The sequence below is a fragment of the Cellulosimicrobium arenosum genome, from assembly GCF_014837295.1.
Taxonomy (GTDB): Bacteria; Actinomycetota; Actinomycetes; order Actinomycetales; family Cellulomonadaceae; genus Cellulosimicrobium; species Cellulosimicrobium arenosum.
Map to the genome: position 1 here is coordinate 113633 of NZ_JACYHB010000006.1, position 57671 is coordinate 171303.

General features: G+C 73.6%; 58 protein-coding genes (2 of these 58 running past the window's edge). 11 read left to right on the top strand and 47 right to left on the bottom strand.

Annotated features, from left to right (window positions below):
* On the top strand, positions 1-182 hold the final stretch of the coding sequence (locus IF651_RS09280; protein WP_191828825.1) for a DNA-formamidopyrimidine glycosylase family protein. It extends 664 nt beyond the left edge of the window; the window shows 182 of its 846 coding nt (coding positions 665-846); its start codon lies beyond the left edge, outside the window; its stop codon occupies positions 180-182.
* 12 nt (positions 183-194) lie between these two features.
* Here IF651_RS09280 and IF651_RS09285 read toward each other — a convergent pair whose 3' ends face one another.
* The 4 genes from IF651_RS09285 to IF651_RS09300 all read right to left on the bottom strand — a co-directional run bounded on the left by IF651_RS09285 (position 195) and on the right by IF651_RS09300 (position 4900).
* Positions 195-536: a helix-turn-helix domain-containing protein gene (locus IF651_RS09285; protein WP_191828826.1), complete on the bottom strand. Its 342-nt coding sequence runs from the start codon at positions 534-536 to the stop codon at positions 195-197.
* Positions 537-807: 271 nt separating this feature from the next.
* Positions 808-1362, bottom strand: coding sequence for a CinA family protein (locus tag IF651_RS09290; RefSeq protein WP_338403869.1), 555 nt, complete (start codon positions 1360-1362; stop codon positions 808-810).
* Complete coding sequence (gene pgsA / locus IF651_RS09295) at positions 1343-2008, bottom strand: CDP-diacylglycerol--glycerol-3-phosphate 3-phosphatidyltransferase (RefSeq protein ID WP_191828827.1); 666 nt, start codon at positions 2006-2008, stop codon at positions 1343-1345. Before pgsA ends, IF651_RS09290 begins: the two co-directional genes overlap by 20 nt.
* Positions 2009-2056: 48 nt before the next feature.
* Entirely contained in the window at positions 2057-4900 is a 2844-nt protein-coding gene (locus IF651_RS09300; RefSeq protein ID WP_241744285.1) for an FtsK/SpoIIIE family DNA translocase, read from the bottom strand.
* 106 nt (positions 4901-5006) lie between these two features.
* Between IF651_RS09300 and IF651_RS09305 the strand changes: the two genes are divergently transcribed.
* Positions 5007-5825: an MBL fold metallo-hydrolase gene (locus IF651_RS09305; RefSeq protein ID WP_191828829.1), complete on the top strand. Its 819-nt coding sequence runs from the start codon at positions 5007-5009 to the stop codon at positions 5823-5825.
* A gap of 30 nt (positions 5826-5855) precedes the next feature.
* Here the strand turns inward: IF651_RS09305 and IF651_RS09310 are convergent, their stop codons facing one another.
* Positions 5856-6296 (bottom strand): hypothetical protein, encoded by a 441-nt coding sequence (locus tag IF651_RS09310; RefSeq protein WP_338403870.1) that lies wholly within the window; start codon positions 6294-6296, stop codon positions 5856-5858.
* 65 nt (positions 6297-6361) lie between these two features.
* Between IF651_RS09310 and IF651_RS09315 the strand changes: the two genes are divergently transcribed.
* On the top strand, positions 6362-6967 hold the full coding sequence (locus IF651_RS09315; RefSeq protein WP_191828830.1) for a WHG domain-containing protein: 606 nt from the start codon (positions 6362-6364) through the stop codon (positions 6965-6967).
* A 21-nt stretch (positions 6968-6988) separates the two neighbouring features.
* On the opposite strand, the gene IF651_RS09320 is transcribed toward IF651_RS09315, so the two are convergent.
* On the bottom strand, positions 6989-8674 hold the full coding sequence (locus tag IF651_RS09320) for an RNase J family beta-CASP ribonuclease (RefSeq protein WP_191828831.1): 1686 nt from the start codon (positions 8672-8674) through the stop codon (positions 6989-6991).
* A 34-nt stretch (positions 8675-8708) separates the two neighbouring features.
* Complete coding sequence (dapA, locus tag IF651_RS09325) at positions 8709-9623, bottom strand: 4-hydroxy-tetrahydrodipicolinate synthase (RefSeq protein ID WP_191828832.1); 915 nt, start codon at positions 9621-9623, stop codon at positions 8709-8711.
* A 140-nt stretch (positions 9624-9763) separates the two neighbouring features.
* On the opposite strand from dapA, the gene IF651_RS09330 reads away from it, so the two are divergent.
* From IF651_RS09330 to IF651_RS09350, 5 genes are all read left to right on the top strand, one after another.
* Positions 9764-11248: an NAD-dependent succinate-semialdehyde dehydrogenase gene (locus IF651_RS09330; protein WP_191828833.1), complete on the top strand. Its 1485-nt coding sequence runs from the start codon at positions 9764-9766 to the stop codon at positions 11246-11248.
* Between the two features lie 62 nt (positions 11249-11310).
* A complete protein-coding gene (locus tag IF651_RS17715; RefSeq protein ID WP_191828834.1) occupies positions 11311-12117 on the top strand; it encodes an AzlC family ABC transporter permease in 807 nt (268 codons plus the stop codon).
* Positions 12114-12434: an AzlD domain-containing protein gene (locus IF651_RS17720; protein WP_191828835.1), complete on the top strand. Its 321-nt coding sequence runs from the start codon at positions 12114-12116 to the stop codon at positions 12432-12434. Before IF651_RS17715 ends, IF651_RS17720 begins: the two co-directional genes overlap by 4 nt.
* Before the next feature lie 52 nt (positions 12435-12486).
* The gene (locus IF651_RS09345; RefSeq protein ID WP_191828836.1) at positions 12487-12996 is read left to right on the top strand and encodes a GNAT family N-acetyltransferase; all 510 of its coding nucleotides are present in this window, start codon (positions 12487-12489) and stop codon (positions 12994-12996) included.
* 71 nt (positions 12997-13067) lie between these two features.
* Positions 13068-13532, top strand: a complete 465-nt coding sequence (locus IF651_RS09350; RefSeq protein WP_191828837.1) for a hypothetical protein — start codon at positions 13068-13070, stop codon at positions 13530-13532.
* Here IF651_RS09350 and IF651_RS09355 read toward each other — a convergent pair.
* From IF651_RS09355 to IF651_RS09425, 15 genes are all read right to left on the bottom strand, one after another.
* Positions 13511-14038 carry a hypothetical protein gene (locus IF651_RS09355; RefSeq protein ID WP_422110469.1) on the bottom strand — a complete coding sequence of 176 codons (528 nt, stop codon included), beginning with the start codon at positions 14036-14038 and terminating at the stop codon, positions 13511-13513. The two genes, IF651_RS09350 and IF651_RS09355, sit on opposite strands and share 22 nt — an antisense overlap.
* Entirely contained in the window at positions 14035-14778 is a 744-nt protein-coding gene (gene dapB, locus IF651_RS09360) for a 4-hydroxy-tetrahydrodipicolinate reductase (protein WP_191828929.1), read from the bottom strand. Before dapB ends, IF651_RS09355 begins: the two co-directional genes overlap by 4 nt.
* A gap of 106 nt (positions 14779-14884) precedes the next feature.
* Positions 14885-16216 (bottom strand): insulinase family protein, encoded by a 1332-nt coding sequence (locus IF651_RS09365; RefSeq protein WP_191828838.1) that lies wholly within the window; start codon positions 16214-16216, stop codon positions 14885-14887.
* A 1-nt stretch (position 16217) separates the two neighbouring features.
* On the bottom strand, positions 16218-18458 hold the full coding sequence (locus tag IF651_RS09370) for a polyribonucleotide nucleotidyltransferase (protein WP_191828839.1): 2241 nt from the start codon (positions 18456-18458) through the stop codon (positions 16218-16220).
* 306 nt (positions 18459-18764) lie between these two features.
* The gene (rpsO, locus tag IF651_RS09375) at positions 18765-19034 is read right to left on the bottom strand and encodes a 30S ribosomal protein S15 (RefSeq protein WP_191828840.1); all 270 of its coding nucleotides are present in this window, start codon (positions 19032-19034) and stop codon (positions 18765-18767) included.
* Between the two features lie 98 nt (positions 19035-19132).
* Positions 19133-21076 (bottom strand): peroxidase family protein, encoded by a 1944-nt coding sequence (locus IF651_RS09380; RefSeq protein WP_191828841.1) that lies wholly within the window; start codon positions 21074-21076, stop codon positions 19133-19135.
* Between the two features lie 175 nt (positions 21077-21251).
* Positions 21252-22844: a DUF6297 family protein gene (locus tag IF651_RS09385; RefSeq protein WP_191828842.1), complete on the bottom strand. Its 1593-nt coding sequence runs from the start codon at positions 22842-22844 to the stop codon at positions 21252-21254.
* Positions 22841-23554 (bottom strand): ATP-binding cassette domain-containing protein, encoded by a 714-nt coding sequence (locus IF651_RS09390; RefSeq protein ID WP_191828843.1) that lies wholly within the window; start codon positions 23552-23554, stop codon positions 22841-22843. The genes IF651_RS09385 and IF651_RS09390 overlap by 4 nt, the downstream gene beginning before the upstream one ends.
* A 28-nt stretch (positions 23555-23582) precedes the next feature.
* Positions 23583-24596 (bottom strand): bifunctional riboflavin kinase/FAD synthetase, encoded by a 1014-nt coding sequence (locus tag IF651_RS09395; RefSeq protein ID WP_191828844.1) that lies wholly within the window; start codon positions 24594-24596, stop codon positions 23583-23585.
* A 130-nt stretch (positions 24597-24726) separates the two neighbouring features.
* Positions 24727-25752 (bottom strand): tRNA pseudouridine(55) synthase TruB, encoded by a 1026-nt coding sequence (gene truB / locus IF651_RS09400; protein ID WP_191828845.1) that lies wholly within the window; start codon positions 25750-25752, stop codon positions 24727-24729.
* Positions 25749-26189, bottom strand: coding sequence for a 30S ribosome-binding factor RbfA (gene rbfA / locus IF651_RS09405; RefSeq protein ID WP_191828846.1), 441 nt, complete (start codon positions 26187-26189; stop codon positions 25749-25751). Before rbfA ends, truB begins: the two co-directional genes overlap by 4 nt.
* 238 nt (positions 26190-26427) lie before the next feature.
* The gene (gene infB, locus IF651_RS09410; protein WP_191828847.1) at positions 26428-29301 is read right to left on the bottom strand and encodes a translation initiation factor IF-2; all 2874 of its coding nucleotides are present in this window, start codon (positions 29299-29301) and stop codon (positions 26428-26430) included.
* A 190-nt stretch (positions 29302-29491) separates the two neighbouring features.
* Positions 29492-29812: a YlxR family protein gene (locus tag IF651_RS09415; RefSeq protein WP_191828848.1), complete on the bottom strand. Its 321-nt coding sequence runs from the start codon at positions 29810-29812 to the stop codon at positions 29492-29494.
* Between the two features lie 88 nt (positions 29813-29900).
* Positions 29901-30959, bottom strand: coding sequence for a transcription termination factor NusA (gene nusA / locus IF651_RS09420; protein WP_191828849.1), 1059 nt, complete (start codon positions 30957-30959; stop codon positions 29901-29903).
* Positions 30960-30963: 4 nt separating this feature from the next.
* Positions 30964-31506, bottom strand: coding sequence for a ribosome maturation factor RimP (locus IF651_RS09425; RefSeq protein ID WP_338403871.1), 543 nt, complete (start codon positions 31504-31506; stop codon positions 30964-30966).
* A gap of 202 nt (positions 31507-31708) precedes the next feature.
* Between IF651_RS09425 and IF651_RS09430 the strand changes: the two genes are divergently transcribed.
* A complete protein-coding gene (locus tag IF651_RS09430) occupies positions 31709-32803 on the top strand; it encodes a DUF4439 domain-containing protein (protein ID WP_191828851.1) in 1095 nt (364 codons plus the stop codon).
* Between the two features lie 58 nt (positions 32804-32861).
* On the opposite strand, the gene IF651_RS09435 is transcribed toward IF651_RS09430, so the two are convergent.
* Positions 32862-34688: a proline--tRNA ligase gene (locus IF651_RS09435; protein ID WP_191828852.1), complete on the bottom strand. Its 1827-nt coding sequence runs from the start codon at positions 34686-34688 to the stop codon at positions 32862-32864.
* Positions 34689-34721: 33 nt separating this feature from the next.
* On the opposite strand from IF651_RS09435, the gene IF651_RS09440 reads away from it, so the two are divergent.
* Positions 34722-35609 carry an Fpg/Nei family DNA glycosylase gene (locus tag IF651_RS09440; RefSeq protein ID WP_191828853.1) on the top strand — a complete coding sequence of 296 codons (888 nt, stop codon included), beginning with the start codon at positions 34722-34724 and terminating at the stop codon, positions 35607-35609.
* A gap of 3 nt (positions 35610-35612) precedes the next feature.
* Here the strand turns inward: IF651_RS09440 and IF651_RS09445 are convergent, their stop codons facing one another.
* The 11 genes from IF651_RS09445 to rpsB form a co-directional block, all read right to left on the bottom strand.
* Positions 35613-36482 (bottom strand): GNAT family N-acetyltransferase, encoded by an 870-nt coding sequence (locus IF651_RS09445; protein WP_338403872.1) that lies wholly within the window; start codon positions 36480-36482, stop codon positions 35613-35615.
* 92 nt (positions 36483-36574) lie between these two features.
* Positions 36575-37714 (bottom strand): flavodoxin-dependent (E)-4-hydroxy-3-methylbut-2-enyl-diphosphate synthase, encoded by a 1140-nt coding sequence (gene ispG, locus IF651_RS09450; protein WP_191828930.1) that lies wholly within the window; start codon positions 37712-37714, stop codon positions 36575-36577.
* Positions 37715-37863: 149 nt separating this feature from the next.
* Positions 37864-39174, bottom strand: a complete 1311-nt coding sequence (locus tag IF651_RS09455) for a M50 family metallopeptidase (RefSeq protein ID WP_191828855.1) — start codon at positions 39172-39174, stop codon at positions 37864-37866.
* 75 nt (positions 39175-39249) lie between these two features.
* Positions 39250-40476, bottom strand: a complete 1227-nt coding sequence (gene dxr, locus IF651_RS09460; RefSeq protein WP_191828856.1) for a 1-deoxy-D-xylulose-5-phosphate reductoisomerase — start codon at positions 40474-40476, stop codon at positions 39250-39252.
* Positions 40477-40611: 135 nt separating this feature from the next.
* Entirely contained in the window at positions 40612-41163 is a 552-nt protein-coding gene (locus IF651_RS09465) for a DivIVA domain-containing protein (protein WP_191828857.1), read from the bottom strand.
* Positions 41160-42332, bottom strand: coding sequence for a dual-specificity RNA methyltransferase RlmN (gene rlmN / locus IF651_RS09470; protein WP_191828931.1), 1173 nt, complete (start codon positions 42330-42332; stop codon positions 41160-41162). The genes IF651_RS09465 and rlmN overlap by 4 nt, the downstream gene beginning before the upstream one ends.
* 48 nt (positions 42333-42380) lie before the next feature.
* On the bottom strand, positions 42381-43226 hold the full coding sequence (locus tag IF651_RS09475; protein WP_191828858.1) for a phosphatidate cytidylyltransferase: 846 nt from the start codon (positions 43224-43226) through the stop codon (positions 42381-42383).
* Between the two features lie 18 nt (positions 43227-43244).
* Positions 43245-43802, bottom strand: a complete 558-nt coding sequence (gene frr, locus IF651_RS09480; protein WP_191828859.1) for a ribosome recycling factor — start codon at positions 43800-43802, stop codon at positions 43245-43247.
* A 29-nt stretch (positions 43803-43831) separates the two neighbouring features.
* Positions 43832-44587 (bottom strand): UMP kinase, encoded by a 756-nt coding sequence (pyrH, locus tag IF651_RS09485; protein WP_191828860.1) that lies wholly within the window; start codon positions 44585-44587, stop codon positions 43832-43834.
* Between the two features lie 139 nt (positions 44588-44726).
* Positions 44727-45566 (bottom strand): translation elongation factor Ts, encoded by an 840-nt coding sequence (tsf, locus tag IF651_RS09490; RefSeq protein WP_191828861.1) that lies wholly within the window; start codon positions 45564-45566, stop codon positions 44727-44729.
* Positions 45567-45690: 124 nt separating this feature from the next.
* Positions 45691-46728 carry a 30S ribosomal protein S2 gene (gene rpsB, locus IF651_RS09495; protein WP_191828862.1) on the bottom strand — a complete coding sequence of 346 codons (1038 nt, stop codon included), beginning with the start codon at positions 46726-46728 and terminating at the stop codon, positions 45691-45693.
* Positions 46729-47165: 437 nt separating this feature from the next.
* Here rpsB and IF651_RS09500 point away from each other — a divergent pair, with 437 nt between their 5' ends.
* Positions 47166-47810 (top strand): murein hydrolase activator EnvC family protein, encoded by a 645-nt coding sequence (locus IF651_RS09500; RefSeq protein WP_338403873.1) that lies wholly within the window; start codon positions 47166-47168, stop codon positions 47808-47810.
* 58 nt (positions 47811-47868) lie between these two features.
* On the opposite strand, the gene IF651_RS09505 is transcribed toward IF651_RS09500, so the two are convergent.
* The 13 genes from IF651_RS09505 to IF651_RS09565 form a co-directional block, all read right to left on the bottom strand.
* Positions 47869-48870 carry a tyrosine recombinase XerC gene (locus IF651_RS09505; RefSeq protein WP_422110473.1) on the bottom strand — a complete coding sequence of 334 codons (1002 nt, stop codon included), beginning with the start codon at positions 48868-48870 and terminating at the stop codon, positions 47869-47871.
* 5 nt (positions 48871-48875) lie between these two features.
* Positions 48876-50324, bottom strand: a complete 1449-nt coding sequence (gene dprA, locus IF651_RS09510) for a DNA-processing protein DprA (protein ID WP_191828864.1) — start codon at positions 50322-50324, stop codon at positions 48876-48878.
* Positions 50317-51855 carry a YifB family Mg chelatase-like AAA ATPase gene (locus IF651_RS09515; RefSeq protein ID WP_191828933.1) on the bottom strand — a complete coding sequence of 513 codons (1539 nt, stop codon included), beginning with the start codon at positions 51853-51855 and terminating at the stop codon, positions 50317-50319. Before IF651_RS09515 ends, dprA begins: the two co-directional genes overlap by 8 nt.
* The gene (locus IF651_RS09520) at positions 51855-52214 is read right to left on the bottom strand and encodes a YraN family protein (RefSeq protein WP_191828865.1); all 360 of its coding nucleotides are present in this window, start codon (positions 52212-52214) and stop codon (positions 51855-51857) included. The genes IF651_RS09515 and IF651_RS09520 overlap by 1 nt, the downstream gene beginning before the upstream one ends.
* Before the next feature lie 141 nt (positions 52215-52355).
* Positions 52356-52655 (bottom strand): DUF2469 domain-containing protein, encoded by a 300-nt coding sequence (locus tag IF651_RS09525; protein WP_024840525.1) that lies wholly within the window; start codon positions 52653-52655, stop codon positions 52356-52358.
* A 44-nt stretch (positions 52656-52699) separates the two neighbouring features.
* The gene (locus tag IF651_RS09530; protein WP_422110474.1) at positions 52700-53560 is read right to left on the bottom strand and encodes a ribonuclease HII; all 861 of its coding nucleotides are present in this window, start codon (positions 53558-53560) and stop codon (positions 52700-52702) included.
* Between the two features lie 2 nt (positions 53561-53562).
* Complete coding sequence (gene lepB, locus IF651_RS09535; protein WP_191828866.1) at positions 53563-54393, bottom strand: signal peptidase I; 831 nt, start codon at positions 54391-54393, stop codon at positions 53563-53565.
* Between the two features lie 123 nt (positions 54394-54516).
* Entirely contained in the window at positions 54517-54876 is a 360-nt protein-coding gene (gene rplS, locus IF651_RS09540; protein ID WP_191828867.1) for a 50S ribosomal protein L19, read from the bottom strand.
* A gap of 163 nt (positions 54877-55039) precedes the next feature.
* A complete protein-coding gene (gene trmD, locus IF651_RS09545) occupies positions 55040-55879 on the bottom strand; it encodes a tRNA (guanosine(37)-N1)-methyltransferase TrmD (RefSeq protein ID WP_191828868.1) in 840 nt (279 codons plus the stop codon).
* A gap of 1 nt (position 55880) precedes the next feature.
* The gene (rimM, locus tag IF651_RS09550; RefSeq protein WP_191828869.1) at positions 55881-56456 is read right to left on the bottom strand and encodes a ribosome maturation factor RimM; all 576 of its coding nucleotides are present in this window, start codon (positions 56454-56456) and stop codon (positions 55881-55883) included.
* A 109-nt stretch (positions 56457-56565) separates the two neighbouring features.
* On the bottom strand, positions 56566-56805 hold the full coding sequence (locus IF651_RS09555) for an RNA-binding protein (RefSeq protein WP_191828870.1): 240 nt from the start codon (positions 56803-56805) through the stop codon (positions 56566-56568).
* Entirely contained in the window at positions 56805-57236 is a 432-nt protein-coding gene (gene rpsP / locus IF651_RS09560; protein WP_191828871.1) for a 30S ribosomal protein S16, read from the bottom strand. The genes IF651_RS09555 and rpsP overlap by 1 nt, the downstream gene beginning before the upstream one ends.
* A gap of 230 nt (positions 57237-57466) precedes the next feature.
* Positions 57467-57671: the 3' end of an amidohydrolase family protein gene (locus tag IF651_RS09565; RefSeq protein WP_191828872.1), read on the bottom strand. It continues 920 nt past the right edge of the window; the window shows 205 of its 1125 coding nt (coding positions 921-1125); the start codon falls outside the window, past its right edge — the gene reads right to left on this strand; its stop codon occupies positions 57467-57469.

Sequence of the window (57671 nt, forward strand, 5' to 3'; positions counted from 1 at the left end):
TCGTCCGGCACGGGTTCGGCAGGGAGTCGGATGTCGCGCGCGAGGTGCACGGACGTGCAGGACGGGCGTGCCACCGGTGTGGCACGCCCGTCGCGGTCGGCTCGGCGAACGACGCGCCGTACGACCGTCCGATCTTCTACTGCCCGTCGTGCCAGCCCGCGCCGTCGCCGGGCGGCGCGTGACGGTCCGCCACGTCAGCCGACAGGCTGCAGGTCCTCGCGGCGGCTGGAACCGCCGTCCGACCCGCGACCGTACAGCCCTGCGGCGAAGTCCGCCGGGAGCGTGTCCGGGATGAGCAGACCCTCGGCCACGGCGACGCGGTCGCTGACCTCGCGCAGCACCAACGACAGCGGCAGGTCGAGCGCCTCGCAGATCGAGCCGAGGAGCTCCGACGACGCTTCCTTCTGTCCGCGCTCCACCTCGCTGAGGTATCCCAGCGAGACCCGCGCGGCGGAGGACACCTCTCGCAGGGTCCGCCCCTGACGCTGGCGAGCGCTTCGCAGCACGTCCCCGATCTCTCGTCGAAGAACAATCATCTGGCGACCCCCTTCCGTGTCCCTCGCACCCTCCGGAACCGGTGCGGCCCCGTCCTGGATGCTCCCAGTCGTGCTTCTCGTCGAATTCCGTACCCCTCGTGCCGGGGTCGTCCTACCGTACCCCGGTCGGGGCCCGCCCACGTCGCCGTTCCGTCCCGTGGCACGCCCCTGGGGGGAGGCGGCGGAGCGGTTCGGGCGGCGTAGCGGCCTGTTCACGATCACGAGCGTTCCAACGCACCGCCGCGTCCCGTTGTTCCCGGGCGGGCCCGGTTCACCCGAGCGGACGACGGTCCTCCGCGTCCGCCGGCACGGAGTCCGTGGCCCCCATCGCCTCGACCAGCAGCCTCAGCCCGGCGTGCACCGCGCCGGCCCGGACCTGCGCCCTGTCCCCGAGGAGCTCGAGCTCTCGCACGTGCCGAGCACCGAGGAGGGACACCGCGACGTACACCAGGCCGGGCGGCCTGCCGTCCTGCGGGTCCGGGCCCGCCACCCCCGTGGTCGCGAGCCCCACGTCCGCCCTCAGGAGCCGACGCGCGGCGTCCGCCATCGAGCAGGCCACGTCCGGGTCGACGGCGCCGCGCGCGGCGAGGAGCGCGGCGTCCACCCCGAGGACCGCGGCCTTCGTGTCCGTCGCGTACGCGACGATCCCGCCGCGCAGCACGACCGAGGCACCGGGCACGTCGACGATCGTCGCGGTCACGAGTCCTCCGGTCAGGGACTCCGCCACCCCGAGCGTCCAGCCGCGCTCACGCAGGAGCGCGAGCACTCGCTCCGCGAGGGACCGTCCACCGCCGCGGTCGCCGCGCTCAGGTGCGGGCGGGGCCACCGTGCCCGCCCCTGTCGATCCCGTCGTCACTGTCGTTCGGGAGCGCGGAGGCAGCACGGACCTGCGCGGCCCGGACCGCTTCGCTCCGGATCCGCCACCCCTGGTAGAAGTACTCGACTCCCGTGACGACGGTGACGACGACGGCTGCCGCGAGCACGACCCACGCCACGACGGCGAACCAGCCCGGCAGGTGCGCGAGGGGCAGCAGGAAGGCGGTGATCGCGACGATCTGCAGGACGGTCTTGAGCTTGCCTCCGCGTGACGCGGGCATCACCGCGTACTTCAGGACGGCGAACCGCATGAGCGTCACGCCCAGCTCGCGCGCGAGGATCACCACGGGCACCCACCAGGGCAGCTCGCCGAGGGGCCACGCGAGCAGGACGAGCGCGGTCCCGACGAGCAGCTTGTCGGCGATCGGGTCGAGCAGCTTGCCGAGGTCGGTGACGAGCTCGTAGCGTCGCGCGAGATAGCCGTCGAGCCGGTCGGAGGACGCGGCGACGACGAAGATCCCGGTGGCGACCAGTCGCCAGGTCACGCTGTCCCCGCCGTCGACGAGCAGGGCCCACGCGAAGAACGGGACCATCAGGATCCGCACCATCGTGACGATGTTGGCGGAGTTCCACGGTGACGGGACGTCTGTGACCACGGACCCAGACTACGGGTACGGCGCGGACGTCCGGCCCGCGTGCGGGGCTCAGCGCCAGCCGGACTCCACGTCCGCGCCGTCGTGATACTCCGTCGCCACCGCCGGCGCATGCCCGTCGACGCCGTCGTCGTACCCGCGCGCGGCGCCCCCCGACGCTTCCGCAGCGGCGTCGGACGCGGACTGGTCGAACACCTCCTGCGCCGGCTCTCCCCGGATGAGCGCGAGCGCGGACGGCAGCGCGTCGGGCGTCACGAGCACCTCACGGGCCTTCGACCCCTCCGACGGACCGACGATCTCGCGCGACTCGAGCAGGTCCATGAGCCGACCGGCCTTGGCGAACCCGACCCGCAGCTTGCGCTGGAGCATCGAGGTCGAGCCGAACTGCGTCGTGACGACCAGCTCGGTCGCCTGCAGCAGGAGGTCGAGGTCGTCGCCGATGTCCTCGTCGACCTGCTTCTTGACCGCGACCTGGGCGACGTCCTCCCGGTACACCGGCTTGAGCTGCGACTTCACGTGCTCGACGACGGCGTGGACCTCGGACTCCGAGACCCAGGCGCCCTGGACGCGCATGGGCTTGGCCGCGCCCATCGGCAGGAACAGCGCGTCCCCCTGGCCGATGAGCTTCTCGGCGCCCGGCTGGTCGAGCACGACGCGCGAGTCGGCGAGCGAGGAGGTCGCGAACGCCAGCCGCGACGGCACGTTCGCCTTGATGAGACCGGTGACGACGTCGACCGACGGCCGCTGCGTCGCGAGCACGAGGTGGATCCCTGCGGCCCGCGCGAGCTGGGTGATCCGTTGGATCGACGCCTCGACGTCCCGCGGGGCCACCATCATCAGGTCGGCGAGCTCGTCGACCACGACGAGCAGGTAGGGGTAGGCCGCGATCTTGCGCTCGGAACCCGGGAGCGGCCTGACCTTGCCGGCACGGACCCCGGCGTTGAAGTCGTCGATGTGCTTGTACCCGAACGCGGCGAGGTCGTCGTAGCGCGCGTCCATCTCCCGCACGACCCAGTCGAGTGCCTCGGCTGCCTTCTTGGGGTTCGTGATGATCGGCGTGATGAGGTGCGGGATGCCCTCGTAGATCGTCAGCTCCACGCGCTTCGGGTCGACCAGCACGAGGCGCACCTGCTCAGGCGTGGAGCGCATGAGGATCGAGGTGATCATCGAGTTGATGAAGCTCGACTTGCCCGCACCGGTCGCACCGGCGACGAGGATGTGCGGCATCTTCGCGAGGTTCGCGACGACGTAGCCGCCCTCCACGTCCTTGCCGACACCCATGACCATCGGGTGCTCGGTGCGGCGCGCGGCCGACGAGCGCAGCACGTCGCCGAGCACCACCGTCTCGCGGTCGGTGTTGGGGATCTCGATGCCGATGGCCGACTTGCCCGGGATCGGCGCGAGGATGCGCACGTCCGCGCTGGCCACCGCGTACGCGATGTTGTTGGACAGCGAGGTGATGCGCTCGACCTTGGTCTTGGGGCCGACCTCGACCTCGTAGCGCGTGACCGTCGGGCCACGGGTGAAGCCGGTGACCGCGGCGTCGACCTCGAACTGCTCGAAGGTCTTGGTCAGCGCGTCGACGACCCGGTCGTTCGCGGCCGAGCGCACCTTGTGCGGCGCCCCCTTGGTCAGCGAGTCCTCGTTCGGCAGCAGGTACACCGTGTCGCCCTCGAGCATGGGCTGGACGCCGCGCGGGACCGGCGCGCCGGGCGGCGGTGGGACGGGGCCCGCGACGTCGTCGGCGGAGGGAGCGACGGCGCCCAGCGCGGCGGCCCCCACGTCCTGCGCGGTGCCGGGGCCGACTGCCGGGACCGCCTCGGTCGGCGACGTACCGGGAGCCGCGTCGTCGCCGCGCTCACGGGTACGGCGCGCACGTCTCTCGTCGCGCTCGAGCGTCGCGGCGGTCTCGAACGCCTCGTCGCCCGCGAACCCGCCGTCCGGGATCTCGGTCTCGGCGACGTCGGCGGCACGCTCCGCCTTGGTGCGTCGCCGGCGTCGTGGCCGCTTCGCCGCGGGCTCGACTTCACTGCCGTCGTGGCGCGAGACGCCCTCGGCCAGCGGCAGGCCGTCCTCGTCCAGCTCGTCCGAGGTGGCCGGGTGGTTGCCCGTCAGCACGTCGTACAGACGGTGGAGGCGTTCAGGGATGCGGTGCACGGGCGTCGCGGTGACCACCAGGAGCCCGAAGAACCCCAGGAGCAGGAAGATCGGCACCGCGAACCACTCCGTCAGCCCGGTCACCACGGGGGTCGCCGAGAGGTAGCCGACGATGCCGCCGGCCTCCTGCACGGCGGAGAACCCGTCGCGCGGCGCCGGGAGGTCCTGCGACACGTGGACGAGCGCGCAGACGGACACGACGAGCAGCGTCAGACCGATCGCGACCCGGGAGTTCGCCTGGACCCGCTCCGGGTGTCGCATGATGCGCACCGCGAGCCACAGGAGCAGCACCGGGACCGCGACCCCGGCGAGGCCGAAGGTCCCCGCCACCACGGCGTGCACCCCCGTGCCGAACGTGCCGGAGATGCCCCACCACTCGCGGGCGGCGACGACCACCGCGAGGGCGATCAGGAGGAACGCGACGCCGTCGCGCCGGTGTGCGGGGTCCAGGTCTCTCGCTCCCTTGCCGATCGTGCGGGTCGCGGCGCCGACCCCGTGCGCCGCACCGAGCCACAGGCCCCGCACCGCTCGCACGGGCCAGGCCGGACGCGACGCCGGACGGCGCGCGGGTGCGCGCTTGGTCGGTGTCCGTGCTGCCGTGCCCGTGGCCGAGCCGCTCCGGGGACGTGCGCTCGCCGAGCCCCGGCCCGTCGAGGAACCGGCGCGCGCACCCGATGGGGGTGTCGTCGTGCGTCTGCTCGAGGACCGTCGCGCCTGCGGGGACGTACGGGTCGCCATAGTGTTCCTCACAGTACCCGGGCGCACCGACGCCGGACCGCAGGCAGGACGGTCAGGGCGTGTCCCGGTCGGTGCCGCCCGCCGGCGTGGAGGAGAGCGAGAGACGATGGCACGGCCGGAAGCAGACGCGTCGGCGCTCCGGCGCTCCCTCGACGAGGTCGCACCGGGCGTGTTCGTCACGGTGGCGCGCCTCTGGTCGACGACGACCACCCTGGTCCTGGACGGGACCGACGCGCTGGTCGTCGACCCCGGGGTGAGCGTCGCGGAGGTGGACGCCCTCGCCTCCACGATCCTCGACCGTGGCTGGCGGGTGACGGCGGGTCTCGCCACGCATCCCCACTGGGACCACGTGCTCTGGAGCCGCGCGCTCGGCGACGGCCCGCGGTGGGCCACCGCGGGGTGCGCCGACCGGGCCGGGCAGGACGGCGCCGAGATCCGCGCCAAGGCCCAGGCGGACGCACCCGGCCACGAGCTCGACCTCCTCGGCGTGCTCGACGCCCTCCCGCCCGACGCGACGTCGCTCCCCTGGCCGGGCGCGCCCCGCGTCGTCGGGCACGACGCGCACGCGCCCGGGCACGCCGGGATCGCGACGCGCGGCGCGCTGCTCGCCGGGGACATGCTCTCGGACGCCGAGGTACCGCTCCCGGACGTGTCGTCGCCGGACCCTCTCGGCACGTACCGGGACGCGCTCGACCTCCTCGAGGACGTGGCCCGCGACGCGCACGTCCTCGTGCCCGGACACGGCAGCCCCGCGGTCGGCGCCGAGGCGATCGCGCGCCGGTTCGCCGCGGACCGCGCCTACCTGGACGCGCTCGAGCGCGCTGTCGACGACCCGGCCGCGACCGTGCGCGACGTGCGGCTGCGCGGGTACGTCGCGACGTGGCACGCGGACCAGCTCGACGCTCTCCGCGACGCCCGGCGCTAGACGACGGGAACGTCGGTGCGGGCCGGGGCCTCAACCGCGGAGCAGCCCCACCCCCAGCGTCACGACACCCGCGGCGAGCACGACGGCCCCCACCGGGAGCAGCACCACGGCCCGGCCCGGCGCCTCCCGGCCGGTCCCCGCCGCCGACAGGAAGAACCCTGCGGGCAGGAGGATCGCGGCGACGAGGACGCCCGTGGCCGCGAGCCATCGCCAGAAACCGGCGAGGTCGGTCGCCTCGGTGAGCAGCAGCGAGACGAGACCCAGGACCACGAGGACGCCGGCGTGCGCGTGACCCGCCCGGAAGAACGACGTCTGGAACCGCGTCGCGGGCGCCCTCCCGGTCACGACCGTGACGAGGAAGGCACCTCCCGACTCGATCCCGACGACGGACAGCAGGACGATGCCGGCGGTGACGCGGGCGGCGTCGGTCAGCTCGAGCACGAGGACCCCCATGGTTCGGTCGGCGCGCACCCATGGCGCGAACAGTGTTATAGAACACCGTTCGACCACGCGCGTCAAGGCCCTAGACTCGGATGGTGGCCCGACCCCGACTGCACGACGCGGCACTGCGCGAACGCCTGCTCGACGTCACCTCCCGCACGATCTCCGAGCGCGGCGAGGCCGCGGCCACCGTGCGCTCGGTCGCACTCGACGCCGGGACGAGCGCGTCCGCCGTCTATACCCTCTTCGGCAGCCGCGACGAGCTCGTGGCTGCCGTCTCCGCGGAGGGCTTCCGGCGGTTCGCCGTGCACCTGCGTGCCGTCACCCGCACCGACGACGCGGCCGCCGACCTCGCGGCGCTCGCCGTCGCCTACCGGTCGTCGGCGCTCGCCGACCCGCACTTCTACACGGTCATGTTCGGGCGCGGGGTCCCTCCCGCGACCGACGCCCCCGCAGTCGTCGAGCAGGAGACGTTCACCGTCCTGCGCGCCGCCGTGGCACGGCTCGTGCCCGACGCCGCGGCGGCCGCCGTCGAGGACGCGGCACTCGGCCTGTGGGGCCTGGTACACGGTCTCGTCTCGCTCGAGCTCGCGGGCCTGACGACCGGTACCGACGACCAGCGCGCCACCCGGTACGCGGCCGCCACCCGCGCCGTCGGGCCCGGACTGCTGGGCGGACTCACGGGTGGCGGCGGCGGCTGATCGCCGGAGGGCTTCGTTGGCTCAGGCCTCCACGACCACCGGGACGATCATCGGACGGCGGCGCAGCCGGTTCGACACCCAGCGCCCGATGACGCGTCGCATGATCTGCTGCAGCTGGTGCGTGTCGGTCGCGCCCCCCGCGATGGCGTCCTCGAGGGCCGCCACGACGTCCGGCCGGACGCCCTCGAAGACCGAGTCGTCCTCCGCGAAGCCTCGCGCCAGGATGTGCGGGCCGGCGAGCACCTTCCCGGTCGCGGAGTCCACCACGGCGAAGACCGAGACGAACCCCTCCTCGCCCAGGATGCGCCGGTCCTTGAGCTCGGCGTCGGTCAGCTCGCCGACGCTCGACCCGTCGACGTACACGTACCCGCACGGCACTGCGCCGACCACGGACGCGCGGCCGTCGACCAGGTCGACCACCACGCCGTCCTCGGCGAGCACGACCCGGTCGGCGGGCACCCCGGTACGGACCGCGATCGCCGCGTTGGCCACGAGGTGGCGCACCTCGCCGTGCACGGGCATGACGTTGCGCGGGCGCAGCACGTTGTAGCAGTACATGAGCTCACCCGCGCTCGCGTGGCCCGACACGTGCACCTTGGCGTTCCCACCGTGCACGACGCGCGCACCGAGGCGCGTGAGCCCGTTGATGATGCGGAACACCGCGTTCTCGTTCCCCGGGATGAGCGAGGACGCGAGGATCACGGTGTCGCCCATGCCGACCGAGACCCTGTGGTCCCCGTTCGCCATGCGGCTCAGCGCGGCCATCGGCTCGCCCTGCGAACCGGTGCACATGAGGACCGTCTCGTCGTCGCGCAGCGAGTCGACCTTCTTGAGGTCGATGAGCACGCCCTCGGGCACGGTCAGGTACCCGAGCTCCGAGGCGATCGTCATGTTGCGGACCATGGACCGCCCGACCAGCGCGACGCGGCGACCGTGGTGGTGCGCCGCGTTGAGGACCTGCTGCACGCGGTGCACGTGCGACGAGAAGGACGCGACGATGATGCGCTTCTCCGACTGTGCGAACACGGTGTCGAGCACGGGGCCGATCTCGACCTCGGGCGTGACGAACCCCGGGACCTCGGCGTTGGTGGAGTCGACCATGAACAGGTCGACGCCCTGCTCGCCGAGGCGCGCGAACGCCCGCAGGTCCGTGATGCGCCCGTCGAGCGGGAGCTGGTCCATCTTGAAGTCGCCCGTGTGCAGGACGGTGCCCGCGCCGGTCGTCACCGCCACGGCGAGCGCGTCGGGGATCGAGTGGTTGACGGCGACGAACTCGCAGCCAAAGACCCCGAGCTGCTCCGTCTGCCCCTCGGTGACCACCCGCACCACGGGCGAGATGCGGTGCTCCTTGAGCTTCGCCTCGACGAACGCGAGGGTGAGGCGCGACCCCACGAGAGGGATGTCGCGCCGCAGCCGCAGCAGGTAGGGCACGGCACCGATGTGGTCCTCGTGACCGTGGGTGAGGACGATCGCCTCCACGTCGTCGAGGCGGTCCGCGATGTAGTCGAAGTCGGGGAGGATCAGGTCGACGCCGGGCTGGTTGTCCTCGGGGAACAGCACCCCGCAGTCGATGACGAGCAGTCGCCCCTCGTACTCGAGGACGGCCATGTTGCGCCCGACCTCGCCGAGCCCGCCGAGGGCGACGATGCGAAGCCCTCCGGCCGGGAGCTCGGGAGGCAGGGAGAGTTCGGGATGGGGGTGGCTCACGGGGCCTCCTGTCGTGGCTGAGCCGGATGGGTGTCTAGCGTGCGGGGTCGAGCGCGCCGAAGGCGACGAGGGCGTCGCGCACGAGCGCGACGTCGCCCTCGGTCGCCGCCACGTTGGGCAGGCGCAGCTCGCGGTTGTCGGTGACGCCGAGCAGCTCGAGCGCGGACTTGACCATGACGGCCTGGAAGCCCGCACCGTTGAGCGCGTCGATCACCGGGGTGGTGGTGAGGAAGATCTCGAGGGCACCGGCGTGGTCGCCGGCGTCGAACCGGCGCACCACCTCGGCGAACGCGCCCGCGACGACGTGCGCCGACACCGACACGATGCCTGCCGCGCCGTGCGCCAGGAACGGCAGCAGGAGTCCGTCGTCGCCGCTGTAGAGCACGAGCCCGGTCGCGGCGGCGACCTTGGCCGCGGAGTACACGTCGCCCGCGGCGTCCTTGGTCGCGACGATCCGGTCGTGGGCCGCCAGCCGCTCGTAGGTCGGCGCGGCGATCCGGACGCCGGCACGACCCGGGACGTCGTAGAGCATCACGGGCAGGTCGGTCTCGTCGGCGATCGCGGTGAAGTGCCGGTACAGGCCCTCCTGGCTGGGGCGCGAGTAGTACGGCGCGACGGCGAGCAGGCCGTCCGCACCCGCGTCCGCCGCCTGCACGGCCATGCGCAGCGCGTGGTCGGTGTCGTTGGAGCAGGCGCCCGCGACGACGACCGCCCGGTCGCCCACGGCGTCCACGACCGCGGCGACCAGCCCTGCCTTCTCCGGTGCGTGCGTCGTCGGCGACTCCCCGGTCGTGCCGTTCAGCACGAGACCGTCGTTCCCGTCGTCGACCAGCCGCTCCGCGATGCGTACCGCCGCCTCGAGGTCGACGTCGCCGGCCGGAGTCATCGGCGTGACCATCGCGGTCAGGACCGCGCCAAAAGGGCGCGACGGCGTAGAGGGAAGGGCCATGTGCACAAACTACCGTGCCCGCGAGCCCCGCGGACCACCGCCCCGCCGGGGGCGCGGCCTGCGCGTGGCGGAACCCCGCCGAGCCCGACGCCGCCGCTCGGACCCTGCGAGCGCACCCCGACCGCGTGATACTCGAGAGCATGGCCACCTCGTCGTCCGCCTCGCACCTGTCCCCCGCTCTCGTCGCGCACCTGCCCACGGGCCTCCTGATCGACGGGCGCTGGACCGCCGCCGAGGGCGGTCGAACGTTCGAGGTCGAGGACCCGGCGACTGCGGAGACGCTGTTCGACGTCTCGGACGCGTCCTCCGCGGACGCGCTGCGGGCCCTCGACGCCGCGCACCGTGCCGCACCGGCGTGGCGCGCGGTCGCCCCGCGCGAGCGGGGCGAGCTGCTGCGCGCGGTGTACGAGCACCTGGTCGCACGTGCCGACGACATCGCGGCGCTCATCACCGCGGAGAGCGGCAAGCCGCTCGCCGAGGCGCGCGCCGAGGTCCTCTACGGTGCGGACTTCTTCCGCTGGTACGCCGAGCAGGCCGTCCGGACGGACGGGCTGGTGCGCACCGCGCCCGCCGGTGCGAACCGCCAGCTCGTGTCCCGTCGGCCCGTCGGCCCGGCCCTGCTCATCACGCCGTGGAACTTCCCGATCGCGATGGCCACGCGCAAGATCGGTCCGGCGCTCGCGGCCGGGTGCCCGGTCGTGATCAAGCCGGCGCACCTGACGCCGCTCACGACCGCTCTGGTGGCGGAGGTCATCCGCGCCGAGCTCGAGGAACGAGGGCTCCCGACCGGGGTGGTCAACGTCGTCCCGACGTCGAGCGCCTCGGACGTCTCGTCGCCGCTGCTCGCGGACCCACGGCTCCGCAAGGTGTCGTTCACCGGCTCCACGGCGGTAGGCCGCACGCTGCTCGAGGCCTCCGCCGCGCAGGTGCTGCGCGCGTCGATGGAGCTGGGCGGCAACGCCCCGTTCCTCGTCTTCCCCGACGCCGACCTGGACAAGGCCGTCGAGGGTGCCGTCGTGGCGAAGCTGCGCAACACCGGTCAGAGCTGTGTCGCGGCCAACCGGTTCCTCGTGCACGACGCCGTCGCGCGCGAGTTCGCGCAGCGCCTCGCCGCCGCCTTCGCGGAGCTCCGGGTCGGTCCGGGAGCGGAGGAGGGTGTGCAGGTGGGTCCGCTCATCGAGGCGACGGCGGTGGACTCGGTGGCCGGGCTCGTCGAGGCGGCCGTCGACGGCGGCGCCCAGGTCCTCACGGGTACCGACCGACCGCGCTCGTCCGGGTACTTCTACTCCCCCACCGTCCTGTCCGGCGTCGCCCCGGACGCCCGCGTGGTGACCCAGGAGATCTTCGGACCCGTGGCTCCCGTCGTGGCGTTCGGGGACGACGACGAGGGGATCGCGCTCGCGAACGCGACCGAGTACGGCCTGGCCGCGTACGCCTTCACGGCGTCGCTCGACCGCGCCGTGCGCGTGGCCGAGGAGGTCGAGGCCGGGATGATCGGCATCAACCGCGGCATGGTCTCGGACGCGAGCGCGCCGTTCGGCGGGATGAAGCAGTCCGGCCTCGGTCGCGAGGGCGGCGAGGCAGGCCTCGAGGAGTACCTCGAGACGGTGTACGTCGCGCTCTGACCGCCTGCTGCCGGCGTGCCGCTAGCCTGGGGGCTCCGTCCCCGGCCCGAAGGACCCGCGCGATGCCCGACGACGACCCCGGTACCGCACCGGACGAGGCCGCCGAGGTCGAGCAGACGGTGGAGGAGCTGGTCGAGGCCGAGGAGCGTGGCGCGGTCCGCCAGGCCGTCTCGGTGTCCGTCGCGACCGGTCTCTACGGGATCTCGTTCGGTGCGCTCGCCACCGTCGCAGGGCTCGACCTCGCCCAGACCGCCGCGCTGAGCCTGCTCATGTTCTCCGGCGGCTCGCAGTTCGCGCTCGTCGGCGTCGTCGGGTCCGGCGGCACGGCTGCCGCGGCGATCGCGACGGCGGGCCTGCTCGGCGTCCGCAACGCGCTGTACGGGGCCCAGCTCGGGCCCCTGCTCGCGCTGCGCACCTGGCAGAACGTGCTCGGCGCGCAGCTGACGATCGACGAGTCCGCGGCCGTCGCGACGGCGCAGCGCACGCGCCGGGCCGCCCGCGTCGGCTTCTGGCTCACCGGCGCGGGCGTGTTCGTGCTCTGGAACCTCATGACCGTGGTCGGGGCCGCCGCGGGCGACGCCCTCGGAGACCCGCGGCGGTGGGGTCTCGACGCCGCGGCCGCCGCGGCGTTCCTCGGCCTGCTCTGGCCACGTCTCGCGACCCGCCCGGTGCAGCTCGTGGCCGCCGGCGCCGTGGTCGTCGCCATCGGCCTGACCCCGGTCGCACCGGCCGGCGTCCCCGTGCTCGCGGCCGCGGCCGTCGCCGTCCTCGCCGGAGCGATCGACGCGCGCCGCCGCGGTCCGGTCCCGCCGACCGGCCCCCGAGCGGCGCCGGGCGTCGCGGCCCCGGCGCAGGAGGAGGACCGGTGACGCCCGCGACCGTGTGGGCCGTCGTGCTCGTCGCGTCCGTCCTGTGCTTCGCCCTCAAGCTCGCCGGGCACCTCCTGCCCGAGCACTGGCTCGCGGACGAGCGCGTGTCCCGGACCGCCGCACTCGTCACCGCGGCCCTGCTGGCCGCGCTCGTGGCCGTGCAGACGGTGGCCACGGGCCAGACGCTGGTCGTCGACGCGCGGCTGCCCGCCCTCGCCGTCGCGGCACTCGCCCTGGCGCTGCGGGCGCCCTTCCTCGTCGTCGTCGTGCTCGCCGCCGCGACCGCGGCCGGGCTGCGGCTCCTCGGTTGGGGCTGACCCCACGAGCCGCCGCGCCGGAGACGTCCCGGTCCGCGCATAGGGTGGGCGCGTGAGCCTCTTCCACGAGACAGCCGACGTCTCCGTGCGACCCGCCGTCCCCGGGGACGACGTCGCCATGACCGCGATCCAGGTCGGGTCCTGGCGGGCCGCGCACGGCGAGGTCCTCGGCGACGCCGTCCTCGACGCGCTCGACACGGTCCGGATGCGCGAGCAGTGGGCCGCCGCCATCGACGCGCCACCCGGCCCCGGCTTCGCCGTGCTCGTCGCGTGCGCCGGCCCCGACGTCGTCGGCTTCGCCGCCGTCGGGCCCGGGCAGCTCGTCGCGCTCGAGGTCGAGCCGCGGCACCAGCGCGGCGGGCACGGCTCGCGGCTGCTGTCGGCGGCCGTCGACCGGCTGCGGCGCGACGGTGCCGAGGAGATCGTCTCGTGGGTGCTCGACGGCGACACCGCGCGCGAGGAGTTCCTCGGCGGCGCGGGCCTCGGTCCAGACGGCCGCACGCGCACCCTCGCGACCGGGCCGCGGGACGTCGTCGAGCACCGGTGGTACGCAGCGCTGTGACCACAGCTCGTCACACACTCGTGACACGCCCGTAGCCCGCTGCGCTCCCCGCGCTGCCACGATCGGGACGCATGGGGATGCTCACGCACTACTTCGCGGCCGCCGACGACGCGTCGGCCGCGATCCGTGCTACCGAACCCGCGGACCCCGTGGAGGACGACGGACCGCCGGGTGCTGCGAGCCTCGACATCGTCCGGCTCGCCGGCCTCGAGCCCTTCGTCCGGCTGGGAACGCTGACGAGCCGGCTCACCGGCCGCTCCTACGGCGAGGTCACCCGGCACCCGCGGCACGGCACCGTGGTCGGTTCCGGCGGGGACGACGGCCCCTGGGTCGTGACCGTCTCCGACGAGCTCGTCCGAGCGCTCGCCGCGAGCACGCGCACCGTGCTGGAGGGCGTGGTCGACGACTGGCCGGAACCGCCGGCACGGACCGGGGCGGAACCGCAGTGGCCGGCCGCTGCGCTGCACGAGCTCGCCGAGCTGTGCGCGCGTGCCCGGGACACCGGGCACCGGGTCTACTGCTGGGCGTGCCTGTGACCGCGGTACAGCGCGGCCGCCCTGCGCAGCGCGCCGCGGGCACGACGGCGGTCGCGCGACGCGTCGTAGGCGAAGGCGAGGTTGTACCAGGCCTCCCAGCTCTGCGGATCGGCGTCGGCCGCGTCGCGGTACGCGCCGAAGGCGTCGTCCGCGGCCGCACGGTCGATCCGCCCTCCCGGTGAGCGCGGGAGGTCGTCGACCGGGAGACGGTCGCGCCCCGCGAGGTCGTCGGCCATCCGCTGAACCGTCCCGGCGAGCAGGAACTCGCGGGCGACGAGCCCGACGACGAGCACGGGCAGGACGAGGACGCCTACGCCGATCACGACGGCGACCGGCTCGCCCGTGCGGACGAGCGCCGCGGCGCGTCCTGCTACCTGCCACACGTACAGCGCGAGCAGGAGCGTGACGAGCACCGCGCCGAGGATCGCGCCCCAGGGGCGCCGAGCCCGGGCCCGCGGAGCCGCGGGTCCGGGGTCGTCCTGCTCGTCGGGGGTCCCGCCGCTCACGCCAGGTCCAGCACGTTCTCGAGGCCGACCGTCAGCCCGGGACGCGAGACGACCTCCCGCACGGCGAGCAGCACGCCCGGCATGAACGAGACCCGGTCGAACGAGTCCTGCCGGATCACGAGCTGCTCACCCGCGTTGCCGAAGAGGATCTCCTCGTGCGCAACCAGACCGCGCAGCCGGACGGCGTGCACCCGGACGCCCTCGACGTCGGCGCCGCGAGCCTCCCAGCCGGTCTCGGTCGAGTCCGGGCCCTGTCCCACGCCGGCCTCGGCGCGCGCGGCCGCGATCGCGGCCGCCGTGTGCCGTGCCGTGCCCGACGGCGCGTCGACCTTGTCCGGGTGGTGCAGCTCGATGACCTCGACCGACTCGAAGTAGCGTGCCGCACGTGCGGCGAAGGTCATGGCGAGCACCGCGGACAGCCCGAAGTTGGGCGCGATCAGCACGCCGAGACCAGGCGTCCCGGCGGTCGCCGCGCCGTCCAGGTGCTCGGCGACGCGGCCACGGCTCTCGTCCGTCCAGCCCGTCGTCCCGACGACCGCGTGCACCCCGGCGTCGATCAGGGCGTGGACGTTGGTCTCGGTCGCGGCCGGGACGGTGAAGTCGACCGCCACGTCCGCGCCACCGAGGGTCGCCGCCGACACGTCGTCCCCCGCGTCCAGCCGCGCGACGAGCTCGAGGTCTGGAGCGCCGTCGACGGCCGCGCACACCGTCGTGCCCATGCGGCCCGCGGCGCCGAGCACGGCGACCCTGATCGGTGCCGCCGCGTGCGACGCGCTCGGCTGGCTGGCGGGGTCCGGGGATGCGTTCTGCTCGCTCACGACCGCCAGCCTAACCGGGCCGGCCGGGTCAGTCCCCGAAGGGTCCGACGCGCACGACGGAGCGGGGACGCGACGCGAGATCTGCTGCGAGCTCGCGCACGTCGTCGGCGGTGACGGCCCGGATCGCCTCGAGCGACTCCTCGAGGCTCAGCAGCTCGCCGTAGACCAGCTCGGCCTTGCCCAGCCGGCTCATGCGCGACCCCGAGTCCTCGAGCCCGAGGACGAGCCCGCCCGTGAGCTGGCCGATGCTGCGGTCGAGCTCGGGCCCCGTGATCCCGTCGGCCGCGAGCCGGTCGAGCTCGGCGTGCAGCAGCGCCGTGACGTCGTCGACCTTCGACGGCGCGCAGCCCGCGTAGAGACCGAACGTGCCGATGCCGCCGTGGCCGGAGGCGAAGGAGTACGTCGAGTACGCGAGCCCGCGCTTCTCCCGGATCTCCTGGAACAGCCGCGAGCTCATCCCGCCGCCGAGCGCGGCGCTCAGCACCGACAGGACGAAGCGACGCTCGTCCGTGGCCGCGAGGCCGGTACCGCCGACGATGACGTTGGCCTGCTCGACGGCGCGTCGCACGGTGAGCTCGACGCCCGTCGCGGCCGTCCCGTCGAGCGTCGGCGGACGCTCGTCCCGCCGCGACCGGGGTGTCCGGGCGGGGTCGAGGTCCCACCCGCCGTCGTGCAGCGCGCGGGTCACCTCGCCCACGAGGGCGTCGTGGTCGACGCCGCCGGCGGCCGCCACGACGAGCGTCTCGGGACGGTAGTGCCAGCGGTAGTGCTCCCAGACGGCGTCGCGCGGGACCGCGCGGATCGTGTCCGGGGTCCCGCCGATGGGGCGTCCGAGCGCCTGCCCGTCCAGGACGGCGGCGGAGAACTCCTCGTGCACGACGTCGGTCGGGTCGTCGTCGTTCATCGCGAGCTCTTCGAGGATGACGCCGCGCTCGGTCTCGAGCTCGTCCGTGTCGAGACGGGCCGAGGTGACCATGTCACCGATGACGTCGACCGCCATGGGCAGGTCGGTGTCGAGCACCCGCGCGTAGTAGCACGTGTGCTCCTTGCCGGTGGCGGCGTTGGCCTCACCGCCGACGGCGTCGAACGCCTCGGCGATGTCCATGGCCGTCCGGCGGTCCGTGCCCTTGAAGAGCAGGTGCTCGAGGAAGTGCGTGGAGCCGAAGTGCCCGTCGGTCTCGTCGCGCGAGCCGACGCCGACCCACGCGCCCATCGTCGCCGAGCGCAGGCCCGGCATCGACTCGGTGAGCACCCGGACCCCGCCGGGCAGGACGGAACGACGGATCGTCGCGCCGTCCTGCCCGGCGGTCAGCTCGGCCCCGGCCTGACCGGCCGGGACGAGCGGGAGGTCCCAGGGCACGTCAGGCGTCGCCGCCCTCGGCGGGAGCAGCGGAGTCCTCCGCAGCGTCTTCGACCACGGCGTGCAGCGACAGCTTGCCGCGCGGGTCGATCTCGCCGATCTCGACCTGGACCTTCTGGCCGATCCCGAGCACGTCCTCGACGTTCTCGACGCGCTTGCCGCCCACGAGCTTGCGGATCTGGCTGATGTGGAGCAGCCCGTCCTTGCCCGGCGAGAGCGAGATGAACGCACCGAACGACGTCGTCTTGACGACGGTGCCGACGAAGCGCTCGCCGATCTCCGGCATGTGCGGGTTGGCGATCGCGTTGATCGCCGCGCGGGCGGCCTCTGCCGAGGGGCCGTCGGTGGCGCCGATGTACACGGTGCCGTCGTCCTCGATGGAGATGTCCGCGCCCGTCTCCTCCTGGATCTGGTTGATCATCTTGCCCTTCGGGCCGATGACCTCGCCGATCTTGTCGACCGGCACCTTCACCGCGATGACGCGCGGGGCGTTCGGGGACATCTCGTCCGGCACGTCGATGGCCTCGGCGAGGACGTCGAGGATCGTCAGGCGCGCGTCGCGCGCCTGCGCCAGCGCACCGGCGAGCACCGAGGCGGGGATGCCCTCGAGCTTGGTGTCGAGCTGGATGGCCGTGACGAACTCGCGCGTGCCGGCGACCTTGAAGTCCATGTCGCCGAACGCGTCCTCGGCTCCGAGGATGTCGGTCAGAGCCGCGTACCGGGTCTCACCGTCGACGGTGTCCGAGATGAGGCCCATCGCGATGCCCGCGACGGCCGCGCGCAGCGGCACGCCTGCGTTGAGCAGCGAGAGCGTCGAGGCGCACACGGAGCCCATGGACGTCGAGCCGTTGGAACCGAGGGCCTCGGACACCTGGCGGATCGCGTACGGGAACTCCTCGCGGCTGGGCAGCACCGGCACCAGCGCGCGCTCGGCGAGCGCGCCGTGGCCGATCTCGCGGCGCTTGGGGCTGCCCACGCGGCCGGTCTCACCGGTCGAGTAGGGCGGGAAGTTGTAGTTGTGCATGTAGCGCTTGCGCGTCTCGGGGCCGAGCGAGTCGATCTGCTGCTCCATGCGGAGCATGTTGAGCGTCGTGACGCCCATGATCTGCGTCTCGCCGCGCTCGAACAGCGCGGAGCCGTGCACGCGCGGCAGGACCTCGACCTCGGCGGACAGGGTGCGGATGTCCGCGAGCCCACGGCCGTCGATGCGCACGCCGTCCGTCAGGACGCGCTGGCGCACGAGCTTCTTCTGCAGCGAGCGGTAGGCGGCGGAGAGCTCCTTCTCGCGGCCGTCGAACCCGGGCTGGAGCTTGCCGACCATCTCGTTCTTGATCTCGTCGAGACGGTTCTCGCGGTCCTGCTTGTCGGCGATCGCGAGCGCGTCGCGCAGGTCCGAGGTGACCTCGACCTCGACGGCGGCGAACGCGTCGTCCTGGTACTCGGGGAAGACCGGGAACTCCTTCACCGGCTTCGCGGCCTGGGCGGCGAGCGAGGCCTGCGCGTCGCACAGCGCCTTGATGAACGGCTTGGCCGCCTCGATGCCCTCGGCGACCACGTCCTCGGTCGGGGCGGCGACGCCCTCGTCCTTGATGAGGCCCCAGGCACCGTCGGTGGCCTCGGCCTCGATCATCGCGATGGCGACGTCGGTCGAGCCGTCCGCCGCGACGACGTTGCGGCCGGAGACGACCATGTCGAAGACGGCGCGCTCCTTGTCGGAGTACTTGGGGAACGCGACCCACTGGCCGTCGATCAGCGCGATGCGGACCGCGCCGACCGGGCCGGAGAACGGCAGGCCGGAGATCTGCGTGGACAGCGACGCGGCGTTGATCGCGAGCGTGTCGTACGCGTCGTCCGGGTGCAGCGCGAGGACGGTCACGACGACCTGGACCTCGTTGCGCAGACCCTTGACGAACAGCGGGCGCAGCGGGCGGTCGATGAGGCGGCACGCGAGGATGGCGTCGGTCGAGGGACGGCCCTCGCGACGGAAGAACGAGCCGGGGATGCGGCCCGCTGCGTACATGCGCTCCTCGACGTCCACCGTCAGGGGGAAGAAGTCGAAGTGGTCCTTGGGGTGCTTGCCGGCCGTCGTGGCCGACAGCAGCATGGTCTCGTCGTCGAGGTACGCGGCGACGGAGCCGGCGGCCTGGCGCGCGAGGCGCCCCGTCTCGAACCGGACGGTGCGGGTGCCGAAACGACCGTTGTCGATCGTTGCTTCGGCGAACTGGATCTCGGGACCCTCCACGGGTGCCCTCCCTTTCTCGAGGCGCCGCCCGGTGTGCCCTGTCGAGCAGATCCGGTTCCGTGCCCGGTGCGCGCGTGGCGCGCTGGGGCTCCGGTCGCACTCGACGCTCGGCGGTCTTCGATCGAGGTCCACGGCCGTACCGCGTGGCCCGCGACCAGGTCGCGGGACGCACGGCTCCGTGAGCCACTACCGAGGACCGAACGAGAGGCCGGCGGCGCGTAGGTGAGTCGTGTGCTGGTGTGGTGTGACGGCTAGATCAGACCAGACCAGCCCGGCCCCCGCAGGGACCGGGCTGGTGGTGGGGCGTCAGCGACGCAGACCGAGGCGCTCGATGAGGCTCCGGTAGCGCGCGATGTCGATCCTCTGCAGGTAGCCGAGGAGACGGCGACGCTGGCCGACGAGGAGGAGCAGACCACGACGGCTGTGGTGGTCGTGCTTGTGCTCCTTGAGGTGCTCGGTCAGGTCCTTGATGCGCTGCGTGAGCATCGCGACCTGGACCTCGGGCGAACCGGTGTCGCCCTCGCTCGTCGCGTACTCGGTCATGATGCGCTGCTTCGTGGCAGTGTCGAGCGGCACGGTTCTCCTTCGGGTTCGTTGCGCGGCGCACCAGGACGACGTTCCTGGGCTCTCTGTGTCCGCGGCCGTTCTGACGGCGCACCGATCTTACCAGCCGCTCAGGGTCGGCCGTCGTGCCCGGCGGTCCCACCGCCTCGGAACGCACCTGCCGGGTCCGCGAGGACACCGGCGAACCGCATCATGTCCGGGAGCGTGAGGACCAGCGAGCCGTCCTCGAAGTGCACGCCCTGTGCGGGCGACCAACGGTTGGTCGCCCGGAGGTAGGAGCGGTCGTCCTGGCGCAGGAGGTAGACGAACGTCTCCGCGAGGACGCGGCTGCCCACGTCGCCGAGGAAGCTGCCGTCGCCCTGCAGCTCCGCCTCCTTGAGGACGTAGTACCACAGCGGGGTCCCGCCCCCGCCGTCGGCGCGCAGTGCGGCCATCGCGTCGACCACGGTCTGCGGGGCGTCCTGCACGAGCCGGTCGGGCGAGAGCGGCTCGAGCCCGAAGGCCCGGGCCACCGCCTCCCCCGTGGGCAGCGCGAGCATGTAGCCGCGCAGCAGGTTGCGCTGCGCGAGCTGCTTCTGCAGGAGGCTCGCAGTCTGCTGCGCGGGCGTGGGCTCCTGCCCGGGCTCGGTCCCGATCGCGCCCTGGTTCGTCATCGAGCCGAGCGTGGGCGCGAGGAACGTGTCGATCTTCTCCGCCGAGTGGAACGCGTCGGCATCGCCCTTGTCCACGAACTTCGACCAGTCGATCGGCCAGTTCGACGGGAGCACCGGGTTCGGTGGACCGCCCAGGGTCAGCCCGCCGCCGCCCGTGAACCGGAAGAGCTGCTCGAGCGTCGCGAGCCCTGCCGGTGCGCCCGGCGTGAAGTTGACGTTGAAGTCGTAGGAGTCGCGCACCATCGAGTGGCCGAACCGGAACGCCGCGACCGCGAACTCGAGCGGCATCGCGATCGGGTAGCGGGGACGGAAGAACGAGGTGTCCCCGAGGAGCACCGCGTCGAGCACGCCGGGCTTGGTGAGCGTGCGCAGGTAGTCGTTGACGACGAGCCACTGGTAGTGCCACCGGACCAGCTGGTTCGCCCGCTCGTACAACCCGCGCTCTCCCGCTGCGCGTTCCCACGGCTCGAACTCGGCGACCCAGTCGACGACGGCGTTGTGGAACCGGATCATCGCGACGTGGAGCTGCGCGACGACGAGGTTCTCGTCGTTGCGGCCGTCCGGGATCAGGGGACCGCGGTCGGCCCCGCGCGGCAGGTCTCGCTGCAGGTCGCCCTCGGGAGGGCACAGGACGAACGCCGGACCACCCCCCGGCACGACGAACGGCTCGACCGGGATCCGCCCGAGCCGCAGCTTCGCCGAGCCCTCGACGAAAGCGGCCTCGCTGCGTGTCGTGCCGCAGTCGGGCTCACCCTCGAACTTCGGGCCGCTGCCGTAGAGCGAGTCGAGGTCGAGGGCCGGGTGGCGTGCGTTGCGCAGGCTCCGGACGACGACCTTCGGGTCGAAGACCCGGAACGGCACCCGGTCGATGTCGCCGAGCGCCTGGTCGCCGCCCGGGCCCTCGACGTCGTCGGGCCCGTTGGTGTTGAGCGTGATGTCGTGGTCGATGAACTGGCCCCAGTACGTGTACACCGCCGGCACGTGCGAGTTGCGGACCGCCGGACCGCCACCGGGCGGTGACGGCGGCGGGGCGACCATCGCGGTACCGAGGGCCTTGAGGTGCTCGACGACGGTCGCGGTCGTGCCGTCGCCGGCGGCCAGGTGGCCGGCCGGGAAGGTCGACGCGAGCTCGGGGAACAGGTAGTCGAACGCGGTGGTCGAGTCGTAGCGGTGCTCGCGCAGGTCGCGGTAGACCGCGGCCTGTGCGGGGCCGAGCAGCGGCGCCTTCGACGACAGGGGGTCGTCCGCCCCGCCGTCCGGGTCGGGGACGTAGGTCGAGCCGTGACCCGTGCTGCGCACGGTCCGTCCGATCGGGGTCGATGCCTCGTCGACGGCGTCGGGGGCGACGTCGTCGACCACTGCCTCTGCGACTGCCGCCGCCGGGTCCTGGGGAGCCTCCATGGCTCTGCCTCTCTGTGAGAGCGGGGGTGGTGGGAACGCGTGCGAGCGGGGCCACCCGGAGGTACTGGGAGTCACGACCGCGACGGGCACGCCACGCGGGTGTGACACGCCTCACACGAGGAGTGAGCGGCCGCGCGCCCGTCCGTGACACGCGCGAGCAGTCCGCCCGGGTGTCCTAGCCGCGGCGCGGGACGCGCGTCGCGATCGCCACCGCCGCAGCCGCGGCGAGCGCCTGCACGACCACGAGGACCGGGGTGACGGCACCCAGCAGCGCGGCGATCGTGAACGGCAGGAGGCTCAGCAGCAGGAGGTCGGGGCCCTGACGTGCGACCGCAGCGGCGTTCACCGGTAGCGCGCCCATGGGCGTCGCGAGCAGCGGGCCCGACCAGTCCGGCTCGGGCCGCAGCGCGCCACGGACCGCGCTCGCGCCGCACCCGACCCCGCCGAGCGCGGCGAGCACGAGCCACCCGGCGGAGCCCGTGGCCAGGGCGACCGGGACGATGCCGGCGACGAGCGCGAGGGCACCGGTGGCCGCCGGGACGACGAGCCGTACCGCCCGGACCGCGCGAGCGGACAGCGGCAGGGAGGCGTCCAGGGCCGGGACCATCTCGGCGTGGCGCGCGCCGCCGGCGCCGAGCCCCGCGGCGCGCATGCCGGCGAGGGCGACGACGAGCGCGAGCCCGGGCCCCGCCGCGAGGACGGGGACCTGGTGCGCGAGCACGAGCAGCGCGACGACCCCGAGCAGCTGCGTCCACGACGACGACGTGCGGACGAGGAGCACGGCGTCGGCGGCGACGAGCGCACCACGGGGGCCGCGCACGGCCCGGAACGTCCGGCCGTGCAGCGGCCTGCGCGGGTGCGCACCGGCGTCGAGCGCGCGCCCGAGGTCGCGCGGGTCCACCGACAGCAACGCCGCGCCCAGCCGGTCGGAGCCACTGCTGCGGGCCGCGAGGACCGGGAGGCGGAGCCGGTCGACGCGCGTCCACCAGACCACGACCAGCACGACGGCGAGCACCGCGAGCGCGACGACGAGGGCCGTCACCGTCGGTGACGGTGCCGGGACGGGCAGGTGCCACCCGGTCGCGACGAGCGCGAGCCCGAGGACCGGGACGCACGCCACGAGCGCGTCACCGACGACCACGGCCGCGCGAGAGCCACGGTGCTGGGCGAGTCCGGTGAGGGCCACCACGGCGACGGCGGCGGGAGCACCGACGAGGGCGCCGGTGAGCACGCCGGTGGGACCGGCCGCGGCCAGCAGACCCGCGGCAGCACCACCCACGGCGCCCGCGACGACGCCCCCACCGGTCGCGCGACCGATCGACACGACGAGCAGTCCGTGGCGGTCGGCGGGCGTCGGCAACCACCAGTGCACCCCGGCGGTGCCGACGCCCGCGGGGCCGAGCCGTGCCGCGGTCGAGGCCACCAGCCCGAGGAGGACGCACAGCACGAGCAGGAGCACCAGACCCGGGGACAGCGGTCGGGCACCTCCGGTCCAGGGGTCGGGGTCGCCGCCGAGCACGGCACCGAGGGTCCAGGCCTGCTCGCTCGTCAGTGCCCCACCGACCGCGGTCACGGTGCCGCCGACGAGCAGTGCGGCGAGCACGACGGACACGACGACGTAGGCGACGTCGGTCACGAGCCGGCCCGCCCCGTGGCCCGCGCGTCGCGCGTGCCACGTCGCGACCCGGGCGGTGAGGCGACGCAGCTCGCGGCCGGTGAGCTGCTCGTCGGCGTCCGTGCCCACGTCCGGGGCGGCCGTCGACGTCATCGGACCGCCGCGAGGACTCCGGCGAGGTCGTCGCGCGCGACGTCGGTGCACGCGTCCTCGCCGACGAGCAGCCCGCGGGCGCCCGTGCGGGCCGCGACCTCGGGGTCGTGGGTCGCGAGGAGCACGGCGACGCCGCGCGCCGCCTCCGCGGCGATCAGGTCGGCCACGAGCCGGCGCGTGCCGGGGTCGAGGCGCTGCTCCGGCTCGTCGAGCACGAGGACGTCGCGGGGGCGCACGAACGCGGTCGCGAGCAGGAGGCGCCGACGCTGGCCGGACGACAGCTCCGTCGGCGCGGCGTCGGCGCGCGACGTGATGCCGAACATCGCCATGACCTCGTCGACGACCGTCCCGGCCTGGTCCACACCGTGCCCGCGCGCGAGGAGCACGAGGTGCTCGCGCACGCTCAGACCGGGGAAGTACGCGTCGTCGTCCCCCACCCCGGCGACGCGCGCGCGGAAAGCGCGCTCGCGCTCGTCGACCGGGCGTTCGAGGACCTCGACGATCCCGCCGAGCGCGTCGAGTCGGCCGAGCACCGTCTTCAGCACGGTCGACTTGCCGCTCCCGTTCGGCCCGACGACCGCGAGCACCTCTCCCGGCGCGAGCGCGAGGTCGACGGGTCCGCAGACGGCGACGTCCCCGTACCCCACCCGCAGGCCGCGCGCGACGACCACGGGACCGGCCGCGCCGTCGGTCCCTCCGGGCCCGGTCACGACGACCGCCCGGTCGACGACCGCCCGGTCACGACGACGGCCCGTCCGCGGCGAGCACCGCCCGGGCACGCGCGACGTCGTCGTGCATCTGCGCCACGAGCGGTTCGATCCCGTCGAACCGCAGCGTGGGACGCAGCCGGTCGACGAGCTCGAGCACGACGTCCTCGTCGTACAGGTCGAGGTCGGTCCGGTCGAGCACGTAGGCCTCGACACGTCGCTCGTGGCCGTCGAACGTCGGGTTGGTGCCGATCGAGATGGCGGCGGGAAGGCGCAGGTCGGCGTGGTCCGGGTCGGCCGCGAGGAGCTGCGGCCGCGAGAGCCATCCCGCGTAGACGCCGTCCGCGGGGACCATGCCCGTGATGTCGCCGAGGTTCGCGGTCGGGAACCCGAGGTCGCGACCGCGCGCGTCCCCGTGCACGACCGTGCCCCGGACGTGGTGGTGCCGGCCGAGGATGCGCGCGGCCTCGCGCACGTCACCGGCTGCGAGCAGGGCGCGCACCCCCGTGGAGGACCAGCGCGCGTCGTGCGTCACGCCGGGCTCGCCGTCGGTGACCGGCACACCCTGGTGCTGCCCGACGTCCTCGATCGCGACGACCTCGAACCCGTACCGCTCCCCCAGCGCGACCATGGTCGCGAGCGTGCCCGCGTTGTCCCGCCCGAACCGCACGTCGTGACCGACGACGACCGTCCCGGCGTGCAGCCCGTCCACGAGGTAGGTGCGGACGAACTCCTCGGGCGTCTGGCGCGCGAACTCGAGCGTGTACTCGACGAGCAGCACCGCGTCCAGGCCTGTCTCGGCGAGCAGCCCGACGCGGTCCGCGATGCCCGTGATCAGCTCGGGTGCCTCGTCGGGGCGGTGGACGACCGACGGGTGCGGGTGGAAGGTCACCGCGACGGAGCGCGCGCGCCTGCCCCGTGCGAGGTCGGCGATGCGGCCGAGCACCTGCGCGTGGCCGCGGTGCACGCCGTCGAAGTTGCCGATCGTCACGACCGACGGGCCGAATCCCCGGGGAACCTGGCTCAGGTCCGTCCACAGGTGCACGCGTGAGCTCCTCGATCTGGTCTCGATGATGTCGCCGGCGGCAGGTGCCGCGAGGACCTAGCCTGCCACGAGCCGCGGGCGCGATCGACGCCGACGGCTCACCGGCCGGCGGCCGGACGTGTGCTCCCGGTCACGCCGGGGCGAGCACGAGCACGGGGCGTGCCACGTCCTGCCCCGCCCGACGGGTGTCCTCGACGAGCGCGACGAGCGTCCCGTCGGGCGCCAGCGCGGCCGTGGTCCCGGGCGTGCCCGACGCCGCGACCCACTGCCCGTAGGACAGCGCGGTCGTCTCGGGGCCGGTGAGGTCGCGCACGGGAAACGTCGCGCGCGCGGCGGCCGCGAGCGGGAGCGTCGCGAGGACGCCGTCGGCGTCGGCCTGCGCCTCCGCCTCCTCGAGCGTGACGGCGACGTCGAGGCCGTAGCCCCCGACGCGCGTGCGGCGCAGCGCGGTGAGGTGGCCGCCGACGCCGAGCGCGGCACCGAGGTCGCGCGCGAGCGCACGGACGTACGTGCCCGACGACACGGTGACGGACACGTCGAGGTCGAGAGCGGGCGGGACGTCGTCGGGCAGGCCGTGCGTGCCGGGCGCGACCGGCCGTACGTCCAGGACGTCGAAGCGCGAGACGACGACGGGCCGCGCCGCGAGCGCGACGTCCTCGCCCGCACGGGCGAGGGCGTAGGCGCGCTTGCCGTCGACCTTGATCGCACTGACCGTGCTCGGGACCTGCTGGATCTCGCCCGTGAGCCGCGCGACCTCGGCACGCAGCGCGTCGGCGCCCACCGCGGACGCGTCCGCGCGCGCGACGGGCTCGCCCTCGGCGTCGTCGGTCGTGGTGGAGGCCCCGAGCCGGACGGTCGCGTCGTAGTCCTTGTCGGCCCCCACCACGTAGGTGAGGAGCTTCGTGGCCCGGCCGACGCCGAGCACGAGCACGCCGGTCGCCATGGGGTCGAGCGTCCCGGCGTGCCCCACCTTGCGGGTGCCGGCCAGACGGCGACCGCGCGCGACGACGTCGTGGCTGGTCCAGCCGCCGGGCTTGTCGACGATCACGAGCCCGTCGGGCGCCGTCGGGCGCCTGGGCGGGCGAGCGCGGTCCGTGGCGTCGGCGTCCGCGGCAGGGTCACGGTCGGGCTCGGGCGTCCGGGTGACGGACGTCACGCGCCCGCTTCCTCGTCGTCCTCCGGGTGACGGTACGGGTCCGCGTCGCCCGCGAAGTTCTTGCCCTCGCGCAGCGCCGCGAGCTCGGCATCGCGCCGCCGAGCCTCCAGCAGCGCCGCGTCCAGATGAGCGGCGGTCTCCGGGACGGAGTCGAGGTGGAACTCGATGGTCGGCGTCAGCCGGATGCCGGTCTGCTTGCCGACCTCGGACCGGATGACGCCCTTGGCGCTCTCGAGCGCCGCAGCAGTACCGGTGCGCTCCTCGTCCGTCCCGTACACCGTGTAGAACACGGACGCGTTCTGCAGGTCTCCGGTCACGCGCACGTCGGTGATCGTCACGAACCCGAGCCGCGGGTCCTTGATCCGGGTGTCGAGCATCTGCGCGACGATGACCTTGATCCGGTCGGCGAGCTTCCTCGCCCGGGGGTGGTCGACCATGGTGATTCTTCCTTTCGTTCCGTACCACCCTGCCCCGACCACCGCGGTCGCGTCCGGTCGAGGTCGCAGCGCGGGCAGGGGACGGATGGACGAGGTCTGTGTCTCCGCGGGTGGCGGCGGTCGTGGAGGGTCTGGCGGGAGCCCGCGAGGTACGAGCGGGCGGACGGTAGGCCCGCCGCCACCCCGCGGAGACACAGACCGGGGGTGAGCCGCACGGCCCACCCCCGGTCACCTGACGTCAGGAACGCGGCTTCTCCCGCATCTCGAACGTCTGGATCGTGTCACCGATCTGCAGGTCGTTGAAGGACCCGAGCCCGATACCGCACTCGTAGCCCTCGCGGACCTCGGTCGCGTCGTCCTTGAACCGCTTGAGCGACTCGACCGTGAGGTTGTCCCCCACGATCTTGCCGTCGCGCAGGACGCGCGCCTTGGCGTTGCGGCGGATCTCGCCGGACCGGACGATCGTGCCGGCGATGTTGCCGAACTTCGAGGACCGGAAGATCTCGCGGATCTCCGCGGCGCCCAGCTGGGCCTCCTCGTACTCCGGCTTGAGCATGCCCTTGAGCGCTGCCTCGACGTCGTCGATCGCCTGGTAGATGACCGAGTAGAACTTGACCTCGACGCCTTCGCGCTCGGCCAGGTCCTCGACGCGCTCGCCGTACTTCACGTTGAAGCCGATGATGATCGCGTTGTCGACCGTCGCCAGGTTGACGTCGTTCTGCGTGATCGAACCGACACCGCGGTGGATGACACGCAGCTCGACCTCGTCACCGACGTCGATCTTGAGCAGTGCGTCCTCGAGCGCCTCCACGACACCGGAGACATCACCCTTGAGGACCAGGTTGAGCGTCTCGACCTTGCCCTGCTGCAGCGCCTGGGTGAAGTCCTCGAGGCTGATGCGCTTGCGGCGCTTGGCCAGGAGGGCGGCACGCTCGGCGGCCTCACGCTTCTCGGCGATCTGCCGCGCGGTGCGCTCGTCGGGCGCGACGAGGAACGTGTCCCCCGCGCTCGGCACCGAGGCGAGACCGAGGACGAGGACCGGTCGGGCCGGGTCGGCCTGCTTGAGCGAGTTGCCGTGCTCGTCGAACATCGCACGGACCCGGCCGTGAGCCGTCCCCGCGACGATGGCGTCGCCGACGCGCAGCGTGCCGGACTGGACGAGGACGGTCGCGACGGCGCCGCGGCCCTTGTCCAGGTTGGCCTCGATGGCGACACCGCGGGCGTCCTTGTCGGGGTTGGCCCGCAGGTCGAGCGAGGCGTCGGCCGTGAGCAGGACGGCCTCGAGGAGCGCGTCGATGCCCTTGTTCTGCTTCGCGGACACCTCGACGAACATGGTCTCGCCGCCGTACTCCTCGGCCACCAGGTTGTACTCGGTGAGCTGCTGGCGGATCTTGTCGGGGTTGGCCCCCTCCTTGTCCACCTTGTTCACCGCCACGACGATCGGCACGTTCGCCGCCTGGGCGTGGTTGAGCGCCTCGATGGTCTGCGGCATGACGCCGTCGTCGGCGGCCACGACGAGGATCGCGATGTCCGTCACCTGGGCACCACGGGCACGCATCGCGGTGAACGCCTCGTGACCCGGGGTGTCGATGAAGGTGATGGCACGGTCGTTGCCCTCGTGCTCGTGGCGCACCTGGTAGGCACCGATGTGCTGCGTGATGCCGCCGGCCTCGCCGGAGATGACGTCGGTCTGGCGGATCGCGTCGAGCAGACGCGTCTTTCCGTGGTCGACGTGACCCATGACGGTCACGACCGGCGGACGCGCCTGGAGCACGTCGTCCGACTCCGCGGCCTCCTCGGCCTCGAGGTCGATGTCGAAGGCCCCGAGCAGCTCGCGGTCCTCCTCCTCGGCCGACACCATCTCGATGACGTAGCCGAGCTCGGACGCGAGCGTGCCGAACGTGTCCTCGTCGAGCGACTGCGTGGCCGTGGCCATCTCGCCGAGGTGCAGCAGCACGGTGACGAGGCTCGCCGGGTTGGCGTCGATCTTGTCGGCGAGGTCGTTGAGCGAGGAGCCGTGACGCAGTCGCACGACGGTCGAGCCGTTCCCACGGGGAACCTGCACGCCACCGAGCGACGGCGCCTGCATCTGCTCGAACTCCTGGCGCTTCGCCCGCTTCGACTTGCGGCCTCGCACGGGACGACCGCCGGCGCGCCCGAAGGCACCCTGCGTCGACCCACGACCGGCACCACCGCGGCCGCCGCCACCGGGACGACCGCCGAAGCCGCCGCCACCACCGGGACGACCGCCGAAGCCGCCGCCACCACCACCGGCACCCGGTCGGCCTCCGCCGCGGCCGCCGGGAGCCGGGCGCTCGCCCGGACGCCCGACGGACGTCTGCTTCCCGGGCATCATGCCGGGGTTCGGACGCGCACCGGCACCACCGGGGCGCGGTGCGGGACGCGGGCCGCCGGGACGGGGCCCGCCGGAGCGCTCAGCACTCCCGCTGCCGGTCTCGGCGCGGTCGGCACGGTCCGGACGCTGGCCGGGCCGGGGCATGCCCTGGCTCGACGCGAACGGGTTGTTCCCGGGTCGCGACGCACCGGGGCGGGGGCCGCCCTGGCGCGGCATTCCCTGGCTCGACGCGAACGGGTTGTTCCCGGGACGCGACGCACCCGGACGTGCCGCAGGGCGCGGTCCGGGGGTGGGCGCGTTCCCGCCACCGGCGGGCTTCGGCGAGGCCGACGGCTTCGACTGCCCGGAGGACGGACCCTGCCCCGTGCCCGCGCTCTGCGCGGCGTCGTCGGACGGGGTGGGCGCGCTCGGCGGCGTCGGCGTGCCGGACGGCTTCTCGCGCGGTGCCGACGGCTCGGGAGCCTTCGGCTCGGCCGCCGACGTCTGCTCCACGGGCTTCGCCGCGGCAGGCTTGGGGCCTGCGGGCCTGGGCCCTGCGGGCTTGGCGCCGGCGGGCTTCGGTCCGGACGTCGTGGACGCTCCGGACGTGTCCGCTCCCCCTGCGGGGAAGGCGTCACGCAGCTTGCGGACGACCGGCGGTTCGATGGTCGAGGATGCCGAGCGGACGAACTCACCGAGCTCCGTCAGCTTGGTCATGATGGACTTGCTCTCCACCCCGAGCTCCTTGGCGAGCTCGTAGACGCGGACCTTAGCCACAACTCTCCTGTCTCGGCCCGCCCGGACAGGGAGGACCGTCGTTAGTGCTGGGTGCTCATCGCTGGGTACTCATCGCGTGCCCATCGGCTTCTAACCCGCTTCCTTGTCGACGTGTCGTGCGGTGCGGCCGGCCACGAACGCGTCGTGCCCGGTCGGATCTCGTACCCGTCCCGCGGTCGGGACGGACAGCTCAGCGGCGCTCTCCCCGGTGGGCCTCGACGACGGCGTGCACGTGCGTGAGGTCGAGCGGACCTGCGATACGCAGGGCCCGCGGGACCGACCGCCGACGCTCAGCCGCCTCGAGGCACCGCGGCTCGGGATGGAGCCACGCACCGCGACCGGGCAACGAGCCGCGGACGTCGACGACGAGACGAGGCTCATCGTTCCCGTCCGAGCGGTCGAGGACCAGTCGGAGAAGAACTGACCTCAGGTCACGACCCCGGCACCCGACGCACGTACGAACCGGTCCAACCTGCTGCGGTTCGCGCAGCGCAGAAGGGTCGGTAGGCATGCTGGGGATGACGGATCGTGGCCCGGTCCCTGACAGTCTACCGCGCCCGCCCAGCGCGTGTGACCGGTTCACGGCGCGGAGCTCCTGCTCACCGCGCCGCCCCACCCGCGTCCGCGTCCGCGTCCGCGGCGGTTCCGGGCTCCGTGGCACCGCCCTCGTCGGACCGGATGTCGATCCGCCAACCGGTGAGCTTCGCGGCGAGACGGGCGTTCTGCCCCTCCTTGCCGATGGCGAGCGAGAGCTGGAAGTCGGGCACCACGACGCGCGCGGCGCGCGCGACCTCGTCCACGACGGTGACCGACGACACACGCGCCGGGGACAGCGCGTTGGCCACGAACCGCGCGGGGTCGTCCGCGTGGTCCACGATGTCGATCTTCTCGCCGTGCAGCTCCGCCATCACCGCCCGGACGCGCGAGCCCATCGGGCCGATGCAGGCGCCCTTGGCACCGAGACCCGGCACGGTCGAACGCACGGCGACCTTGGAGCGGTGGCCCGCCTCCCGTGCGATCGCCGTGATCTCCACCGAACCGTCCGCGATCTCCGGGACCTCGAGCTCGAACAGCTTGCGCACGAGGTTCGGGTGCGTTCGGCTCAACGTGATCTGCGCGCCCTTCATCCCACGGGCCACCTCGAGCACGTAGGCGCGCAGCCGCTCGCCGTGCACGTACTCCTCGGTCGGCACCTGCTCGTGCGGTGGCAGGACCGCCTCGGTGCCGCCGACCTCCACCAGCACCGTGCGGGGGTCGCGCCCCTGCTGGATGACACCCGCGAGGACCTCGCCCTCCTTGCCGCGGAACGTGCCGAGGATCTGGTCGTCCTCCGCGTCGCGGAGCCGCTGCACGATCACCTGGCGGGCTGTCGCGGTCGCGATGCGACCGAAGTCAGCAGGGGTGTGGTCGAACTCGGGTCCGAGCTCGACCGGCCCTGGGGCAGCTTCCTCGTCCTGGTCGGGAGCGGCGATCGCCTCGCGCGCCCAGACCGTCACGTGCCCGGACTTGCGGTCGAGCTCGACGCGCGCCCGCGCGTACGCCTCCGGCGTGCGGTGGTAGGCCGAGAGCAGGGCCTGCTCGATCGCGCCGACGAGCACGTCGAGACTGAGGTCCCGCTCGCGCTCCAGCAGGCGCAGGGTCGTCATGTCGATGTCCATCAGGTCAAGCCTCCTCGTCGTCGGTGCCGCGGCCGGCGGCGGTCGTGCCGGTGCTCTCGCCGTCGAGCTCGGGCAGCGCCGCGTCGAGCGCGCGCCGCAGCTCCACCTGCACCTGCCCGCGCACGACGTCGGCGAGCGGGACGCTGCACGAGCGCACCCGGCCGCGTGCGTCCTTGACGTCGAGAGCGAGGTCGACGCGTTCTGCGTCACCCGGCGCGGGCGTCGTGACGTCGACCAGCCGGCCCTCCACGTCACCGCCGTCGACGAGCCGGAGCCTCACCACGCGCCCGCGGGCGCGGCGGAAGTGGCGTGCCTGCGTCAGCGCGCGGTCGGTACCCGGCGTGGAGACCTCGAGCGTGTAGGCACCGCGCAGAGCGCCCACGTCGTCCAGCGCGGCCGACACCGGTCGTGACACCTCGGCGACCGTGTCGAGGTCGAGACTCCCCAGCACGTCGTCGGGGAGGTCGACCACGATCCGCACCACCGACCGGGAGCCCGCGCGAGAGACCGTGACGTCCTCGAGCACGAGACCCTCGGTCTCGACCACCGGTCGCACGACTCGTCGAACGCTCGCGCTCAGCGTGTCCTCGCCTCGCTTCGAGGGCTGATCGCCCGCCTGCCCTGCCATGAAACTCAGCTCCCGTCGGCTCGCACGCCGGGCACGGATACGACCGGTGTGTTGTTGTCCTGCCTCGACCAGTGCTCAGCGTAACGACTCACCTGCCCGGAACGTGACATCATCGCCCCTGATGAGTGCGCACGCGACCGCGGCACCCCCCGCCGCTCCCGACGACCCGCCCCGAGGGCGCCGCCGTCCGTCCGCGGTCCCGGCGGCCGGCGCGGCGCTCGCGCTCGCGGTCCTGCTCGGCGGATGCGGCCTCCGGATCGAGACCCCGACACCCACGGAACCGGTCCCGGACGCCCGCGAGCTCGTCCGCGAGACCGCCGTCCTCGACGCCCGCACCGTGAGCGAGCTGGTGAGCGAGGTCACGCCGACGGTGAAAGACGCCGACGTCCTCGCGCTGCTCGCCGAGGTGGACGATTTCGCCACGGAGCACGTCGACGCGCTCGGGGGCGTCTACGACTCCGGGCTCCCGTCCGGGCTCGGATCCACCGACGACCAACCCCGTCCCGCCGTGACCACGACGGCACCGCGCACGGACGACGAGGCGGCCGAGAGCTCGTCCGAGGACACGGGGTCCGCGTCCGCGACCACCGAGCCGGCCACCACCGACGACGTCGTGACCGCGCTCGTCGAGGCGTCCCAACGCACGGGCGCCTCCGCGGACGCGACGCAGGACGGGGAGCTCGCACGTCTGCTGGCCTCGGTGGCGACGTCGGAGGACCTGTCCGCCCGTCGGCTCGCCGCGGCCACCGGCTCGGAGGCCGCGGACGTCCTGGTGACCGCCGTCCCCGTCGTGGACGAGGCCCCCTCGGGGGTCGGTGCAGCAGACCTTGCGACCCTGGTCGCCTCCGAGGACTCGGCGGGGTACGCCTACGAGGTCCGGGCCGCGCAGACCGACGGCAAGGTCCGCACGCGCGCGGTGGAGCGGGCCGCGCAGCACCGTGCACGCGCGCAGGCCTGGGCACTGGCCGCAGGCACCGGGGGGACCGACCAGGATCCGCGCCGAGTCGCATACGTCCTGCCCGACGACGACGTCCGGGCCCTCGCCCAGCTGCTCGAGACCGACCTGGCGGTCTCCTACGCGTCCCTCGTCGCGACGGCGACGCCCCAGTCCCGGGCGACGTCCGTCGGGCTGCTCGAGGACGCGTGGTCCGCGGCCGTCTCGTGGGGCGCCGCACCCTCGGCCTTCCCCGGCATGCCGGAGCAGGCCGAGGGCTGAGCCCCCGCCCACGGCGGCCCGACCCGGCCGCAGTCCCCGCAGCGGCCCGGGCGACGGCTCAGCCCAGCAGCTGCTGGACGCGTTCCACGGCCCGGTCGACGGCGTCGGCCACCGGGGCCTGTTCGGCCTCGCCCATCCGCGCCCGGAGCTCGACGACCCCGTCGGCCAGGCCGCGGCCCACGACGAGCAGCACCGGGACCCCGAGCAGCTCGGCGTCCTTGAACTTCACGCCGGGCGAGACCTTGGGACGGTCGTCGTAGATCACCTCGACGCCCCGCGCCACCAGCTCGCCGGAGATCCTCTCGGCCTCCTCGAACACCGCCGCGTCCTTGCCCGTCGCGACGACGTGCACGTGTGCCGGCGCGACGTGCGCGGGCCACGCGAGCCCGGCGTCGTCGTGGTTGGCCTCCGCGAGCGCCGCGAGCACCCGGGTGACGCCGATGCCGTACGAGCCCATGGTCACCACGACCTGCTTGCCGTTCTCGTCGAGGACCGTCAGTCCCAGCGCCTGGGCGTACTTGCGCCCGAGCTGGAAGATGTGACCGATCTCGATACCTCGCGCGAGCTCCAGCGGACCGGAACCGTCGGGCGCAGGGTCCCCGGCGCGGACCTCCGCCGCCTCGATGGCCCCGTCGGCGCTGAAGTCCCGACCGGCGACGAGGTCGAACACGTGCCGACCGTCCTCGTCGGCACCGGTGATCCAGCGGGTCCCGGACACGACCCGAGGGTCGAGCAGGTACCGGACCGGCTGCCGCGCCGTCACGTTGTCGGCCACGCTCTCGTCGACCTGCGGTCGTTCGTCGGCGACGCTCGGGCCGAAGGCCCGCGGGCCGATGTAGCCCTTGACGAGCTCGGGGTGCGCTGCGAAGTCCGCGTCCGTGGCGGGCTCGACCTCTGCGGGCTCGAACGCGGCACCGGCACGCTTCAGGTCGACCCCGCGGTCGCCCGGCAGACCCACGACGACGATCTCGCGGCGACCGTCCGGGTGCGTGACGGCCAGCACGACGTTCTTGAGCGTGTCGGCTGCGGTCCATGGCCGGTCGTCGCGCGCGTGGTGCGCGTTGGCGAAGGCGACGAGGGAGTCGATCGTGGGTGTGCCGGGCGTCTCCTCGACGTGCGCGGCGGGCGCGTCGGTGGCGTCGATCGCCTCGGGCACGGGCGTGACCACGGCCTCGACGTTCGCCGCGTAGCCGCCGGGAGAGCGCACGAACGTGTCCTCCCCGATCGGCGTCGGCGTGAGGAACTCCTCCGAGCGCGAGCCGCCCATGGCGCCCGACGTGGCCGCGACGACCACGTACTCGAGACCGAGCCGGTCGAAGATGCGCTGGTACGCGGCGCGCTGTGCCGCGTAGGACGCGTCCAGTCCCGCGTCGGTGGTGTCGAACGAGTAGGCGTCCTTCATCACGAACTCACGACCGCGGATGAGCCCCGCGCGAGGACGCGCCTCGTCCCGGTACTTCGTCTGGATCTGGAACAGCGTCACCGGCAGGTCCTTGTACGACGAGTACAGGTCCTTGACCAGGAGCGTGAACATCTCCTCGTGCGTCGGCGCGAGGAGGTAGTCGCCGTCCTTGCGGTCGGTGAGCCGGAACAGGTTGGGTCCGTACTCGGTCCAGCGCCCGGTCGTCTCGTACGGCTCGCGCGGCAGCAGCGCAGGGAAGTGCACCTCCTGCGCGCCCGCTGCGGTCATCTCCTCGCGGACGACGGCCTCGACCTTGGCGAGCACGCGCAGGCCGAGCGGCAGCCACGTGTAGATGCCGGGGGCCGCGCGACGGATGTACCCGGCACGCACGAGGAGGCGGTGGCTGGCGACCTCGGCATCGGCCGGGTCCTCGCGCAGCGTCCGGACGAAGAGGGAGGACAGGCGCAGGAGGTCGGATGACATGCGCCCAACCCTACCGGCGGCGAGGATGGCTCCATGCCCGAGCTCCCCGAGGTCGAGGCCCTCGTCCGGTTCCTCGACGACCGCGCCGCAGGGCGGTCGGTCGTCGCCGCGGACGTGGCCCAGATCGCCGCGCTCAAGACGTTCGACCCGCCGGTCACCGCCCTGGTCGGCGGGACGGTCACCGGTGCCCGTCGGCACGGCAAGTGGTTGGACCTCGTGGTCGACGACGGCCTCCACCTCGTCTTCCACCTCGCCCGTGGTGGCTGGCTGCGGTGGTCGGAGAAGTCGCCGACCACCCCCGTCCGACCACGGCTCGGCGGCGGTGGGGGCGGCAAGATCGCCGCTCTCGCGCTCCGGGTCCGGTTCGACGACGGCGCGGGCTTCGACCTCACCGAGGCGGGCACGCGCAAGCGGCTCGCGGTGCACGTCGTACGGCACCCGGCCGAGGTCCGCGCGATCGAGACGCTGGGCGTCGAGCCGCTGGACCCGGCGTTCACGGCCGACGTGCTCGGGGAGCTCATGGCCGCCCGGAACCAGCAGGTCAAGGGCCTCCTGCGCGACCAGTCGTCGATCGCGGGCATCGGCAACGCGTACTCCGACGAGATCCTGCACGCCGCGCGCACGAGCCCGTTCAAGCTCACCCGGTCGTTCGCGCCGGACGAGGTGGCCAGGCTGCACGCCGCCGTGGGCGAGGTGCTCGCAGCGGCGGTCGCCACGTCGTCGGGCCGGCCCGCGGCGGAGCTGAAGGACGCGAAGCGCTCCGGGATGCGCGTGCACGGCCGCGCGGGTCAGAAGTGCCCCGTGTGCGGGGACACGGTGCGCGAGGTGAGCTTCGCGGACCGGAGCCTGCAGTACTGCGCGACGTGCCAGACCGGCGGGCAGGTGCTCGCGGACCGCCGCATGTCCCGCCTGCTGCGGTAGGGCTCAGAACAGGACGGTCGCGTAGCTGCCGACCTGCTCGAAGCCGACCCGCCGGTAGGTCGCGAGGGCACGGGCGTTGTAGTCGTTGACGTAGAGGGAGACCACCGGCGGGCTCGCCGCGGCACCGCCGGGCAGGGCGCGCGTCTGCCGGACGACCGCCGCCATCCCCGGCGCGGCGAACCCCCGGCCCCGGTAGCGCGGGTCCACCCACACGCCCTGGACCTGGGCCACCCGGTCCGTCACGGCGCCCAGCTCCGCCTTGAAGACGACGTGCGCCCCCTGGCCGGGAGCGCCGTCCGGGCCCGTCTCGTCGATCCGGACGAACGACCTGCCGGCACTGACGAGCGCGCGCACCCGATCGGCGTAGGCGCGGCCGCCGCCCTGCACGGGCGAGTAGCCGACCTCCTCGGTGAACATGCTCACGCACGCCGGCAGCACCACCGGCACCTCGGCGAGGACGGAGCGGCGCACGAGCGGGTCGGGCTCGACGTCGGGCTCGCGGTCGATCGCCAGCGAGGGCTGCTCCGACCGGACCTCGCGGGGTACCGGCCACGACGCCGAGAGCAGGTCCCACAGCGCGAGCACGCCGGCACGCTCCCCCACGACCGACGACGACCGGCGCCCGGACCGCATCGCGAGCACCGCGAACCCCGCGACGGCCGCGTCGCGGTCGGCGGCGGAGAGGGTCACCGGGACCACCGGGACCAGGTTGGCGCCCGACCAGCACACGGCCTCGAGGGCGCCCTCGGCGGGGAACCCCCACGCCTGGCCGCCCGCGGCACGCAGGCCCACGCGCCGCGCGACCTCGAGCCGCGAGGCGGCGAGCGCGGACGCGACCGGATCGCCCGCACACACGGCCAGGGCCTCGGCCACGTCGACGTCTCGCAGCTCGCGTGCCCGGGGGCGAGGACGCCCGCGCCGCGACGGGTCCGACGAGACCGCCGGGCGCCAGCGTGCCACCGAGGTCAGCCGACGGTGACGACCGGCGAGCCGGCCTGCGCGTCGTTCTCCGGGGTCATCGTGTCCGCGATGCGCAGCGCCTCCTCGATGAGGGTCTCGACGATCATCGCCTCCGGGACCGTCTTGACGACCTCGCCCTTGACGAAGATCTGGCCCTTGCCGTTGCCGGACGCGACGCCGAGGTCCGCCTCGCGCGCCTCGCCCGGACCGTTGACGACGCAGCCCATGACAGCGACGCGCAGCGGGACCTCCATGCCCTCGAGGCCGGCGGTCACCTTCTCCGCGAGCGTGTAGACGTCGACCTGGGCCCGGCCGCACGACGGGCACGAGACGATCTCGAGCTTGCGCGGGCGCAGGTTGAGCGCCTGGAGGATCTGGTTGCCGACCTTGACCTCCTCGACCGGCGGGGCCGAGAGGGACACGCGGATCGTGTCGCCGATGCCCTGGCTGAGCAGCGCGCCGAACGCGGTCGCGGACTTGATCGTGCCCTGGAACGCGGGCCCGGCCTCGGTGACACCGAGGTGCAGGGGCCAGTCCCCCGCCTGCGAGAGCAGCTCGTAGGCCCGGACCATGACGACGGGGTCGTTGTGCTTGACGGAGATCTTGAAGTCGTGGAAGTCGTGCTCCTCGAACAGCGACGCCTCCCACACCGCGGACTCGACGAGTGCCTCCGGCGTGGCCTTGCCGTACTTGGCGAGCAGGCGCTTGTCGAGGGAGCCGGCGTTGACGCCGATCCGCAGGGACGTGCCGTGGTCCTTCGCCGCCTGGGCGATCTCCTTGACCTGGTCGTCGAACTGGCGGATGTTGCCCGGGTTGACGCGCACGGCGGCGCACCCGGCCTCGATCGCCGCGAAGACGTACTTGGGCTGGAAGTGGATGTCCGCGATGACGGGGATCTGCGACTTCCTCGCGATCGCGGGCAGCGCGTCCGCGTCGTCCTGCGTCGGGCACGCGACGCGCACGATGTCGCAGCCCGACGCCGTCAGCTCCGCGATCTGCTGCAGGGTCGCGTTGATGTCCGTCGTCTTGGTCGTCGTCATCGACTGGACGCTGATCGGCGCGTCGCCGCCGACCTCCACCTTGCCGACGTGGATCTTGCGCGTCTTGCGGCGCGGCGCGAGGACCGGCGGTGGTGCGGCAGGCATTCCGAGGCTGATAGGTACGCTCACGCCTCCTAGTATCCCCCGACCCGTGCCCGACGCCGCATCGGCTCACGACACGCCCACGCACCTTCGCGGTCGCTGCGACACATCGTCGCGGAACCTCCACGCGGCGAGACGCGTGGGCGGGCCGGCTACGTCAGGCGGACGGGGTCGATGATGTCGGCGAGGATGAGCAGACCGCCGACGCCGATCAGCACGACGAACATCACGTACGCGACCGGCATCATCCGCGCGACGTCGGCGGGCCCCGGGCGCGGGAGGCCGCGCACCCGGGCCACGGTGCGCTTGCCGCCCTCGTAGAGCGCGTTGACGACGTGCCCGCCGTCGAGCGGCAGGAGCGGGACGAGGTTGAACACGAACAGCGCGACGTTCAGGGCTGCGAGCAGCAGCAGCATGGTCACCACCCGGTCCAGCACCGGGTTGTCCGCGCCGGCCACGTCGACCGCGACCCGGCCCACCCCGACGACGCTCATCACGGAGTCCTGGCCGCGCGGCGCATCGGTGAAGGCCGCCTCCACCGCCTCGCCGACCTTGACGGGGAGCGTGACGATCATCGCCGCCGTGCCGCTGACCTGCTGCCACGTCGCCTCGACCGCGGTGCCGACCCCCGCCGAGCTCCGCTCGACGGTCGGCGTGAAACCGACGACCCCGGCGGGCTCGGTGACCGGCTCCCCCGCGTCGTCGACCACGGGTGTGCCATCGTCGGCGACGACCTGCCGTTGCGCCTCGGTGGGCGTGATCGTCAGGTCGACTCGCTGGCCGTCGCGCTCGACCACGAGCGGGACGGTCGCGTCCGCCGCACCCCGGATCATGCCGGCGAGCTGGTCCCACGACGACACGTCCTGGCCGTCGAACGACACGATCGTGTCGCCCGGCTCGAGACCCGCCGCGGTCGCGGGCGACGGCGCCGCGTCCGGGGCGCACTCCTCGTCCGCGGTGGTCACGGTCTCGGCGACGCACGGGGCGACGGACCCGACCGTCGTCGTGACCGCGGGCAGCCCGATGCCCACGCACACGACGAGCATGAGCACGAACGCGATGACGAGGTTCATGAACGGCCCGCCGAGCATCACGACGACCTTCTTGGGGGCCGAGAGGTGGTAGAAGGCCCGGCCCTCCTCACCCGGGCGGATCTCCTCGGTGCTGGCGTCGCGCGCGTCGGCGACGACCTGCGAGAACAACCCGCCGCCCCGCTGCCGGACTCCCGCCGGGGCGGGGGGGTACATGCCGACCATGCGCACGTACCCTCCGAGCGGGATGGCCTTGAACCCGTACTCGGTCTCGCCCTTCCGGCGCGACCAGAGCGTGGGGCCGAAGCCGACCATGTACTGGCTCACCCGCACCCCGAACGCCTTCGCGGGCACCATGTGCCCGACCTCGTGCAGCGCGATCGAGACGACGATCCCGACCACGACCACGAGGATGCCGATCACCAGCGCCATGCGTTCGTCCTCACAGAGTTCTCCTGGCTCGATCTTCCCGCGCGGGGCTCCGACGCGCAGACCGGGCGTCCTGGTCTAGCGGCGGTCGAGCAGCTCGTGCGCGCGGGCGCGCGCCCACTCCTCGGCGTCCGCCACGTGGTCCAACGTCACGGACGCCGCATCCGTTCCGTCGTGCGCCGCGAGGACGCGCTCGACCGTGGTCACGATGTCACCGAAACCTGCGTGCCCGCTGAGGAACGCCTGGACCGCCTCCTCGTTGGCCGCGTTGTACACCGCCGGGTGGGTCGCGCTCGCCGCGACTGCCGCCCGGGCCAGGCCGACGGCGGGGAAGGCGACCTCGTCGAGCGGCTCGAACGTCCACGACGCGGCCCGCGACCAGTCGCACGGCGGCGTCACGACGTCGAGACGCTCGGGCCAGCTCAGGCCGAGCGCGATGGGCAGGCGCATGTCGGGGGGCGAGGCCTGGGCGATCGTCGAGCCGTCGACGAACTCCACCATCGAGTGCACGACCGACTGCGGGTGCACGACCACGGTGATGTCCTCGACCGGCACGTCGAAGAGCAGGTGCGCCTCGATGAGCTCGAGACCCTTGTTCATGAGGCTCGCGGAGTTCACCGTGACCACGGGCCCCATGGCCCAGGTCGGGTGCGCGAGCGCCTGGTCGACGGTCGCAGCCTTGACGGCGTCCGCCGCCCAGCCGCGGAACGGCCCGCCCGACGCCGTGAGGATCAGCCGCCGCACCTCGGCGCGTGCGCCGGAGCGCAGGCACTGGGCGAGAGCGGAGTGCTCCGAGTCCACGGGGACGATCTGGTCCGCACGCCGCTGCGCGGCCCGGACGAGCGCGCCGCCGGCGACGAGCGACTCCTTGTTGGCGAGGGCGAGCGTCGACCCGCCCCGCAGGGCCGCGAGCGTGGGCGCGAGACCCACGGACCCGGTGACGCCGTTGAGCACGACGTCGCTCCCCCGCCCCGCGAGCTCGGCCGCGGCCTCCGGGCCGGCGAACACCTCGGGCGCCGTGCCGCGACCGGCGAACGCCTCGGCCAGGGCCCCCTCGAGGGCGCGGACCCGTGTGTCGTCCGCGACCGCGACGGCCCGGGCACCGACCTCCGCGGCCTGGCGGGCCAGCAGCCCGACGTCGCTCCCGCCCGCGGACAGCGCGTCGACCCGGAACCGGCCCGGGTGGGAGCGCACGACGTCGAGCGCCTGGGTCCCGATCGACCCGGTCGAGCCGAGGATCGTGACCGTGCGAGGCGCGGTGGATCCTGGCGGGGCCGGGCGGGCGGGTGCGGTGCGGTCGGGCATGGGCACCATCCTCCCAGTTGGCCGAGGTGGAACGGCAGTCGCCGAGGCAGGGACACGGGCCGCGACGCCGAGACCGGGTCCGCCGGCGCTACCGCGTCCGGGCGGGCCCTGCGCAGCCGACCGTGCCCGAGGCCGTCACTCGACCCCGAGCAGCACCTCGATGGCTCGCGCGAAGAACGCGTCCACCGGTCCCTCCGCATACCCGTCGCGACCGCGGGCCCGACCGTAGGTCGCCGCACGGACCTCCGCGGCCGTGATGGGCTCCTGGCGATCGAAGTAGGCGACGAGGCGGTCGCACATGTCGTCGACGTCGTCGGTGTCGTACGCCGGCTTCCCCCGCTCCGCAGGGGCGAACTTCTCGCCGTCGGGCCGTCCCAGCCGCCCGTACAGGGTCCTGGCACGCTCGGCCAGCGCCGTCATCCACGCCTGCTGGCCGTGCGCGGCGACGTACTGAGCACGCTGGCGCGCGATGAAAGCCCCCTCCAGCCGGTCGAGCGCCGCGTCGACCTCGTGGGTGTCGTAGCCGCCGCGGACGAGGTCGAAGACCGACGTCTGGATGTCGGTGCTGGTCAACCGCTCGGCGGCCTTGCCCTCGTAGACCTCGCGGGCGTGCTCGAAGAAGTCGTCCACCTCTTCCGGGTCGTACCCGTTCCGCGTCCTCGAGACCTCGGTGAACAGCGAACTCACTCGTCCTCCTCTGCAGCGAGCTGCCCGCAGGCGCCGTCGATGTCGCTGCCGCGGGTGTCACGGATCGTCGTCGGGATCCCGTGCCCGCGCAATCGTGCCACGAACTCGGTCTCGACGGCAGGGTCGCTCGCGGTCCAGATGGAGCCGGGCGTGGGGTTGAGCGGGATCGGGTTGACGTGCACCCAGCCGCTGCCGCGCGCGTTGAGCTTCTCGCCCAGCAGGTCGGCACGCCAGCCGTGGTCGTTCATGTCCTTGATCAGCGCGTACTCGATGCTCACGCGCCGCCCGGTGACCTCGAAGTAGTGCCGCGCGGCGTCGAGCGTCTCGTCGACGCTCCACCGCGTGTTGATGGGGACGAGCTCGCTGCGCAGGTCGTCGTCGGGGGCGTGCAGCGACAGCGCCAGCGTCACGGGGATCCCCTCGTCGGCGAGCTTGCGCATCGCCGGGACGAGACCGACGGTCGAGACCGTGATGTTGCGCGCCGACATCCCCAGCCCGTCCGGGGCAGGGGCGACCAGCCGCCGGACCGTCCCCATGACCGCCTTGTAGTTCGCCAGCGGCTCACCCATGCCCATGAACACGAGGTTGTTGAGCCGAGCCGGTCCACCGGGGATCTCCCCGTCCGCGAGCGAGCGGGCGGCGGAGCGGACCTGCTCGACGATCTCGGCGATCGACAGGTTGCGGGTCAGGCCCAGCTGTCCGGTGGCGCAGAACGGGCAGGCCATGCCACAGCCCGCCTGGCTCGAGACGCACAGCGTCGTGCGCTTGGGGTAGCGCATCAGCACGGACTCGACCTTCGCCCCGTCGAACAGGTGCCACAAGGTCTTGACCGTGGTGCCCCCGTCCGCCTCCATGCGCCTCGCGGACGTGAGCAGCGGCGGGAAGAGCGCGTCGGTGAGCACGTCGCGCGATGCCTTCGGCAGGTCCGTCATGGCCTCGGGGTCGCGGGTGAGGTGCGCGTAGTAGTGCGTCGCGAGCTGCTTGGCGCGGAACGGCTTCTCACCGAGCTCGACGACCGCCGCGCGGACCTCCTCGGGCGCGAGGTCCGCGAAGTGCCGCGGCGGCTTGCCGCGCCGCGGCGCGGTCATGACGAGCGGGAGGGGCTTCGACTCCGCCGAGGGGCGGACGGACTGGGCCGAGGATGCCGAGGATGCGGGCGGGACGGTCATGAGGTGGGTCCAAGCGGTGGGGGTCACGGCGGGTCTCGCCGTCGGGCGTCAGACGGCCAGCGTCAGCAGCACGTACACGAACGGGGCGGTCAGCAGCATGGAGTCGAGCCGGTCGAGGATGCCCCCGTGGCCGGGAAGGAGCGACCCCATGTCCTTCAATTCTAGGTCCCGCTTGATCATCGACTCGGCGAGGTCGCCGACGGTCGCGGTGAGCGGGGCGAGCACGCCGAGCGCGACACCGACCCAGGGGCTCGCCCCGAGGCCCACGACCATTCCGACGACGCCGACCGCGGTCGCCAGGACGAACGAACCGGCGAGGCCCTCCCAGGACTTCTTCGGGCTGATCGACGGAGCGAGCGGGTGCCGCCCGTAGAGCACACCGGCGACGTAGCCGCCGACGTCGTTCGCCACCGCCAGCAGGATGAACAGCAGCACCTTGACCCGGCCGTCGTCCTGCGCGAGCAGCAGCATGACGAACCCCGCCATGAACGGCAGGTACGCGGTCGCGAACGTGCCCGCCGCGGCGTCGCGCACCGCGGACACGCCCGAACCGTCGATCGTCCGCCACACCACCACGCCCGCGACGGTGAGCATGAACGACACGAGCAGGGCCTCTGGGCCCGAGTAGAACGAGGACACGAGGATCCCCACCGTGCCGACGAGCAGCGGCAGGAGCGGGATGTGCAGGTCGCGGCGGCTCAACGCCTGCCGGAGCTCCCACAGCGCCGCACCGACCGCGGCGACGGCGAGCAGCACGAACGGCTCCGGGCGGAACGCGAGGCTCGCCGCGACCACCACCAGCAACCCGACGCCGACGGCGATCGCGGCCGGCAGGTTGCGTCCGGCCCGTGGACCACGACGCGCTCCGGACGCGGTGAGTGATTCGTCAGTCATAGAAGCGGTGCAGGGGTCTCAGACCTCCAGCAGCTCGCTCTCCTTGCCTGCGAGCAGCGCGTCGATCTGCTCGACGTGCTGCTTGGTCAGCGACTCGAGCTCCTTCTCGGCCCGGGTCACCTCGTCCTCGCCCGCCTCGCCGTCACGCACGATGCGGTCCAGCTCCTCCTTCGCGCGGCGGCGGACGCTGCGCACCGACACGCGACCGTCCTCGGCCTTCGCCTTCGCGAGCTTGACGAAGTCACGCCGACGCTCCTCCGTGAGGGCGGGCAGCACGACGCGGATGACGTTGCCGTCGTTCGACGGGTTCACCCCGAGGTCCGACTCGCGCAGCGACTTCTCGACCGCTGTGAGCGAGCTCTTGTCGAACGGGGAGACCAGGATCGTGCGGGCCTCGGTCACCGTGAACGATGCGAGCTGCTGCAGCGGCGTGGGCGCCCCGTAGTACTCGACGGTGATCTTGTTGAACATCGCGGCGTTCGCACGCCCGGTGCGGATCGCGGCGAAGTCGTCCTTCGCCACCTCGACCGCCTTGTCCATCTTCTCCTCGGCCTCGAGGAGGGTCTCGTCGATCACCCGGTGCTCCTAACGTGTCGTGCGACGGATCAGTCCGTCGTGACCAGTGTGCCAATAGTGTCCCCCACCAGCGCCCGGGTCACGTTCCCGGACTCGCCCATGCCGAACACGCGCATGCGCACGTGGTTGTCCCGGCACAGGCTCAGGGCCGTGGCGTCCATGACGCCGAGGTCCCGCACCAGCGCCTCGGTGTAGGTGAGGTGGTCGAGCTTGACCGCGTCGGGGTCGGTCCGCGGGTCGGCGGTGTAGACACCGTCCACGCCGTTCTTGCCCATCAGGACCTCCTGGCAGTGCGTCTCGAGAGCGCGCTGCACGGAGACCGTGTCGGTCGAGAAGTACGGCATGCCAGCACCGGCCCCGAAGATCACGACGCGCCCCTTCTCGAGGTGGCGGATCGCGCGCAGCGGGATGTACGGCTCGGCGACCTGGCCCATCGTGATCGCGGTCTGCACGCGGGTCTTCACCCCGGCCTGCTCCAGGAAGTCCTGGAGCGCCAGGCAGTTCATGACGGTGCCGAGCATGCCCATGTAGTCGGCACGCGCCCGGTCCAGCCCGCGCTGCGACAGCTCGGCACCCCGGAAGAAGTTGCCACCGCCCACGACGATCGCGACCTGGACGCCCTGGACGACCGCGTCGGCGATCTCCTGCGCCACCCGCTGCACGACGTCCGGGGCGAGCCCGATCTGTCCGCCGCCGAAGGTCTCCCCGGAGAGCTTCAGGAGCACCCGCCGGGGCCTCGCCTCCTCGACCGGAACCGCTGCCTGCGCCTCGTCGACTGCCGTCACTCTCGCCACCTGTCCTTCGTCGTCTCGCGGTCCTGGCTGCGCCAGGGTGCGGGGTGCGCGCCGACCGACGTCGTCGGCGGCAGGCTCCGGGTGTACGCGGGCCCGGCACCCCGTCGGGGTGCCGGGCCTGCGTCGTGGGTCAGGAGCCGACGCGGAACCGCACGAACGCGGTCAGCGTGCCGCCGACGCCCGACAGGGTCTGCGCCACGGACTGCTTCGGGTCCTTGGCGAGCGGCTGGTCGAGCAGGACCGCCGACTTGAAGTAGCCGTTGAGGCGGCCCTCGACGATCTTCGGCAGCGCGGCCTCCGGCTTGCCCTCGTTGCGCGAGGTCTCCTCGGCGATCCGGCGCTCGTTCTCGACGGTCTCCGCCGGGACGTCGTCGCGGCCGAGGAACTCGGGAGCCATCGCCGCGATGTGCTGCGCGACGTCCTTGGCGACCGCCTCGCCAGCGGCGTCGGTCACGACGACCGCTGCGATCGACGGCGGAAGGTCCTTGGCCGTGCGGTGGAGGTAGGCGGTGATCTTCTCGCCCTCGAGGCGGGCGACACGACGCAGGACGATCTTCTCGCCCATCGTCGCGGCCGCGCCGTTGACGGCGTCCTGGACGGTGCCGTCACCGAGCGGGGCGACGAGCGCCGCGTCGAGGTCGGCGGCACCGGCCGCTGCGACCGCGTCGAGGACCTCGTTGGCGAAGCCGATGAACGTGTCGTTCTTCGCGACGAAGTCGGTCTCGGAGTTGATCTCGACGACCGTGGCGACCTGGCCGCCGTCGACGTCGGTCACCTTGACGGCGACGAGTCCCTCCGAGGTCGTGTTGCCCTCGCGCTTGGCCACGCCCTTCAGGCCCTTGACGCGGATGATCTCCAACGCCTTCTCGGCGTTGCCGTCCGCCTCGTCGAGCGCCTTCTTGACGTCGAGCATGCCGGCGCCGGTGCGCTCGCGCAGCGCCTTGATGTCAGCGGCGGTGTAGTTCGCCATGGTGGGGAGTCCTCACTCGTGTGTCGTCACGGGTACGTGCTGGTAGGTGCCGGGCGCCCTCAGGCCGCCGGGTCACCGACGACGCGGGGCGCGCGGCGGCGTTCGCCGCCGCGCGCCCCGTACGTCACTTGCTGTCGTCAGCGACCTCTGCGGCCTCGGCGGGAGCCTCGGCAGCGTCGTCCTGCGCGGCAGCGTCCTCGGCCGGAGCGGCAGCAGCGTCCTCGGCCGGGGCCTCGGCGGCAGCAGCGTCCTCGGCGGCGGCAGCGTCCTCGGCCGGGGCCTCAGCGGCCGGAGCCTCAGCGGTCTCGGCGGCCGGAGCCTCAGCGGCAGCGTCGTCCTGCGCAGGGGCGGCCTCGGCAGCGGCCTCGGCAGGCTTCTCGCCCTGCTCGGCGCCGGCGAGGAGCTCGCGCTCCCACTCGGCGAGCGGCTCGGCCGCGGCCTCGTCGCCCGCCTCGTCACCCGAGCGACCCGAGTGACGCTGGAGCAGGCCCTCGGCCACTGCGTCCGCGACGACACGCGTGAGGAGCGTGACGGAACGGATGGCGTCGTCGTTGCCGGGGATCTTGTAGTCCACGACGTCGGGGTCGCAGTTGGTGTCCAGGATCGCGACGATCGGGATGCGCAGCTTGCGCGCCTCGTCGACCGCGAGGTGCTCCTTGTTCGTGTCGACGATCCACACGGCGGAGGGGACCTTCGCCATGTCGCGGATGCCGCCGAGCGTGCGGGCGAGCTTGTCCTTCTCGCGACGCAGGACGAGGAGCTCCTTCTTGGTGAGCCCCGAGCCGGCGACGTCGTCGAAGTCGAGCTCCTCGAGCTCCTTGAGGCGCTGCAGACGCTTGTGCACCGTCGTGAAGTTGGTGAGCATGCCACCGAGCCAGCGGTGGTTGACGTACGGCATGCCGACGCGCGCGGCCTGCTCGGCGACGGGCTCCTGGGCCTGCTTCTTGGTACCGACGAACAGGATGGTGCCGCCGTGGGCGACGGTCTCCTTGACGAACTCGTAGGCGCGGTCGATGTACGACAGCGACTGCTGGAGGTCGACGATGTAGATGCCGTTGCGCTCGGTGAAGATGAAGCGCTTCATCTTCGGGTTCCAACGGCGGGTCTGGTGCCCGAAGTGGACACCGCTCTCGAGGAGCTGGCGCATGGTCACGACGGCCATGACACGACCTTTCACCGTGCGGCCCGGGATCCACCCGGTGCGCGCACGCGTCAGGTGGCCGCCCTGAGCGGCCACGTTGCGGTTGTCGGTGCGGACCCTGGCAGTACGCACCCCTGGCGCCACCCGGTCCAGCACCCACCCGCACGAGGTGCGAGCGAGACCGATGCCGGACGCGGCCCCGGGCACCCGGACGGACCGGGAGGGGAGGGGACGTGACGCGCGATGTCGACGGGCGACGCGACCTCACCTCGGAGAAGGAAGGGCGCGGACCAGTCGCGGCACAGAGTCTACCCGACGCATGCCCGACGACGTGACGTCGCACCTGGAGCCGCACCTGGCCGCACCGGGGGCCGCAGGTGGGGGCCGCAGGTGGGGCCGTCGTCCACAGGTTGGCGGGCTCGCTCCCGCCGTCGGTGCCGACGGTGCAGGATCGACGGGTGCACACCTCGACGAGCGGCCACGAGGTCGCACCCGAGGCGGAGCGGGCCTCGACCTCCCGGACCCGCCGTCGCACCCGGGCGGCTGCCGTCCTGGTCGTCGCTGCCGTCGCGCTGTCCCTGCCCGCCGGCGCGGCAGTGCTGCCCAGTGCGACGGGCGCGGCCGCCCCGCGAGCGACCGACGCCGCGCCGTCCGTCGCCGCGGGCGGGTGGTCGGCCCCGGTCGGCGATCCCGCTGCCCCGGACGTCCTCGCCCCGTTCGACCCGCCCGCGCAGGACTGGCTGCCCGGGCACCGGGGGGTCGACCTGACCGCCCCACCCGGCGACACGGTCCGCTCGCCCGCCGGCGGCACGGTGACCTTCGCCGGGCCGGTCGCCGGCCGCGACGTCCTCGTCGTGACGCACGACGACGGACTGCGCACCTCGCTCGAACCGGTCACCTCCAGCGTCTCCGCAGGCACACGCGTGCGACGCGGCGACGTCGTCGGGCACGTCCAGGATCCGGTGGGGACGGCCGGGAGCCACTGTGCCGGGACGTGCGTGCACTGGGGCGTGCGCCGGGAGCGGACGTACCTCGACCCGCTCGGGCTGCTCGGCGGCCGTCCGCCGATCGTGCTGCTGCCGCTCCGGGAGCGCGGTCCTTAGGCGCCTGCGACTCGCCCGGGACGACGTCGAACCGCCCCGACAAACGGCAGGAACGCGATCAGGCGCGCGGGAACGCCTGCTCGTAGGAGCTCCGCAGGCGCTCGGCCGTCACGTGCGTGTAGCGCTGCGTCGTGGCGAGCGAGGAGTGCCCGAGGATCTCCTGCACGCTGCGCAGGTCCGACCCACCGGCGAGCAGGTGCGTCGCCGCGCTGTGACGCAGATCGTGAGGCGCGACGTCCTCGACCCCTGCTGCACGCGCGAGCCGGTGCACGGCGTCGCGCACCTGTCGCTGCCCCCAGCGTCCGCCACGGTCCCCGAGGAGCAGGGCAGCACCGGACCGCACCCCGACGAGCGCGGGGCGGCCTCGCTCGAGCCATGCCGCCGCGGCCCGCGCGGCCGGCACGCCGAACGGCACGACGCGCTCCTTGTCCCCCTTGCCGACGACCCGCACGGTGCGCGCGTCGGGGTCCAGGCTGTCCACGTCCGCGCCGACGAGCTCGCCGACGCGCACGCCCGCACCGTAGAGCAGCTCCGCCGCCGCCCATTCACGCAGCCGTGCGGGCTCGTCCTCGGCCGCGGCGTCGCGTGCGGCGTCCCGGGCGATGTCGAGCATGCGCGCCGCAGCGTCCTCCGCGAGCACGGTCGGCAGCGCACGGACGACGCGCGGGCTCGCCAGTCGGGCGGCGGGGTCGGCGGCGACGCGTCCGTCGTGGCGGGCCCACGAGAAGAACACCCGCACCGCGGCGCCCCGGCGCGCAAGGGTCGAGCGGGCAAGGCCCTGCTCGGACAGCGTGGTCAACCAGGACCGCAGTCTCGCGAGGTCGACGTCGTCGAGCTCGCCGACCCCGTCACGTGCAGCGTGCTGCAGCATCGAGGCGACATCCCCCCGGTACGCGCGCGCGGTGTGCCGCGAGACGCCCCGAGACACCTCGAGGTGTCCCACGAAGTCGTCGAGCGCACGCGCCAGCGCCGGGGGCAGCCGGGCGAGCTCCTCGCCTCGGACCGCCGGCCCCGTGGTGCCGTCTCCGGACTCCGCCGGAGGCACGGGACGACTCGGCAGGCTCATCACGACAGTCTGTCGGCTCTGCGCGCCCGTCGCCACCCTCCGCCCTCCGGACGGGCGAGCCCGAGCAGCTCGAGCCGACCGAGCGCCGCCAAGGACTCCGGCACCGACAGACCCGCGGCCCGCGCGACCGACCCGACCTCGACCGAGCGGCGCAGGGGCAGCGCCTCCCACGCGCGCTTCTCGGCGCCGTCGAGGTCGTCGTAGGCACGCAGCGGGCCCGGAGGCGGGGCGGGCGCGGCGTCGACCGACAGCGCGCCCGCGAGCTCGGCCACCTCGGCGGCGTCCGTCACGCAGACCGCGGTCCCCTCGCGCAGGAGCCGGTGGCACCCGCTCGAGGCCATCGAGGTCACCGGTCCCGGCACCGCGCCGACCGGCCGGGAGAGCTCGGCGGCGCGTGCCGCGGTGCTGAGCGAGCCCGAGCGCCACGCGGCCTCGACCACGACCGTCGCCCGGCCGAACGCCGCGATCAGCCTGTTGCGCTGGAGGAAGCGGACCCGGCTCGGCACGGACCCGGGTGGCACCTCCGAGACCACCGTGCCACCGGTGTCGATCACGGTGCGCAGCAGGTCGGTGTTCCCGGCGGGATAGAGCCGGTCCACGCCGCCCGCGAGGAAGGCGACCGTGGGGCCGTCCGCGGCGAGCGCCCCCCGGTGCGCGGCCGCGTCGATGCCGTAGGCCCCGCCCGAGACCACGGTGAACCCGCGGGCACCGATGCCGGTGGCGATCTCGTGCGTCACGCGTCGTCCATAGTCCGTGCAGGCGCGCGCTCCCACCACCGAGACCGCGCGACCGGCGGCGTCGGCCAGGTCGAGCGGTCCACGCACCCACAGGCACAGCGGTGCGTTGGGGGCGAGATCGTCGAGCACCCCCGGCCAGCCGGGGTCCCCCGGGACGACCAGCCGTCCGCCCCACCGCTCCAGCACGCGCAGCTCCCGCCGCGGGTCGAGGCCGTCGAGCCGCGGCGACCACCGCGCCACCGCCCGCATGAGCCGTACGGCCGGCGTCGGGGGCCGGCCCGCGGGCCTCGACGGCCCGGCTGCGCCGACCGCGGTGACGCGGCCGGCACACGGGGGCGACCCGCCGGGCACGGCCGCCGCGCCGAGGACGGTCGCCGCGACCTCGGGGTCACCGCCCCCGCCCGGCGACCGCGCGCTCCGCTCGTCGGCGGACGTGCCGTCACCGAGAAGTCCTTCGGGCGCACGCCTCTCACCGAGCGCGACGAGCTCGCGGTGCGCGGCCGCCGGGCCGCGCGCGGCGGCATAGACCCACGCGAGCGCCTGTGCGGCGCCGAGGTGGGAGACGAGCGTGCGGGCCAGCTCGTCACCGGGTTCGGCGACACGGGACCACGCAGCGCGCGCGAGCCGCTCGTCCGTCAGGTCGAACGCGGGCTCGGCCGGTGGCCCGCCCGTGGCGGGACGGGCGGAGGCCCCGGACCGTGGCTCAACCATGCTGGCCCCGCGTCCGCAGCGCCAGACCGAGGCCGATGTCGCCTCGCGTCGGGGCGTCGCGGCCGGCGAGGTCCGCGACGGTCCACGCGAGCCGCAGCACGCGGTCGGCGCCCCGCAGGCTCAGGGTGCCCCGGTCGAGCGCGGCGTCCACGTCCCGCAGGAGACCGTGGTCGGCGCCGAGCCGGCTGCGGAGCCACGCGCCCGACACCTCGGCGTTCGTCCGCCACGGGGTCGAACGCAGGCGCACGGACGCCGCCTCGCGTGCGGCCCGCACGCGCGCTGCCACGACGGCGCTGGACTCCGGCGGCGTCGTGGCCGCCCGCTCGACCCGGGTGACGGGACGCACCTCGACCTGGACGTCCACCCGGTCGAGCAGCGGTCCGGAGAGCCGACCGAGGTAGCGGCGCCGGGCGAGCGCTGTGCACGAGCAGTCCAGCCCCTTGCCCACGCCCTGTCCGCACGGGCACGGGTTCGCCGCGAGGACGAGCTGGAACCGGGCGGGGTACCGGGCGCTGCCGGCGGCCCGGTGGATCACGAGCTCACCGTGCTCGAGCGGCTGACGCAACGTCTGCAGGACGCACCCCCCGAACTCCGGTGCCTCGTCCATGAACAGCACACCGCGGTGGGCGCGCGAGGCCGCACCGGGTCGTGGGAGACCTGAGCCACCGCCGACGATCGACGCGGGGGTGGCGGTGTGGTGCGGGTCCTCGTAGGGCGGACGTCGCAGCAGCCCTCCTCCCGGGTCGAACACGCCCGCGACGGAGTGGACCGCGGTGACCTCCACCGCCTCGCGCTCGGTGAGGTCGGGCAGGATGCCGGGCAGCCGCGAGGCGAGCATCGTCTTGCCCGCGCCCGGTGCCCCGACGAGCAGCAGGTGGTGCCCGCCGGCGGCGGCCACCTCGATCGCGTGCCGTGCCTCGTCCTGACCCAGCACGTCGGCGAGGTCTCCGTCGCGCCGTCGGACCTCCCCCGTGCGCGCGGGGGCCACCGCTCCGTCGACTCCCGACGCACGCTCGACCGACGCGCCGTAGGACTGCGCGACCTGGGCGAGGTCGACGGCCCCCACGACGCGAGCGCCCGGGACGAGCCGCGCCTCGGCGGCGTCGGCGGCTGGCACCACCACGTCGCGGAATCCCGCGGCGACCGCGGCCGCGACCGCGGGCAGCACGCCGCGCCCCGGGTGCAGGCGTCCGTCGAGGCCCAGCTCGCCGACGTGCACGACGCCTGCCACGTCGGCGGCACGCAGCACTCCTGCGCCGGCCAGGGTGGCGACCGCGATGGCGAGATCGAACCCGGTGCCCGTCTTGGGCAGCGCGGCAGGTGAGAGGTTGACGGTGATCTTGCGCTGGGGCCAGGTCAGGCCCGTCGACGCGACGGCCGCGCGGACCCGGTCGCGCGACTCGCTGAGCGCCGTGTCCGGCAGACCCACGAGGGTGAAGCCCGGGACCGACGCCGCGAGGTGCGCCTGGACCTCGACGACGTGCCCGGTGAACCCGACCAGCGCGACCGCACGTGTCATGCCCAGGCCCATCACGCGCTCACGCCCACGAGGTGCTCGACCTGCGCGGCCCCGGCTCGCGGCAGCACGACCGCGACGACGTCGATGCGCACGGAGCGGGCCTGCACGTCGTGGTCCGCGAGCCACTGCCCGGTCAGTCGGCGCAGCCTCGCGAGCTTCTGGGCCGTCACCGCCTGCGCAGGGTGCCCGAACGCCGTCCCCCGCCGAGTCTTGACCTCGACGGCGACCAGGACGTCGCCGTCTAGCGCGACGACGTCGAGCTCGCCGCCTCGGCCCCGCCAGTTCCTGTCGAGCACGTCCCAGCCCGCCTCGACCAGGTGGCTCGCAGCCACCTTCTCCCCGTACCGCCCGACCGCGTCCTTCGCCCTCATGGCTCACCTCCGCGGCACACCCTGCCGGGTGGACGGGAGACGGGCGTCGACGGGCGCCGGTCGCTGGGGACGAAGCTCCGTCGAACGGTCCTGTGGAAGCGCAGAACGCCTGCCCTGAGCCGATCCGGCCCGGGCACGGAGTCAGAGCTGCAGCTCTGCCTTGGCGAGCTCCTCGACGTTGACGTCCTTGAACGTCACGACCCGCACCGACTTCACGAAGCGCGCCGAGCGGTAGACGTCCCACACCCAGGCGTCCGCGAGGCGCAGCTCGAAGTAGACCTCACCGGCCGCGGAGCGCACCTGCAGGTCGACCTGGTTCGCCAGGTAGAAGCGACGTTCGGTCTCCACCACGTACGAGAACAGCCCGACGACGTCGCGGTACTCGCGATAGAGCGCGAGCTCCATCTCGGTCTCGTAGTTCTCCAGGTCTTCGGCACTCACGCGACCATCATGGACCATCACGTCGGTCCATGATGCCGGGAGCCTCAGGTGGCCGGGAGTGTCGCGACCCGCTCGGGGTCGAGCAACGTCCCCGGTCCGCCGAGAAGATCGGCGCGGTCCGCGGCCTCGACGGACCCGGACGTGCCGTCGACCTCCTGCGCCGTCGTGGCGACCTCGCCGGTGTGCTCGGGGAGCCGCCAGCTGCGGCGGTGCTGTGACGTGGGGCCGTGCTCGCGCAGCGCGGCGAGGTGCGCCGCAGCCCCGTACCCCTTGTTCTGGTCCCAGCCGTAGCCCGGGTACTGCCGGGCGAGACCGGTCATGAGACCGTCGCGCTCGCACTTGGCGAGCACGCTCGCCGCGGCGACCGACGCGCACTGCAGGTCCGCCTTGACCAGCGTGCGCACGCGCGGCTCGACGAGCCGGTCGGCCCCCATCGGGTCGAGGTCGAACGCCTCGAAGAGGTCGACGGCCCGCGGCCTGCTCAACCAGTCGTGCTTGCCGTCGAGCAGGACGGCGTCCACGTCCCCGACGCTCCGCCGGGCCTGTGCGAGAGCGCGACGGCCGGCGAGACGCAGCGCGCCCACGATGCCGTGCGCGTCGATCTCGGCCGACCCGGCGTGACCCACCGCCCACGCGAGGCACCAACGGCGCGCGAGCGGGACGAGAGCTTCCCGGGCGGCCGGGGTGAGCAGCTTGGAGTCCGTCAGACCCGGCGGGCAGGGTCGCGTCGACAGGTCGACCACGACCACACCGACCGAGACCGGTCCCGCCAGGGCGCCCCGTCCCACCTCGTCCATCCCGGCGACGAGGGTGGACCCCTCGCGCAGGAGGGCCCGCTCGTGGCGCAGGTCAGGACGCCGCCGGGTACGACCCGAGGCCGGGGCGGCTCGACGCCGGGCCGTCACCGTCACGGAGCGGCGTCCGGCACGTCGGCGAACACGTCGCCGGGGTTGCGCAGCAGCTCGAAGCGGGACAGCGGCCAGACCTTGACGAACGCGGTGCCGACGACGTTGCCCATCGGCACGTAGCCCCCGCCGGGCTTGCCGGTGTTGTACCGCGAGTCCTGCGAGTCCTGCCGGTTGTCGCCCATCACGAACAGCATGTCGGCGGGCACGGTGCGGTCGAACGGGTCCTGGCTCGGGATCGAGCCCGGCTTGATGTACGACTCCTCGTCGAGCGGCTCGTCGTTGACGCTGACCCGGCCCTCGGCGTCGCAGCACACGACGTGGTCGCCGGGCAGCCCGATGACCCGCTTGATGAGGTGCTCCCCGGTGTCCTGGGGCAGGAGGCCGATGAACGTCAGCGCCGCCCGCACACCCTCGGCGAGAGGGCCGTCGTCCTGCTCCGCGGGCGGCGGGAGCCAGCCGCCCGGGTCCTTGAAGACGACGATGTCCCCGTGGTGCACGTCGAAGGCCCCGGGCACCAGCCGCGAGACCATGACCCGGTCGCCGACCAGGAGCGTGTCCTCCATGGACTCGCTCGGGATGAAGAACGCCTGCACGAGGAACGTCTTGATGAGCAACGACAGCACGAGCGCGCTGACGACGATGATCGCGGTCTCGCGCAGGAACGAGGACCGGCGTGCCGGCGGGCCGTCGTCCGCGGGGTCCCCCGCCGGCCGGGCGTGGCGAGGTGCGGCGCCGGGCTCGACCGGGGCGTCCCCGCCGCCGGGCTCCCCCGACCCGGTCGCAGCGAAGGGTTCTGGTCGCGAGCCACGGGGCGCAGCGCTGTCGGTCACGCGGCTCACAATGCCACCTCCGGGGACGATCGGTGAAACGGGCCCGGACTGCGGACCACCGGACGCACGACGGGCGGCCGTCCCCGGAGGGACGACCGCCCGTGCGACGCGATCAGGTGGCGATCAGCGGGTCGGCGCGTTCTGGCGCTTCTCCTTGATCTTCGCCTTCTTGCCGCGCAGCGCGCGGAGGTAGTAGAGCTTGGCGCGACGCACGTCACCGCGGGTGACGACGTCGACGGAGTCGATCGTCGGCGAGTTCACCGGGAAGGTGCGCTCGACGCCGACGCCGAACGAGATCTTGCGGACCGTGAAGGTCTCACGGACGCCGAAGCCCTGGCGCGCGATGACGACGCCCTGGAACGCCTGGACGCGGGAGCGGGTGCCCTCGACGACCTTGACGTTGACCTTGAGGGTGTCGCCCGGGCGGAACTCCGGGATGTCGGTGCGCAGCGATGCTGCGTCGACGCTGTCCAGCGTGTGCATGTTGGTCTCCTCGTCCGCCACGGGTCGGGCGCGTGCTCGTGGCCCAGGCAGGCCTGGGCGTGATGTCGTCAGGGTGGTGCGATCAGCCATGGTGCCCGGTCGTCCCCCGTGGCAGAGACCGGTCGGCGCACACCAGCGCACCATTATGCCAGACGACCCGCCCTCACCCCGCACTCCGGTCGTCGTGCACCGGTGTCGCGGTCCGGTCGGCCGCGACCAGCCGGCCGTCACGGACCGTCCAGCCCGCGGCGTCGAGTACCTGCAGGTCGTGCGCGTCGAGCCCTGCGACGTCGAGCGCCTCGACCATGTCGGGCCGCCGCACGACGGTGCGGCGCAGCGCCTCGTCGCGACGCCAGCGCTCGATCCGTGCGTGGTGCCCGGAGAGCAGCACGTCGGGGACGTCGTGCTCCGCCCAGGTGGGGGGCTTGGTGTACACGGGATACTCCAGCAGCCCTGCCGCCCCGTGGGACTCCTCGACGAGCGAGTGCGGGTTGCCGACGACGCCCGGCAGCAGCCGTGCGACGGCCTCGATCATGACGAGCGCCGCGACCTCTCCCCCGTTCAGGACGTAGTCCCCGATGGACAGCTCGCTGACGGTGGTTCCCGTCGCGCGGTAGTGCTCCGCGACCCGCGCGTCGATGCCCTCGTACCGCCCGCACGCGACGACCAGGTGGTCCGCCTCGGCCAGCCGCTCGGCCGTGCGCTGCGTGAACGTGTCGCCCGACGGCGTCGGCAGCAGCAGGTGCGCGCCCTGGTCGGCACCCCTTTCGCTCCCGCGGCCCGAGACGTCGTCGATCGCACGCCCCCACACGTCGGGCCGCATGACCATGCCCGCGCCACCGCCGAACGGTGTGTCGTCCACGGTGCGGTGACGATCCGTCGTCCAGTCGCGCAGGTCGTGGACCCGCAGGTCGAGGATGCCCGACGCGCGGGCCTTGCCGACCAGCGACAGGTCGAGTGCCGAGAGGTAGTCCGGGAAGATGGTGACGACGTCGATCCGCACGTCAGGCCCCGCCGTCCGCCGGCTCGTCCCCCGCGTCGTGCGATCCCTCGGGCAGGTCGACGTCGAGCCGTCCGGCGTCGGACGCGAGCAGACCACCCGGCGGGTCGAGCACGACGAACCCGCCGGGGACGTCCACGACGGGCACGATCTGCCGGACGAACGGGACGAGGGTCCGCGCGCCGTCGGGCTCGCGCAGGACGAGCGCGTCGTGCGCGGGCAGGTGCTCGAGGCCCTCGACCCTGCCCAGGTCACGTCCGTCCCGGTCCCGGGCGCGCAGGCCGGCGAGCTCGTGGGGGTACCAGGCGTCCTCCTCGTCGGAGGCCTCTGCCTCGACGACGAGCTCGACGCCGCGCAGGCCCTCGGCCGCGGAGCGGTCGTCGACGCCGTCGAACCGGACGAGCAGACGGCCCTGGTGCTCGCGACTCGTCAGCACGGTCAGCGGACCGCGCTCGGCAGGGCGCGTCGTGAGCACGGTGCCCGCGGAGAGCCGCCCCGTGGGGTCGTCCGTGCGCACGTCCAGCGCGACCTCGCCGCGCAGACCGTGAGCCCTGCCGACGCGTGCGACCGTCAGCTCCATCGTGTGCTCCTCGCTCGGGATGTGGCAGATGTGGCACGAGACCCGGCCCACCGGGTGGTGGGCCGGGTCTCGTGCGTGTCCCCGCAGGGACGAGGTCGTGCAGACGGGCTCAGCGGCGGTCCACGTCCACGACGTCGACACGCACGGGTCCGTCGGTGGCGAGCGCCCCGACGACGGTGCGCAGCGCCCGAGCGGTACGCCCGCCTCGGCCGATCACCCGGCCGAGGTCGTCCGGGTGCACACGCACCTCGAGCAGGTCACCGCGGCGCAGCGTTCGCGAGGCGACCCGGACGTCGTCCGGGTGGTCGACGATCCCGCGGACGAGGTGCTCGAGGGCGTCGCCGAGCATCAGGCCTGCTCGTCGCCGGCGTCGTCGGCGTCGGCCGACTTCTCGGCGGGCGCCTCGGACTGCTTCTCGGCGGCCTTGGCCTTGGCCTTCTCCGCGTCGGCGGAGACCGCCTCGACGGCGGCGGCCGCGTCACCCTTGGCCGCCTTGACCTTCAGGGTGCCCTCGGCACCCGGGAGGCCCTTGAACTTCTGCCAGTCGCCCGTGATCTTGAGGAGCGCGAGGACCTGCTCGGACGGCTGCGCGCCGACACCGAGCCAGTACTGCGCGCGCTCGGAGGTGATCTCGATGAACGAGGGCTCCTCCGTGGGGTGGTACTTGCCGATCTCCTCGATCACCCGACCGTCGCGCTTGGTGCGCGAGTCGGCGACGACGACACGGTAGTACGGTGCTCGGATCTTGCCGAGACGCTTCAGACGAATCTTGACGGCCACTTGGGTGGTCTCTCCTGGTTCTGGTCCGGTCGAACCCGCGCACCGCCCGGTGGGGTCCGCGCAGGTGGGGGTTCAGGAACGCGGCACGCACGGTGAGAGGGGCCGGGCATACCGAGTACCGCCCTATTGTGCCAGACCGACGGCACCCGTCCAACCCGGCGAACGGCGCCACGGGGCGAGGGCGACCGGGCGGTGCGCAGGTCTCGCACGGTGCGTGGCGTGCGGCGTCCTCACACCGTGGTGCCCGCGACGACCTGGCCCCGGAGCACGACCGCCTCCGGTGCGCGCAGCACCTCCACGTCGAGGCGCGGGTCCGCCGGGTAGACTACGAAGTCCGCGGAGGCGCCCTCGACGAGCGAGCCGAACCCGAGGTACTCACGACCCTGCCAGCCCGCGGCCGCGACGACCGCGGCCGGCGGGATGCCGGCGGCGACC

Bases quoted from the DNA above. Each gene is read 5' to 3' on its own strand.
- IF651_RS09455 (WP_191828855.1), bottom strand. From the start codon at position 39,174: ATGGCGCTGGTGATCGGCATCCTCGTGGTCGTGGTCGGGATCGTCGTC.
- rplS (WP_191828867.1), bottom strand. From the start codon at position 54,876: ATGCACACGCTGGACAGCGTCGACGCAGCATCGCTGCGCACCGACATC.
- IF651_RS09415 (WP_191828848.1), bottom strand. From the start codon at position 29,812: ATGCCTACCGACCCTTCTGCGCTGCGCGAACCGCAGCAGGTTGGACCG.
- IF651_RS09385 (WP_191828842.1), bottom strand. From the start codon at position 22,844: ATGACGTCGACGGCCGCCCCGGACGTGGGCACGGACGCCGACGAGCAG.
- IF651_RS17715 (WP_191828834.1), top strand. From the start codon at position 11,311: ATGCCCGACGACGACCCCGGTACCGCACCGGACGAGGCCGCCGAGGTC.
- nusA (WP_191828849.1), bottom strand. From the start codon at position 30,959: ATGGACATCGACATGACGACCCTGCGCCTGCTGGAGCGCGAGCGGGAC.
- rpsB (WP_191828862.1), bottom strand. From the start codon at position 46,728: ATGGCCGTCGTGACCATGCGCCAGCTCCTCGAGAGCGGTGTCCACTTC.
- tsf (WP_191828861.1), bottom strand. From the start codon at position 45,566: ATGGCGAACTACACCGCCGCTGACATCAAGGCGCTGCGCGAGCGCACC.
- IF651_RS09440 (WP_191828853.1), top strand. From the start codon at position 34,722: ATGCCCGAGCTCCCCGAGGTCGAGGCCCTCGTCCGGTTCCTCGACGAC.
- IF651_RS09435 (WP_191828852.1), bottom strand. From the start codon at position 34,688: ATGTCATCCGACCTCCTGCGCCTGTCCTCCCTCTTCGTCCGGACGCTG.
- dxr (WP_191828856.1), bottom strand. From the start codon at position 40,476: ATGCCCGACCGCACCGCACCCGCCCGCCCGGCCCCGCCAGGATCCACC.
- ispG (WP_191828930.1), bottom strand. From the start codon at position 37,714: ATGCCTGCCGCACCACCGCCGGTCCTCGCGCCGCGCCGCAAGACGCGC.
- rbfA (WP_191828846.1), bottom strand. From the start codon at position 26,189: ATGGTCGACCACCCCCGGGCGAGGAAGCTCGCCGACCGGATCAAGGTC.
- dapA (WP_191828832.1), bottom strand. From the start codon at position 9,623: ATGGCCCTTCCCTCTACGCCGTCGCGCCCTTTTGGCGCGGTCCTGACC.
- IF651_RS09300 (WP_241744285.1), bottom strand. From the start codon at position 4,900: ATGGCGACCCGTACGTCCCCGCAGGCGCGACGGTCCTCGAGCAGACGC.
- IF651_RS09330 (WP_191828833.1), top strand. From the start codon at position 9,764: ATGGCCACCTCGTCGTCCGCCTCGCACCTGTCCCCCGCTCTCGTCGCG.
- IF651_RS09520 (WP_191828865.1), bottom strand. From the start codon at position 52,214: ATGAGGGCGAAGGACGCGGTCGGGCGGTACGGGGAGAAGGTGGCTGCG.
- IF651_RS09555 (WP_191828870.1), bottom strand. From the start codon at position 56,805: ATGCTCGGCGACGCCCTCGAGCACCTCGTCCGCGGGATCGTCGACCAC.
- IF651_RS09430 (WP_191828851.1), top strand. From the start codon at position 31,709: ATGAGTGCGCACGCGACCGCGGCACCCCCCGCCGCTCCCGACGACCCG.
- IF651_RS09350 (WP_191828837.1), top strand. From the start codon at position 13,068: ATGGGGATGCTCACGCACTACTTCGCGGCCGCCGACGACGCGTCGGCC.
- rlmN (WP_191828931.1), bottom strand. From the start codon at position 42,332: ATGACCGTCCCGCCCGCATCCTCGGCATCCTCGGCCCAGTCCGTCCGC.
- IF651_RS09305 (WP_191828829.1), top strand. From the start codon at position 5,007: ATGGCACGGCCGGAAGCAGACGCGTCGGCGCTCCGGCGCTCCCTCGAC.
- IF651_RS09380 (WP_191828841.1), bottom strand. From the start codon at position 21,076: ATGGAGGCTCCCCAGGACCCGGCGGCGGCAGTCGCAGAGGCAGTGGTC.
- IF651_RS09285 (WP_191828826.1), bottom strand. From the start codon at position 536: ATGATTGTTCTTCGACGAGAGATCGGGGACGTGCTGCGAAGCGCTCGC.
- IF651_RS09515 (WP_191828933.1), bottom strand. From the start codon at position 51,855: ATGGGCCTGGGCATGACACGTGCGGTCGCGCTGGTCGGGTTCACCGGG.
- rimM (WP_191828869.1), bottom strand. From the start codon at position 56,456: ATGGAGCTGACGGTCGCACGCGTCGGCAGGGCTCACGGTCTGCGCGGC.
- IF651_RS09475 (WP_191828858.1), bottom strand. From the start codon at position 43,226: ATGACTGACGAATCACTCACCGCGTCCGGAGCGCGTCGTGGTCCACGG.
- dprA (WP_191828864.1), bottom strand. From the start codon at position 50,324: ATGGTTGAGCCACGGTCCGGGGCCTCCGCCCGTCCCGCCACGGGCGGG.